The 55,456-nt window shown below is 66.5% G+C and carries 53 protein-coding genes (1 of these 53 cut by a window edge); 31 read left to right on the plus strand and 22 right to left on the minus strand.

Annotated elements, in window-relative coordinates; translation table 11 throughout:
• Positions 1-680: 680 nt before the first annotated feature.
• Positions 681-1,778: a tyrosine-type recombinase/integrase gene (locus tag DA1_RS07630; protein WP_034392496.1), complete on the minus strand. Its 1,098-nt coding sequence runs from the start codon at positions 1,776-1,778 to the stop codon at positions 681-683.
• A 204-nt stretch (positions 1,779-1,982) separates the two neighbouring features.
• Positions 1,983-3,224: an MFS transporter gene (locus DA1_RS07635; RefSeq protein WP_034398400.1), complete on the minus strand. Its 1,242-nt coding sequence runs from the start codon at positions 3,222-3,224 to the stop codon at positions 1,983-1,985.
• 723 nt (positions 3,225-3,947) lie between these two features.
• On the opposite strand from DA1_RS07635, the gene cysC reads away from it, so the two are divergent.
• The 4 genes from cysC to DA1_RS29510 all read left to right on the plus strand — a co-directional run bounded on the left by cysC (position 3,948) and on the right by DA1_RS29510 (position 6,842).
• A complete protein-coding gene (gene cysC, locus DA1_RS07640; protein WP_034392494.1) occupies positions 3,948-4,634 on the plus strand; it encodes an adenylyl-sulfate kinase in 687 nt (228 codons plus the stop codon).
• Complete coding sequence (locus DA1_RS07645; RefSeq protein WP_034392492.1) at positions 4,631-5,266, plus strand: aspartyl/asparaginyl beta-hydroxylase domain-containing protein; 636 nt, start codon at positions 4,631-4,633, stop codon at positions 5,264-5,266. Before cysC ends, DA1_RS07645 begins: the two co-directional genes overlap by 4 nt.
• A complete protein-coding gene (locus DA1_RS07650) occupies positions 5,259-6,419 on the plus strand; it encodes a hypothetical protein (RefSeq protein ID WP_034392490.1) in 1,161 nt (386 codons plus the stop codon). The genes DA1_RS07645 and DA1_RS07650 overlap by 8 nt, the downstream gene beginning before the upstream one ends.
• A gap of 78 nt (positions 6,420-6,497) precedes the next feature.
• Positions 6,498-6,842, plus strand: a complete 345-nt coding sequence (locus tag DA1_RS29510; protein ID WP_081232003.1) for a hypothetical protein — start codon at positions 6,498-6,500, stop codon at positions 6,840-6,842.
• 45 nt (positions 6,843-6,887) lie between these two features.
• Here DA1_RS29510 and DA1_RS07655 read toward each other — a convergent pair whose 3' ends face one another.
• A complete protein-coding gene (locus DA1_RS07655) occupies positions 6,888-7,457 on the minus strand; it encodes a helix-turn-helix domain-containing protein (protein WP_026062195.1) in 570 nt (189 codons plus the stop codon).
• A 14-nt stretch (positions 7,458-7,471) separates the two neighbouring features.
• Here DA1_RS07655 and DA1_RS07660 point away from each other — a divergent pair, with 14 nt between their 5' ends.
• Complete coding sequence (locus DA1_RS07660; protein WP_013802833.1) at positions 7,472-8,374, plus strand: DMT family transporter; 903 nt, start codon at positions 7,472-7,474, stop codon at positions 8,372-8,374.
• A 655-nt stretch (positions 8,375-9,029) separates the two neighbouring features.
• On the opposite strand, the gene DA1_RS31245 is transcribed toward DA1_RS07660, so the two are convergent.
• Positions 9,030-9,422 (minus strand): hypothetical protein, encoded by a 393-nt coding sequence (locus tag DA1_RS31245; RefSeq protein WP_230590763.1) that lies wholly within the window; start codon positions 9,420-9,422, stop codon positions 9,030-9,032.
• Here DA1_RS31245 and DA1_RS07665 point away from each other — a divergent pair.
• From DA1_RS07665 to DA1_RS07710, 10 genes are all read left to right on the plus strand, one after another.
• Positions 9,414-10,808, plus strand: a complete 1,395-nt coding sequence (locus DA1_RS07665) for a hypothetical protein (protein ID WP_230590762.1) — start codon at positions 9,414-9,416, stop codon at positions 10,806-10,808. The genes DA1_RS31245 and DA1_RS07665 overlap by 9 nt on opposite strands.
• A 182-nt stretch (positions 10,809-10,990) precedes the next feature.
• Positions 10,991-11,722 carry a type 1 glutamine amidotransferase gene (locus DA1_RS07670; protein WP_034392485.1) on the plus strand — a complete coding sequence of 244 codons (732 nt, stop codon included), beginning with the start codon at positions 10,991-10,993 and terminating at the stop codon, positions 11,720-11,722.
• Positions 11,723-11,832: 110 nt separating this feature from the next.
• Entirely contained in the window at positions 11,833-12,642 is an 810-nt protein-coding gene (locus DA1_RS07675) for a DeoR family transcriptional regulator (RefSeq protein WP_034392482.1), read from the plus strand.
• A gap of 34 nt (positions 12,643-12,676) precedes the next feature.
• Positions 12,677-13,603, plus strand: coding sequence for a substrate-binding domain-containing protein (locus DA1_RS07680; protein ID WP_034392479.1), 927 nt, complete (start codon positions 12,677-12,679; stop codon positions 13,601-13,603).
• 20 nt (positions 13,604-13,623) lie between these two features.
• Complete coding sequence (locus DA1_RS07685; protein ID WP_034392476.1) at positions 13,624-15,180, plus strand: sugar ABC transporter ATP-binding protein; 1,557 nt, start codon at positions 13,624-13,626, stop codon at positions 15,178-15,180.
• Positions 15,177-16,223: an ABC transporter permease gene (locus DA1_RS07690; RefSeq protein WP_034392473.1), complete on the plus strand. Its 1,047-nt coding sequence runs from the start codon at positions 15,177-15,179 to the stop codon at positions 16,221-16,223. The genes DA1_RS07685 and DA1_RS07690 overlap by 4 nt, the downstream gene beginning before the upstream one ends.
• Before the next feature lie 60 nt (positions 16,224-16,283).
• Positions 16,284-17,252 carry a tagatose kinase gene (locus DA1_RS07695; RefSeq protein ID WP_034392469.1) on the plus strand — a complete coding sequence of 323 codons (969 nt, stop codon included), beginning with the start codon at positions 16,284-16,286 and terminating at the stop codon, positions 17,250-17,252.
• A gap of 4 nt (positions 17,253-17,256) precedes the next feature.
• Positions 17,257-18,618 carry a D-tagatose-bisphosphate aldolase, class II, non-catalytic subunit gene (locus DA1_RS07700; RefSeq protein ID WP_051940646.1) on the plus strand — a complete coding sequence of 454 codons (1,362 nt, stop codon included), beginning with the start codon at positions 17,257-17,259 and terminating at the stop codon, positions 18,616-18,618.
• 96 nt (positions 18,619-18,714) lie between these two features.
• Entirely contained in the window at positions 18,715-18,945 is a 231-nt protein-coding gene (locus DA1_RS07705; protein ID WP_013802842.1) for a ribbon-helix-helix domain-containing protein, read from the plus strand.
• Positions 18,946-18,954: 9 nt separating this feature from the next.
• Positions 18,955-19,359 (plus strand): type II toxin-antitoxin system VapC family toxin, encoded by a 405-nt coding sequence (locus DA1_RS07710; RefSeq protein ID WP_013802843.1) that lies wholly within the window; start codon positions 18,955-18,957, stop codon positions 19,357-19,359.
• 18 nt (positions 19,360-19,377) lie between these two features.
• Here DA1_RS07710 and DA1_RS07715 read toward each other — a convergent pair whose 3' ends face one another.
• Positions 19,378-20,295, minus strand: coding sequence for a LysR family transcriptional regulator (locus DA1_RS07715; RefSeq protein ID WP_034392466.1), 918 nt, complete (start codon positions 20,293-20,295; stop codon positions 19,378-19,380).
• 118 nt (positions 20,296-20,413) lie between these two features.
• Between DA1_RS07715 and DA1_RS07720 the strand changes: the two genes are divergently transcribed.
• Positions 20,414-21,457: a bile acid:sodium symporter family protein gene (locus tag DA1_RS07720; protein ID WP_034392464.1), complete on the plus strand. Its 1,044-nt coding sequence runs from the start codon at positions 20,414-20,416 to the stop codon at positions 21,455-21,457.
• A gap of 59 nt (positions 21,458-21,516) precedes the next feature.
• On the opposite strand, the gene DA1_RS07725 is transcribed toward DA1_RS07720, so the two are convergent.
• The 5 genes from DA1_RS07725 to DA1_RS07745 all read right to left on the minus strand — a co-directional run bounded on the left by DA1_RS07725 (position 21,517) and on the right by DA1_RS07745 (position 25,744).
• A complete protein-coding gene (locus tag DA1_RS07725) occupies positions 21,517-22,617 on the minus strand; it encodes a DUF6817 domain-containing protein (RefSeq protein ID WP_034392462.1) in 1,101 nt (366 codons plus the stop codon).
• Positions 22,614-23,144, minus strand: coding sequence for a cupin domain-containing protein (locus DA1_RS07730; RefSeq protein WP_034392460.1), 531 nt, complete (start codon positions 23,142-23,144; stop codon positions 22,614-22,616). Before DA1_RS07730 ends, DA1_RS07725 begins: the two co-directional genes overlap by 4 nt.
• A 4-nt stretch (positions 23,145-23,148) precedes the next feature.
• Positions 23,149-23,958, minus strand: coding sequence for a MetQ/NlpA family ABC transporter substrate-binding protein (locus DA1_RS07735; protein WP_012205012.1), 810 nt, complete (start codon positions 23,956-23,958; stop codon positions 23,149-23,151).
• A gap of 70 nt (positions 23,959-24,028) precedes the next feature.
• Positions 24,029-24,694 carry a methionine ABC transporter permease gene (locus tag DA1_RS07740; RefSeq protein WP_012205011.1) on the minus strand — a complete coding sequence of 222 codons (666 nt, stop codon included), beginning with the start codon at positions 24,692-24,694 and terminating at the stop codon, positions 24,029-24,031.
• A 3-nt stretch (positions 24,695-24,697) separates the two neighbouring features.
• Positions 24,698-25,744, minus strand: a complete 1,047-nt coding sequence (locus DA1_RS07745) for a methionine ABC transporter ATP-binding protein (RefSeq protein WP_012205010.1) — start codon at positions 25,742-25,744, stop codon at positions 24,698-24,700.
• Between the two features lie 433 nt (positions 25,745-26,177).
• Here DA1_RS07745 and DA1_RS07750 point away from each other — a divergent pair, with 433 nt between their 5' ends.
• The 6 genes from DA1_RS07750 to DA1_RS07775 all read left to right on the plus strand — a co-directional run bounded on the left by DA1_RS07750 (position 26,178) and on the right by DA1_RS07775 (position 34,786).
• Positions 26,178-29,099: a xanthine dehydrogenase family protein molybdopterin-binding subunit gene (locus DA1_RS07750; RefSeq protein WP_034392458.1), complete on the plus strand. Its 2,922-nt coding sequence runs from the start codon at positions 26,178-26,180 to the stop codon at positions 29,097-29,099.
• Positions 29,096-29,683 (plus strand): (2Fe-2S)-binding protein, encoded by a 588-nt coding sequence (locus DA1_RS07755; protein ID WP_034392455.1) that lies wholly within the window; start codon positions 29,096-29,098, stop codon positions 29,681-29,683. Before DA1_RS07750 ends, DA1_RS07755 begins: the two co-directional genes overlap by 4 nt.
• Positions 29,684-29,688: 5 nt before the next feature.
• Positions 29,689-31,146, plus strand: a complete 1,458-nt coding sequence (locus tag DA1_RS07760; RefSeq protein ID WP_034398396.1) for a c-type cytochrome — start codon at positions 29,689-29,691, stop codon at positions 31,144-31,146.
• Between the two features lie 221 nt (positions 31,147-31,367).
• Positions 31,368-32,273, plus strand: coding sequence for an SDR family oxidoreductase (locus DA1_RS07765; RefSeq protein WP_034392452.1), 906 nt, complete (start codon positions 31,368-31,370; stop codon positions 32,271-32,273).
• A complete protein-coding gene (locus DA1_RS07770; RefSeq protein WP_034392449.1) occupies positions 32,270-33,775 on the plus strand; it encodes an acyl-CoA synthetase in 1,506 nt (501 codons plus the stop codon). The genes DA1_RS07765 and DA1_RS07770 overlap by 4 nt, the downstream gene beginning before the upstream one ends.
• A 33-nt stretch (positions 33,776-33,808) precedes the next feature.
• Positions 33,809-34,786: a Bug family tripartite tricarboxylate transporter substrate binding protein gene (locus tag DA1_RS07775; protein ID WP_012205004.1), complete on the plus strand. Its 978-nt coding sequence runs from the start codon at positions 33,809-33,811 to the stop codon at positions 34,784-34,786.
• 20 nt (positions 34,787-34,806) lie between these two features.
• Here DA1_RS07775 and DA1_RS07780 read toward each other — a convergent pair whose 3' ends face one another.
• The 3 genes from DA1_RS07780 to DA1_RS07790 all read right to left on the minus strand — a co-directional run bounded on the left by DA1_RS07780 (position 34,807) and on the right by DA1_RS07790 (position 37,891).
• The gene (locus tag DA1_RS07780) at positions 34,807-35,721 is read right to left on the minus strand and encodes a LysR family transcriptional regulator (RefSeq protein WP_034392446.1); all 915 of its coding nucleotides are present in this window, start codon (positions 35,719-35,721) and stop codon (positions 34,807-34,809) included.
• 150 nt (positions 35,722-35,871) lie between these two features.
• On the minus strand, positions 35,872-36,876 hold the full coding sequence (locus DA1_RS07785) for a tripartite tricarboxylate transporter substrate binding protein BugE (protein WP_013802855.1): 1,005 nt from the start codon (positions 36,874-36,876) through the stop codon (positions 35,872-35,874).
• 46 nt (positions 36,877-36,922) lie between these two features.
• The gene (locus DA1_RS07790; RefSeq protein ID WP_034392443.1) at positions 36,923-37,891 is read right to left on the minus strand and encodes an alpha/beta hydrolase; all 969 of its coding nucleotides are present in this window, start codon (positions 37,889-37,891) and stop codon (positions 36,923-36,925) included.
• A 132-nt stretch (positions 37,892-38,023) separates the two neighbouring features.
• Here DA1_RS07790 and DA1_RS07795 point away from each other — a divergent pair, with 132 nt between their 5' ends.
• The gene (locus DA1_RS07795; protein WP_034392439.1) at positions 38,024-38,959 is read left to right on the plus strand and encodes a LysR family transcriptional regulator; all 936 of its coding nucleotides are present in this window, start codon (positions 38,024-38,026) and stop codon (positions 38,957-38,959) included.
• A gap of 450 nt (positions 38,960-39,409) precedes the next feature.
• A complete protein-coding gene (locus DA1_RS07800) occupies positions 39,410-39,856 on the plus strand; it encodes a hypothetical protein (protein ID WP_080736842.1) in 447 nt (148 codons plus the stop codon).
• 80 nt (positions 39,857-39,936) lie between these two features.
• Here the strand turns inward: DA1_RS07800 and DA1_RS29515 are convergent, their stop codons facing one another.
• A complete protein-coding gene (locus DA1_RS29515) occupies positions 39,937-40,413 on the minus strand; it encodes a hypothetical protein (protein ID WP_080736841.1) in 477 nt (158 codons plus the stop codon).
• 748 nt (positions 40,414-41,161) lie between these two features.
• Between DA1_RS29515 and DA1_RS07805 the strand changes: the two genes are divergently transcribed.
• The 4 genes from DA1_RS07805 (at position 41,162) to DA1_RS07820 (ending at position 43,482) form a co-directional block, all read left to right on the plus strand.
• Positions 41,162-41,509: a hypothetical protein gene (locus tag DA1_RS07805; protein WP_230590761.1), complete on the plus strand. Its 348-nt coding sequence runs from the start codon at positions 41,162-41,164 to the stop codon at positions 41,507-41,509.
• A gap of 137 nt (positions 41,510-41,646) precedes the next feature.
• The gene (locus DA1_RS30280) at positions 41,647-42,228 is read left to right on the plus strand and encodes a hypothetical protein (protein ID WP_155294211.1); all 582 of its coding nucleotides are present in this window, start codon (positions 41,647-41,649) and stop codon (positions 42,226-42,228) included.
• A gap of 130 nt (positions 42,229-42,358) precedes the next feature.
• Positions 42,359-42,739 carry a hypothetical protein gene (locus tag DA1_RS07815; protein WP_155294210.1) on the plus strand — a complete coding sequence of 127 codons (381 nt, stop codon included), beginning with the start codon at positions 42,359-42,361 and terminating at the stop codon, positions 42,737-42,739.
• Between the two features lie 371 nt (positions 42,740-43,110).
• Positions 43,111-43,482, plus strand: coding sequence for a hypothetical protein (locus tag DA1_RS07820; protein WP_034392430.1), 372 nt, complete (start codon positions 43,111-43,113; stop codon positions 43,480-43,482).
• Between the two features lie 46 nt (positions 43,483-43,528).
• On the opposite strand, the gene DA1_RS07825 is transcribed toward DA1_RS07820, so the two are convergent.
• From DA1_RS07825 to fepB, 3 genes are read right to left on the minus strand one after another with little or no spacing between them, the layout of a single operon-like run.
• A complete protein-coding gene (locus DA1_RS07825) occupies positions 43,529-44,569 on the minus strand; it encodes a FecCD family ABC transporter permease (protein WP_034392427.1) in 1,041 nt (346 codons plus the stop codon).
• Positions 44,566-45,627 (minus strand): FecCD family ABC transporter permease, encoded by a 1,062-nt coding sequence (locus tag DA1_RS07830; protein WP_017403985.1) that lies wholly within the window; start codon positions 45,625-45,627, stop codon positions 44,566-44,568. The genes DA1_RS07825 and DA1_RS07830 overlap by 4 nt, the downstream gene beginning before the upstream one ends.
• A 3-nt stretch (positions 45,628-45,630) precedes the next feature.
• A complete protein-coding gene (gene fepB, locus DA1_RS07835) occupies positions 45,631-46,641 on the minus strand; it encodes a Fe2+-enterobactin ABC transporter substrate-binding protein (protein ID WP_034392424.1) in 1,011 nt (336 codons plus the stop codon).
• Between the two features lie 119 nt (positions 46,642-46,760).
• Here fepB and DA1_RS07840 point away from each other — a divergent pair, with 119 nt between their 5' ends.
• Positions 46,761-47,576: an ABC transporter ATP-binding protein gene (locus DA1_RS07840; RefSeq protein WP_034392420.1), complete on the plus strand. Its 816-nt coding sequence runs from the start codon at positions 46,761-46,763 to the stop codon at positions 47,574-47,576.
• A gap of 30 nt (positions 47,577-47,606) precedes the next feature.
• Here the strand turns inward: DA1_RS07840 and DA1_RS07845 are convergent, their stop codons facing one another.
• Positions 47,607-48,398 (minus strand): IclR family transcriptional regulator, encoded by a 792-nt coding sequence (locus DA1_RS07845; RefSeq protein ID WP_155294209.1) that lies wholly within the window; start codon positions 48,396-48,398, stop codon positions 47,607-47,609.
• A 358-nt stretch (positions 48,399-48,756) separates the two neighbouring features.
• On the opposite strand from DA1_RS07845, the gene DA1_RS07850 reads away from it, so the two are divergent.
• On the plus strand, positions 48,757-50,706 hold the full coding sequence (locus tag DA1_RS07850; RefSeq protein ID WP_230590759.1) for a TonB-dependent receptor: 1,950 nt from the start codon (positions 48,757-48,759) through the stop codon (positions 50,704-50,706).
• A 19-nt stretch (positions 50,707-50,725) separates the two neighbouring features.
• Entirely contained in the window at positions 50,726-52,036 is a 1,311-nt protein-coding gene (locus DA1_RS07855; protein ID WP_034392414.1) for an NtaA/DmoA family FMN-dependent monooxygenase, read from the plus strand.
• 27 nt (positions 52,037-52,063) lie between these two features.
• Here the strand turns inward: DA1_RS07855 and DA1_RS07860 are convergent, their stop codons facing one another.
• The 4 genes from DA1_RS07860 to DA1_RS07875 form a co-directional block, all read right to left on the minus strand.
• A complete protein-coding gene (locus DA1_RS07860; protein WP_012204984.1) occupies positions 52,064-52,759 on the minus strand; it encodes a response regulator in 696 nt (231 codons plus the stop codon).
• Positions 52,756-54,399 (minus strand): ATP-binding protein, encoded by a 1,644-nt coding sequence (locus DA1_RS07865; protein WP_034392411.1) that lies wholly within the window; start codon positions 54,397-54,399, stop codon positions 52,756-52,758. The genes DA1_RS07860 and DA1_RS07865 overlap by 4 nt, the downstream gene beginning before the upstream one ends.
• 12 nt (positions 54,400-54,411) lie before the next feature.
• Complete coding sequence (locus tag DA1_RS07870; RefSeq protein WP_034392408.1) at positions 54,412-55,335, minus strand: dioxygenase family protein; 924 nt, start codon at positions 55,333-55,335, stop codon at positions 54,412-54,414.
• A gap of 82 nt (positions 55,336-55,417) precedes the next feature.
• A protein-coding gene (locus DA1_RS07875) for a hypothetical protein (RefSeq protein WP_013802880.1) crosses the window boundary here: on the minus strand, positions 55,418-55,456 show its 3' end. The gene runs 261 nt beyond the window's last position; the window shows 39 of its 300 coding nt (coding positions 262-300); its start codon lies off the right edge, out of view; the stop codon is at positions 55,418-55,420.

Consider the following 55,456-nt stretch of genomic DNA (forward strand, 5'->3'; position numbering starts at 1 on the left):
AAAGGCCACGAACTATCCACACCTCCGAGTCGTGGCCAACAAGTCTGGAGAACAGCGCTGGTGGGCGCGCGGGCATTGCGGCAGTCATAAAAAACCCTATCGACCGTCACCAATCGCTACTTACAGGGGTTCGAGGAACGCGGAGGTAGCGCGCGCCCGAAGCGAACAAGGGACAACGCGAATGGCGTGCGGTCAATGCACCTTACGTCATACCCATGCGCCTTGTATGTGCGGAAGGAGACCGAATGAAATCAAGGCTACTCCTCACCAATCGAGGCCGAACAGGCCCGCTTGGCAACAGCACGCAAGGCGCTGCGCAGGTTCGGCAGATGCGCAAAGACCAAGCCTGCAGGCCTACCGAAAAACAGCAGGAGGACGCCCAGCATGACTAGTTGGGTCTCCCTTGAAAGGGCTTCGGATCTCACGGGGCTGCCCGTGAGCCACTTCCATAAGCGCGCAGAAGCCTCCGGCTCCTACGTGAACTGGCCAACATCATCAAACAAGGAACAAGGAAAACGACATGACGCCAACTGAAGCCATGGAGGCCAAGATCGAGGTGCTGACCTATGCTGTTCAGTCCCTATGCTTGCAGCTCGGTGGCCGGCTCACGCGCCAGCAATTTGCTGAGCGTATGGGCGTCCACAGAAACACGCTCAGCAACATGCTTGCAAGGGATCGGTCTATGCCCAGGCCTGGGAAGGATGGGAAGTGGCTGCTCTCAGAGGTGATGGATTGGGAGATCCGGCGCCGGCGCCAGGGGTAGGCGCGTCCAGCCTGTCCGCGATCTGCTCTGCAGTCGGGTTGTAGTAGGTCATGGCCCGCTTCGGGTCAGACCACCCAAACATTTTGCAGAGGTCGAGCAGGTGGAGCTTCTGGGCAATGCGTGTCGCCGCGGTATGCCGCGAATCGTGAAAGGTGAAACCAGACAGCCCGGCGCGCTCTCGGCACCGACGAAAGATCACATCCAATGTCCCCTCACCGATGCCGAAGACGAACTCGCTGTCGTAGCCGCGCATGCTCTCGATGTTCCGGCCGGCAGACTTGCTCAGAGGAACGATGCGGCCCTGGCCCGTCTTGGTCTTTCCTTGGCGCAAGATGCAGTGCGATGTCCTTACGTCTTCCCAGCGGAGGTTTGCAATCTCGCCTGCACGCATCCCAGTGAGCAACGCATGGATGAAGCAACGGGCAACTACATGCTTTTTCTGGGTCAATGGCCCACCAGACGACCAGCCCATGGCGCGCAGCATGCATCTCACCTCGAAGTCGGATATGACGCGCTCGCGGTTCATAGGAGCGCTTGGCCGCTTCACGTCCGCCATCGGGTTACGCTCGATCCAGTGCCACTCTCGGCGCGCCTCTTCCAAGATGGAGCTCAACAGGCCCATCTCGCGGATCACCGTTCCGTCTTTGACAGCCTTCCTGCGCTCGTTCTTCCAGCCGATCAAGTCTTGCTCATCAAGCTCAGACATCGGCCGGTCACCTGGCCACTTCGGGTGCTTCATGAATGCCTCGATTCGAAGCAGCTCCCATCTCCAGCCGCGCTTCAATGGGGAGACTTCCTCCTTGTACCGCAGCACCGCGTCATTGAGGGTCTTGGTCTCTCCCAGCAGCCGCGCCCCTGCCTTCCCCCCAGCTGCTGCAGCAAGCAACTCAACGCGACGATGCGCCGCCCACTCGTTGCACTCCCGTGCGGTGGGGAACGTTGCGGCATCCCTCACCCCCTTCACGTTGATCTGTATTCGGTAGGTGCCGGAGGCAGTTTTCTTGGGCTTCGCCATGGGGGAAAAGTGGGGGAAATTGGGGGCAAACGTTGTGCAAACATGTATTTCCGCTGCACATGCCGCTTTTTGGAACGATCATAACTTGTTGATTTGTATGACTTTGTGCAACGTGCGCACATACCAACACAGCTATTCGGTTCCTTTCTCCGGCACCAAACAAGAAGCCCCAGATTCGCAAGAGTCTGGGGCTTTTTCGTTGGGTCATGCTTGTGGCTTCGCGCCTGCTGCGCGCGCCGCCATCCGCACCGCGAGGGCCGACAGTACGGCGCTACCGCCCGCCAGCAGGATGGACGATGTGTAGCTGCCCGACAGATCGAACAGCAGCCCCGCCAGACTGCCCCCTGCCACGGCAGCAATACCGACCGACACGTAGAGCGCACCCAGAATGGCGCCCAGGCTCCGCGTGCCAAACCAGGTGGCAGCCACGGCCGGATACAGCGCGATGCAGCCGCCATTGACCGCACCGAATGCCAACGCGAATCCCGCCAGGGCCGTGAAGCCATGCGCCATGGACCACAGCCCGCACAGCAGGGCCAGACTCGCGGTCAGCACCATCAGAAAGCGCAGCGGTCCCATCCTGTCGCCCAGCCGCCCCAGCACCAGACGCCCGAGCACATTGCCGACGCCGATCAGCCCGATCAGCAGATTGGCCTGCGCGGCAGGCAGCCCCTGCTGACGTGCCAGCGGATTGATGTGGATCAGCGCCAGGAACAGGCCGATGGAGCCGAAGAAGATGGCGGCGAAATACCACCAAAAGCGCGCCTGCCGGGCCACTTGCCCCAGGCCTACACCCACCACGCCCTGGCAGGTCTGCCCAGCAGCCTTGGCGCCGCCGGGTTGGATGCCATCGGGATGCAGGCCCAGCTCCTCGGGCCTGCTGCGCAGGGCGGCTGCGGCAGTCAGGCCGGCCAGTGCGATGGCTGCGGCATAGACCTGCATGGTCAGTTGCCAGGACAGATGCTCCATGAGTGCGCCGGCCACCACGGGCCCGAGCAGGGTTCCAAGTCCGGTGCCGGCAAGCGCGATACCCGAAGCCGAACTGCGCCGCAGCACGAACCAGCGCTGAATGGTGGAGACAGCAGGCACGTAGACCAGACCAACTCCCAGCCCGACCAGCGCACAGAAGGCCCCCAGGAAAGCCGCCAGCGATGATGTCAGCAGGCTGCTGGCCACAAAGCCCAGCGACAGCAACACAATGCCGGCCGAGGTGACAGTGCGCACCGAGCTCCTGTCGCTCCAGGCGCCCGAGAACACGCCGACGGCGTAGTAGATCAGTGCCGTCAATGAAAAGATGGAAGCCGTGGAGAAGCTGCTGGCGCCGAACTGTGCCTGGATGCTGGCAAAAAACGCCCCGAACGAATAGGCGGCACCAAAAATCAGCGCCAGCAGCACATGGACAGCGCCCACGATGTACCAACCCCGGAACAGCCTGCCTCGGTCCATATGCATCTCCTTGATAGGGCTGACTGTAGTTGTCTATACATGCTCAGACATTAAGTATCAACCCGGAGATCAGAGGCAAGCGAGATCACCGGCAATTGCCCGTCAGAGGTCAGGCAAGCTCAACGAGCCGCCTAACCACCAACGGCCGATCGGTGCTTCGCCTGGAGGCGGCGCCTTCCCTCTGCGCCGGAACCGCGCAGCCTCTCACTTTCAAATTCAGCCCCGAGCAGCCCCCCCTTCCCCTCCTTCAGGCATGCGGGACAGCGCCGGGCGCCGGACATCTGGAATCTGCAGTCAGTACCTGGTTTCAGCAATATGTCGCGCATATGCATTGAACAGGTTTTCCAACCATTCGCATCAGACGCATATTTTTCTGTCTTATATTCTTGATTCGCACAATGCTATTGATAACAAGAAATCAATCAATCACCAAAAACCAACAGCAGCATGTTCAATCGACATAATCAACGACTATTGCAAATGAATTATCAAGAATCATGAAAAATATAAGCATTTACTGATGATCACCAAAAACACATCTCTTGTCCGTCTTCCTCCTCTGAAGAAGAAAATAAATGACCAATGAAAGCACTTGAATCCGGTCACACAACGAAAAACCGCCTCAGCAATTTCTTCTTGAAAACTTCTTACAATCCATCGATATTCCCGCCTACCTGATGCGCTCAGCATCCACTCCAGGCCTTTCCTTCCCGTATTGAATCCATGCTGTTTTCCGGCCAGAATCCGCCGCCCGACATACATGACCAACTGTCTTCCGTTTCAAGGCAAGACCGGGAGATACTCCATGGTCATAAAGCGGTTGCGATATGGTTGACCGGACTTTCGGGGTCCGGCAAATCGACCATCGCCAATGCGCTGCAGGCGCATCTGCACGCGGCCGGCCGGCGTACCTATGTGCTGGACGGAGACAACATCCGCAGCCGGCTGAACCGCGATCTGGGCTTTTCCGAAGAAGACCGGGCGGAGAACATACGCAGGGTCTCGGAGGTCGCCCGGCTTTTCGTGGATGCGGGCACGATCGTGATCGCGGCCTTCATTTCCCCTTTCCGTAGCGAGCGCGACACTGCCAGGGCCTTGTTCGACAAGGGTGACTTCCTGGAGGTGTTCGTGGATGTTCCCCTGTCCGTTGCCGAGCGGCGGGACCCCAAGGGCCTGTACAGAAAAGCGCGCCGCGGCGAACTGCGTCAGTTCACCGGAATCGACTCGCCCTATGAACCCCCTGTGGCAGCGGAGCTGACCCTGCGCACGGACCAGCTCAGCGTGGCCGCATGTGTTTCGCGCCTGCAGGCGTTGCTGCTGCACGGGCAGCCGACTGCGCCGGGCACGCCCATCCAGGGCATGGCGCCGCTGATGACCTGCCCCCTGCCACTGGCCAAGGCGCTGCAATGAATGCCAGGCCCGCCCTGCCCTGCGCGCATGAAGACGCCTGTGCCGGCACGCCCCTGTTTGCGCGGCTTGATGCCAGGGTTGCGCTGCAGGCGCTGCGCGAGGAGGTGGATGCGCTGCTGTCCTCGCCATGGTGCGACCACGTGAACCACGGCGGCTACGAAGGCGTATGGCGTGTGATGCCGCTGCGCTGCCAGCGCCAGCATGTGGCGGCCCACCCCATTCTCCAAAGCTTCTCCATCGAGGAACCCGAGGAGGATTGGGAGGACCTGCCCCTGCTGCAGCACTGCCCCGCCATACGCCAGGTGCTGGAGCAACTGCAGTGCCCGCTGCGCTCTGTGCGCCTGATGCAGCTGAAGGCCGGCTCATCCATCAAGCCGCATCGCGACCGTGGGCTGGGCCTGGCGCATGGCCAGGCCCGGCTGCATGTACCCGTGCACACACATCCCGATGTGCAGTTCATCGTGGAAGGCCGCACGATCCCCATGGCCGCAGGGGAGCTCTGGTATTTCAATGCCGATGCCACGCATGAAGTGGTGAACCGGGGCACCCGGGACCGCACCCACCTGGTCATCGACTGCCTTGCCAACGCCTGGCTGGCAGACAGCATCGGCAAGGGACACGCCCATGCATGAGCTGCAGGCGGCCTTTGCCGAACTGATCGCAAGCCCCCGGCAGCACACCCTGTTCCAGCAGGCCAGGAGCATGGAGTCGCTACTGGTGCAGCTGCGCCTGCTGTGGTGTCTTCCCGCCTGGAACGATGGTCGCCTCATGCAGGCGCTGCAGCAGTTGAACCAGGCGGCTGCCGTGCCAACTGCCGCACTGCTGGCCGGTGGCTGGCTGCCACACAGGTATGAGGCACGCACGCGCAGCATCCTTTGGTGCCTGCCGGACGGCCCTGCCACCGAGCCGTTTCATGACGAGTACATCAGCCGCTGCCTGCAGCGCAGGCTGCTGAACCAGTTCATCCGGCCGCGCACGCCGCTGGCCGGCCTGTGCGCGGAATCCCTTCCCAGGCCCGGGGGCCATCCGCCTGCCGGCTTCATCTTCCACCTCTCGCGCTGCGGCTCCACCCTGGTCTCGGGCTGCCTTTCCGAACTGGACGGCACGCTGGTCCTGTCGGAGCCACCTGTATTCACCGAGCTGCTGCTGGACAGCTCACTGGACCGGGCGCAAAAGCGCGATGGCATTGCCGGCCTGGTGTCGGCCATCACCGTGGCCGTGCCGGGGCGCCGTAACCTGGTGGTCAAGTGGAATGCCTGGGACATTTTCCAGTGGGAGCTGCTGCACGATCTCTACCCCGAGGTGCCCAGCCTGATGCTGGTCCGCGATCCTGTGGAGATCCTGGCCTCACACCACAAACAGGCCGGCCGGCACATGTCGGGCGACCCGTCGCTGGCTGGCGCTGGTCCGGTTTTCTGTTCCGGCAGTGGCAGCCAGCCCGTTGTCTCCATGCTCGACCACCGCGTGCGCGTGCTGCAGGCAATGATGGAGCGGATGCGGGATCTGCACGAAAGCCAGGGCGTTCCTGTGCTGCACTACCGCCAGCTGGATGCCGAAGCCATGGAGCATATAGCCCGGCGCTTCGACCTGCACGCAGGCGAGGCAGCGCGCCAGCGCATCGCCGCACGCCTTCGCCAGCATGCCAAGGCGCTGGACCAGCGCTTCGAGCCTGACGGGCGGGACAAGGCGGCCGTCTTTGGCGAAAGCGAACGCCAGGACATCGAAGCGCGCCTGGGCCCGCTGCACGCACAGCTGCTGCGGCGCGCACAACCCGTGAACGAATAGGCCGCGCCAAAGATCAGCGCCAGCAGCACATGGACAGCGCCCACGGTGTACCAGCCCCGGAAAAGTCTGTCTCGCCTCATGTACACCTCCTCGGTGTGCTCACCCGCCCGCCCTGTGCCCCACATTTGGCAGCGCGTGGCTTTCTGGAGCTTCATTGCAATCTTGGCGTGCGCCACAGGCACCATTTCCGTGGCACATCCGGCTGCCACGGCACTCACCGTCACTGCATTGGTCAGTTGCGGAGCATGGTCGAAAAACCGCGAGAAAAACAGACTGCAGGCGCTTGCCGCTGCCCACAACGGCGAGTCGATCTGCGGCTTTGCCCGTTCCTTTGATTTGCGCAGCACAGATCCTTTGGTAGTCCGCGCTGTGTATGCACAGCTTCAGTCTGAAGCGGCACCGCAGGCCACCGCATTTCATTGACGACAGTGCCTTGCTCAGAGCACGGCACAGACCGCTGCAACGCCCTCAGGAAATCACATTCCGGATGAACCGCGTCACGCCTTCGTGCAGGTTCACATAGGCGTAGTCCTGGGCGCTGCCGTAGATGGCGTAGTCGCCGGCCTCGATGGTCATGGGACCCTCGCTCAGGTCCACCAGCAGGCGGCCTTCGACCACGACGATCATCTCGTGCCAGCCTTCCGGGTCAGGTTCGGCCTGGTAGCGTTCGCCGGGCCCAAGGGACCAGGACCACAGCTGAGCCTCGCGCGTGGCGGGCACGCTGCCCAGCAGCATGGCCTGGCTTTCGGGCCGGGTGCCGCGCCAGGCCATGGCGTCCATGCGCAGGCGCTGCGCGGCCGGGTCGCTGACGATTTCTATGAAGCTGGCGCCCAGCGCGTCGGCCAGCCGATCCAGGCTGGACAGGCTGATGTTGGTGTCGCCGCCTTCCAGCTGCACGACCATGCGCCGGCTCAGGCCTGCGGCCTCGGCCAGGGCCGCCTGGCTCAGTCCTGCACGCTGGCGAAGGCGGCGCAGGTTTTCGCTGACGAAAGCCAGGACATCGGAGCGCTCGCCAGCGCTGTGCAATATATTTCTCATATGATCTGCGCAATATGTTGCACACGTCATCTTCTCACAGTTCGCGCACGCCGCTGCTCAGCCGGCAGGAGCTGGCCTTGATCGCCGTCACCATGGTCTGGGGCGGCACCTTTCTCGTGGTCCACCTGGCAATGCAGCACAGCGGGCCGCTGTTCTTTGTGGGCCTGCGCTTTGTCACGGCGGGTTTGATCGGGCTGCTGGTGTTTCGCAAGGCCATGGCCGGGCTCACGCGCACCGAGCTGGTGGCAGGCATCGCCATCGGCGCCAGCATCTTCCTGGGCTATGGTCTGCAGACCTTCGGGCTGCAGACCATCAGCAGCAGCAAGTCGGCGTTTCTGACGGCGTTGTATGTGCCGCTGGTGCCTCTTGTGCAATGGCTGGTGATGGGCAAGCCGCCGCGACTGATGAGCTGGATAGGCATTGGCCTGGCCTTCACGGGCCTGATGCTGGTGGCGGGACCGGAGTCCGGCGGCATGGAGTTGAACGTGGGCGAGATGGCAACCATGCTGAGCACGCTGGCCATTGCGGCCGAGGTGCTGCTGATCGGGCATTTCGCGGGCAAGGTCGATGCGCGGCGCGTGACCACGGTGCAGTTGCTGGCGGCCGGCGTCATGGCGCTGCTGGCCATGCCGGTGGCGGGCGAATCCGTGCCCGACTTCTCATGGGTCTGGCTGTCCGCCGCGGTGGCCATGGCCTGCGCCAGCATCCTGATCCAGCTGACCATGAACTGGGCCCAGAAGTCCCTGTCGCCCACGCGTGCGACCGTGATCTATGCCAGCGAGCCGGTCTGGGCCGGCATCGTGGGACGCATGGCCGGCGACCGGCTGCCGGGGCTGGCAATTCTGGGGGCCGCGCTGATCGTGGGCGGGGTGCTGGTCAGCGAGCTGCGCCTGGGCAGGCAAACACCCAAGCCGTAACGCGCCCCGGATGCGGCCCCCTGCGTGCTGGGCCGCACCTGTCCAACCCTGCGGCAAGGCCACAGGCGAATTGCTGCGCAGGACCAATAGCGGGGGCATGCCAGGCGCCTTGAAAGCCCGGCCAGGACACTTCTCAGAAGCTCTTGAAAAACGGTATTTTCATAATCAATCAGAAACATCCGAGATCAAATAAGCTATTCCTAGGATAAATCTCATTTCCTCAATAATCCTAGGACGACTCTGAAAATCCGATTTTCATCAAAAAGATCATTACAAAACGCAATCAACCCTTTAGATTCCGCTTTTGAAAACAGGCAAGCCATTCATCGGCTTGATGGTCATTCAATTCAGGAACTCATGAAAGGGCGATGGCATGCAAAAGCGTGGCGCGGGAAATCGACGGAAATTGGCCGGCTTTACGGCGGCAATGGCAGTCAGCTGCACAATCGTTTTGGGGACGGGTGGCACCGCATGGGCCGCCTCGGCAGGGCAAGGTCGCGGCTATGCGCTGGAAGTGAAGGCCGGCGTTTCATTGGTAGGCATCGGGCTGGATATCCCGCTGGTAGATACCGGACTGCAAAGTGCGCCGCCGGCGTTCAATGTCTCCGGGAAAATGCTTGCTGCAGACATCGGGGGCGCCACCGACAGCTTGATTTCATTGAAGGCGGGTGTGCTCTCGGCAAGCACCGGGAGCTCGCTGGCGCAAAACCGCGTCGAAACAACCGCAGGCATCAGTGACATCAACCTGTCCATCGCTAGCGTCGTGGCCATCAAGGCTGATGTGCTGCAGTCCCAAGTGCAGGCAACCTGCGTCAATGGCGCCGTCCAGCCCACCGGGGCCGCGACCATCGAGAACCTGAGCATCTCCGTGCTCGGTATCCCTGTCCCAATTCCACTGAATCCATCCCCCAATACCGGACTGAATACCGGAATCCTGGAAATCGTTTTCAATGAGCAAACTCCCGTGGATGGGGGAATGGAAGTCAATGCCCTGCGCATTGGCGCGAAAATACCCACCCTCGCCGACGTCAACCTCGTCTTGGGCCATTCGCAAGCCTCGCTTGCCGACTGCACCGCAGCGCAAGGGGATACCACGCCACCTGCGGTAGACATCACCACGTCCCCGGTGATCAATGCAGACAACCAGGAGGCCTACATCGTCGCAGGCAGTTGCACCGCGGGCGATGGCAATGTGAAGGTGACCATCGGCACGGCCCCGAAGTTCGTGACCATGACGACGGCCTGCAATGCAGCCGGAGCCTGGACGGCACCCGCTGCCAATGTGGCCAGCCTGCCCCTGGGTCCGGTGGACATCACGGCCACCCAGACCGATGCGGCCGGCAACACCGGCACGCGAAGTGTCATCACCACCAAGACCACGGCCGCAGCCACGGACACGACGGCACCCGTGGTCGCGGTGGACAACGCAGCCGCGATAAATGCCGGCAATGAGCACAGCTACACCGTCTCGGGCACCTGCACGGCCGGCGATGGCGATGTCAGGGTGCGCATCGGCACGGCGCCCAACTCCGTGGAAGCCATCGCAGCGTGCGGCAGCAACAGCCAATGGACCACTGCCGCCACCGACCTGGGCGGGCTGCCTGCGGGCACGGTGCCCATCCAGGCCAGCCAGACCGATGCGGCGGGCAATACAGGGACCGCCAATGTCTCCGTCACCAAGGCAGACACCACGCCGCCTGTGGTCACAGTGGGCACCGCGCCCCAGATCAATGCCGGCAACCAGGGCGCCTACATCCTCTCTGGCACCTGCACAGTCGGCGCAGGCAGCGTTACGGTGACCATAGGCACGGCGCCCAACGCGGTGGTGGCCACTGCGCCCTGCGACAGCAATGGCCATTGGACCACCCCCGCCACCGATGTGAGCGCACTGCCTGCGGGTACGGTGGACATCCACGTGGCTCAGACCAATGCCGCCGGCAATTCGGGCACGGCCGATGCCACGGTCACCAAGGTCGATACCACGCCGCCCACCACGCCCTCGGTCACAGTGGTGAATCCTCCCCCGATAGACGCGGGCAACCAGGGCGGCTACATCCTCTCTGGCACCTGCACGGCCGGCGGTGGCAGCGTGACGGTGACCATCGGCACGGCACCCAAGGCCGTGGTGGTGACCGTGCCCTGCGATGGCAATGGCCACTGGACCACTCCTGCCATAGACGTGAGCGGCCTGCCCAAGGGATCGGTGACCATCACGGTCACCCAGACCCAGGCGACGGGCGATGTCGACTCAAGCACTGCGACCACCACCAAGACCACGCCTGGCGCGGGCGATGCCCCAGGCAGCGACTCCGTCGCAGCCATCCCCGTGGGCGGGGCCTGGGCATCCCTGCTCCTGCTGGGCGCGGCGGCGCTGGGACTGCGCCGCCGTGGCAGGCAGCCGGGCCCGCAGCGCTCCGGGCGGCACCACGATTGACGGAGTTGCCACCATAAAAGGCGCCACGGCCGTGGCGCCTTTTTGCGTTGGGCCTGCGCAAGGCATGGGGCGCCTTGATGCGGCCTTGATGGCGTTGTGCGCAAACACAATCCGCCCTTGAGGCAGCCGTCCCTAGAGTCAAGGCCTCACAACAAATGGCTTCCCGATGAAGCCGCGCCGCCATGAGACCTGTCGCCATCCTCCAGCACGAATCCGCCCAGGGCCCCGGCGTTCTGCGTGAACACCTGGAGCAACAGTGCATTCCCTACCGACTGTTGCAGCCTGCCCTCGATGGCACAGCCCCTGTGCACGCCGCCGACTACAGCGGCATCGTGGTGCTGGGCAGCAACCACAGCGTGAACGAGGGCCTGCCGTGGATGGAGGATGAACAGGCCCTGCTGACCGATGCGCTGCGCAGCGACATCCCCGTGCTCGGCCACTGCTTTGGCGCACAGATGCTGGCGCGCGCCATGGGCGCCAGGGTCTGGCGCAACCCCTGCCCCAACATTGGCTGGAGCCGCATCTGGGTGACGGCCGCCGCCCAGCAGGTCATGGACCTGCCGCGCGAGGCGACGATCTTCCATTGGCACTACGACACCTTCGAGATCCCGCGCGGGGCCGTGCGCACCATGTACGGCAGCCACTGCCTGAACAAGGGCTTTCGCCACGGCCGGCACTGGGCCTTCCAGGGCCACATGGAAGTGACCGCCGCCAGCGTGGCTGCCTGGTGCACCGAAGGCCATGACGAGCTGCTGCGCGCACGCGGCCCCGCGGCGCAGACCGAGAGCGAGATCCTGCGCCACCTGGACCTGCGCATTCCCGTGTTGAACGCCCTGGCCCACCGGACCTACCGGGCCTGGACGGCACAGTTGCAGCGGCCGGTGGTCGTGAACCTGGGCGTGGCCAGCCGATAGCCCTCCCCGAAGCGGACGCCCCGGTGAATACCCGGGGAGCGCTTGACGTGGCGTTTGCACGCAGGGAAACTTTCGATACGAAATAAAAAACTTTCTAATCGAAAGAATCCATGCAGGAACAAGGCAACAGTTCACTCAAGCGCAGGCTGCAGATCGTGGAGCTGGCGCGCAAGACCGACGAGGTGCGGGTCGAAGCGCTGAGCGTGCTCTTCGGCGTCTCCACCGTCACCATCCGCAACGACCTGCACTACCTGGAACAGCAGGGCTATGTGGTGCGCGCCTTCGGCAAGGCGCGCTACAACCCGGCCCTGCTCAAGACGGCCGCAGAGATACCTGGCGCCCCTGCCGCCGCGCAAGGCCCGGCGCAGGCCCAGGTGGCCCAGGGCGCGCTGGGCTGGATCGAGGACGACGCCTCGGTCTTCCTGGGCAGCGGCCGCATCACCCACCGCGTGCTGCCACTGCTGGCCAGCCGCCAGGGCATTGCGCTGACGCTGCACGACCTGGCCATGGTGGCGACGGCGCGGCAGTTTCTCGATTGCGCCATCCACGTCACGGGCGGCGCGCTGGCCGGCGACGAGCCCGGCCTCATCGGCCCCGGGGCAGAAGCGGGTCTGCGGGCCCGGCCGCTGGACATCTGCCTGTTCGAGATCTGCGGCATCGACGACCGCAACCGCCTGCTGTGCCGCGACCCGGGCGCGGCTCGCCTGTATTCGGCAGCCGTGGAGCACAGCACCAAGGCCGTGGCGCTGGCCCTGGACCTGGACAGCACCACGAGCGGGCATCCGGTCTGCGACATCGCCCAGATCGACGGCCTGTGCGCCCACCAGGACATGGAGCCGGGCGCCTTCGATCTGCTGGCGCACCACCGGCTGCAGGCCACCCGCAAGGCCGAGGGCCGCATCGAATTCGCCAGAACCTGAGCTTTTCCACAACGACAGAGGGAGGGAGACAGCCATGGACCGCAACACGTTTCTCCGGCGCCTGCTGGCCGGCGCATTCACATTCGGCCTGCCGGCCAGCCCGGCGCTTGCACAGCCGGGCCCCGGCCCCAGCCCTGCCCGCACCATCGGCGTGTCCCTGCTCACGCAGCAGCACCCGTTCTACCTGGAGCTGGCCCAGGCCATGCAGCAGGAAGCCGCGCGGCAGGGGCTGAAGCTGGACCTGAGCATTGCCAACCAGGACCTGGGCAAGCAGATCTCCGATGTGGAGGACTTCGTCAGCAAGAAGGTCGATGCCATCATCCTGTCTCCCGTCGATTCCCGGGGCGTGAAGGCCGCCGTGCTCAAGGCTGCCGCCGCCCGCATTCCCGTGATCACCGTGGACATTGCGGCCAGCGGGGTCGAGGTCGCATCGCACGTGGCCACCGACAACCGCGCCGGCGGCGTGCTGGCCGGCCAGCTCATGGGCCGCGCCACGGGCGGCAAGGGCCAGATCGGCGTGCTGCACTACCCGTCCATACAGTCCGTGGTCGATCGCGTGGAGGGTTTCAAGGCCGCCATTGCCACCTTCCCCGGCATGAAGATCGTCTCGGTACAACCCGGCATCACACGCGCCGAGGCCCTGTCCGCTTCGCAGAACATGCTGCAGGCCCACCCCGATCTCGCGGGCATCTTCGGGTTTGGCGACGACGCGGCCCTGGCTGCACTGGCCAGCGTCAAGGGCGCAAGAAAGCTGGAGCAGGTCAAGATCGTCGGCTTTGACGGCATGGCCGAGGCGCGCGCGGCCGTGGACCGGGAGCCGGCCTTCGTGGGCGTGATCCGCCAGTACCCCGACCAGTTGGGACTGCAAGCCGTGGCCATTGCCGCGCAGCTGCTGCAGGGCAAACCGGTGGAAAAATTCCACCCCGTGCTGCCCGGCGTGTACACGGCTGCCGCCAGGTAAATGGACCTGCGGAGCCCGCCATGCCAGGCCCCACTGCACACAGCCACCCAGGCCGTGCCATGCTCGACGCCGTTGCGCAGCCCCCCATGCTCGAGGCCCGGTCGCTGGCCAAATCCTTCGGCGCCGTGCAGGCGCTCAAAAGCGTTTCCTTCCGCCTGCGCGCAGGCACGGTGCACACGCTGCTGGGCGAGAACGGGGCCGGCAAATCCACCCTGCTCAAGATCCTGGCGGGCGTGCACCAGCCCGATGGCGGCCAGCTGCTGATCGAGGGTGCCAGCACCGAGCTGGCCAGCCCCACCGATGCGCAGCGCCACGGCATCGCCATCGTTCACCAGGAGCTGAGCCTGGCGCCCAACCTCAGCGTGGCGGACAACCTGTTTGCCGCGCGGCTCCCGCAGCGGGCCGGCTGCGTGGACCGCCGCGCACTGCGCCGCGACGCCGCCGCGCTGCTGGCCCGCCTGGGCATGGACCTGGACCCCAACGCGCAGGTGGCCGAACTGTCGCTGGCCCAGCGCCAGCTGGTGGAGATCGCCAAGGCGCTGTGCCAGCCCTCGCGCATCGTCATCATGGATGAGCCCACCTCCTCGCTCAGCGACAGCGAGGCGCAGATTCTCTTCACCCTCATCGCCCGCCTCAAGGCCGAGGGGCGCGCCATCATCTACGTCTCGCACCGCATGGACGAGATCATGCGCATCTCCGACGAGATCACCGTCATGCGCGATGGCAGCTCCATCTGCACCCTGGCGCGGGACGAGACCGACATCGGGGCGCTGATCGCGCTCATGGTGGGGCGCCAGATGCAGGACATCTATCCGCCGCGCAGCCCCACCCCTGACCGCAGCACGCGCGCCCTGCTCCAGGTGCGCGGCCTGGGCCTGGCCGGGCGCTTCGAAGGCATTGACTTCGAGGTCCATGCGGGCGAGATCGTGGGCTTCTTCGGGCTGGTGGGCTCGGGCCGGTCCGATGTCATGGATGCGCTGTTCGGCATGCACCGCTGCACGGGCAGCATCCTCATGCACGGCCGGCCGCTGCGCCTGCGCTCGCCGGCCGACGCCATTGGCCAGGGCATGGCCTTCGTGACCGAGAACCGCAAGGAGCAAGGCCTGGTGCTGGACCAGTCCGTGCAGCACAACATCTGCATGGTGCAGGTGCACAGCGGGCGCGGCGGCGCACTGCTCACCGACGAGGCGGCCGAGCAATCGCTGGCCCGCGCCTGCGTGCAGCGGCTGAAGATACGCGTTGCCGGCCTGTACCAGCCCGTGCGCCAGTTGTCGGGCGGGAATCAGCAAAAGATCGTGTTCGCCAAATGGCTGGCCATGCGCCCCCGGCTGCTGGTGCTGGACGAGCCCACGCGCGGCATCGACGTGGGCGCGAAGTTCGAGATCTATGCCCTGATCCGCGAGCTGGCAGCGGCCGGCACGGCCGTCATCCTGGTGTCGTCGGAGCTGCCCGAGGCACTGGCCCTGAGCGACCGGCTGCTGGTCATGCGCAACAAGCGCCTCGTCCAGAGCCTGGACACCCTCCATCTGCGCCAGGAGACCGTGATGGCGCACGCCACCGGAGCAGGACTGCCATGACCCCTTCCGAACTGAGCATCACAGCGTCTGGCTCCTCCAATGCCTCCGACGCCTCCGACGCTGCCGAAAACATCCCGGGCAGCCAGGAAACATGGCGAGACGGCTTGCGAGGTGGCTGGCGATCGCTGCGGCGCCACGCCGGCACCCTCATGGGCCTTGCCGCCCTGGTGCTGCTGTTCTCCCTGCTGTCGCCGGCCTTTCTGACGGGCGGCAACCTGCGCAACGTGCTGCTGCAGGTGTCCATCATCGCCATCGTGGCCTTCGGCATGACCTATGTACTGCTCCTGGGCGAGATCGACCTCTCTGTGGGATCGGTGGTCGCCCTGGCCGGCAGCGTGGCCGGCCTGATGCTGGGCCAGGGTCTGGCGCCCGCCCTGGTGCTGCCCGCCGTGCTGTTGTGCGGCCTGGTGCTGGGCGCACTCAACGGCTCGCTGTCGGCGCTGCTGCATCTGCCGTCCTTCATCGTGACGGTGGCGACCATGGGCATCTTCCGGGGGCTGGCCTATATCGTCTCAGGCGGCATGCCGGCGCCGGTGGACAACGAGGCTTTTCTGTGGATCGGCAACGGCGAATGGCTGGGCATGCCCGTGCCCATCTGGATCCTGGCCGCGCTGCTGGCTGCCAACCACTTCGTGCTGGCCCGTACCGTCTTTGGCCGCAAAACCTATCTGGCAGGCGGCAATGCCGAGGCGGCCACCTATGCGGGCATACGGGTGGGGCGCCTCAAGATCGCCATCTTCATGCTGTCGGGGCTGATGGCGGCCGTGGGCGGCCTGCTGCTCACCTCCCGCCTGTACTCGGCCCAGCCCAACGCGGCCATGGGCTGGGAGCTGGACGCCATTGCCGCCGCCGTGCTGGGCGGCACGCGCCTGGCCGGAGGCCACGGCAGCGTTGCGGGCACCTTGATAGGGGCGCTGATGATCGGCGTCATCAACAACGGCATGAACCTGATGAGCGTGCCCTACTTCTATCAGCTCATCGTCAAGGGCAGCGTGATTCTGGTGGCTGTGTGCATCGATGTGCACAGCAGGCGCAGGCGCTGACGCATGGGCCGGCGGCGCAGCGAACGGCGCACGGGGTTTGATTCCAAAGGGAGGGAGAGCATGCAATCCATCATGACCATGGGCGAGATCCTCGTCGAAATCATGGCCGAGCGAAAAGGCCAGAGCTTTCGCGCGCCGGGGCCGCTGGCCGGGCCCTATGCCAGCGGGGCGCCCGCCATCTTCATCGACCAGGTGGCCCGGCTGGGGCATCCGGCCGCCATCATCGGCTGCGTGGGCGATGATGATTTTGGCTGGCTCAACATCGACCGCCTGCGCCGCGACGGCGTGGACACCAGCGCCATCGCCGTATGCAAGGGCGCCGTCACGGGCAGCGCCTTCGTCACCTACCGCGACAGCGGCGAGCGCGACTTCATCTTCAACATCACCAACAGCGCCTCGGCACAGCTGCAGCCCGAGCAGGTCAACCAGGCCGTGCTCAAGGACTGCGCGCACTTCCATGTCATGGGCTCGTCGCTGTTCTCGTTTCGCATCATCGATGCCATGAAGAAGGCCATCGAAATCGTCAAGGCCCAGGGCGGCACCGTGTCCTTCGACCCGAACGTGCGCAAGGAGATGCTGCGCATTCCCGAAATGCGCGAAGCCCTGGCCTACATCCTGGAGTTCACCGACATCTTCCTGCCCAGCGGCCACGAGGTCACCCAGCTGGCCCGCTCGGCCGACGAGGCCGGCGCCATCGCCGAAATCTTCGCGCGCGGCGTGCGCGAAATCGTGGTCAAGCGCGGCGCCGACGGCTGCAGCTACTTCAGTGCCGACGAGCGCATCGACCTCGACGCCCTTGCCGTGGACATGGCCGACCCCACGGGCGCGGGCGACTGCTTTGGCGCCACCTTCATCGCCTGCCGGCGCATGGGCAAGACCGCGCTGCAATCGCTGCGCTACGCCAATGCGGCCGGCGCGCTGGCCGTCGCCAGCAAGGGGCCGATGGAGGGCACATCCGGCTTTGCGGGGCTCGACGCGCTGCTGGCACAACAGCCGCAGCACCTGCGGCATGCGGTGATGGAGGGCTGAAACCATGCCCACCCACCTCACCCACCTCACCCACCCCACCCATCTCACCCACTTCACCCGCCTGGCGCAGTCACGCTCCAGGCAAACGCCAGCAGCCGCAGGCGATGCGCGCGCAACAGGCAGCGCACTCGGCATCTACTCCATCTGCTCGGCCCATCCCCTGGTCATCGAGGCCGCCATGCACCAGGCGCTGGACGACGGCACGCCGCTGCTGGTGGAAGCCACCGCCAATCAGGTCAACCAGTTCGGCGGCTACACCGGCATGCAGCCCGCCGACTTCCGCCGCTTCGTGCTGGCCATCGCCCACCGCGTCGGCCTGCCGCTGGAGCGCGTGCTGCTGGGCGGCGACCACCTGGGCCCCACGGCGTGGACGCATCTGCCTGCCGCCGAGGCCATGGAACTGGCGCAGGACCTGGTACACGCCTATGCGGCGGCCGGCTTCGTGAAGCTGCATCTGGACGCCAGCATGGCCTGCGCAGACGACCCCCAGGCGCTGGACGACGAAACCGTGGCCCGCCGCGCTGCCCTGCTCTGCCAGGCGGCCGAGCGCGGCAGCACCTGCCCGGCGCCCGGCCCCGTCTACGTGATCGGCACCGAAGTGCCCGTGCCCGGCGGCGCCGCGCATGCGCTGGAGCATGTGCAAGTCACTGCCCGCGCCGACGCCCAGCGCACGCTGCAGGTGCACCGTGAAGTCTTCGCGCAACAGGGGCTGGACCCAGTCTGGCCGCGCATCATTGCCATGGTGGTCCAGCCCGGCGTGGAGTTCGATCACACGCGCGTGGTGGACTACGCGCCCGGCGAAGCGGCCGACCTCAAACAGTTGCTGCGCCAGCACCCGCAACTGGTCTTCGAGGCCCACTCCACCGACTACCAGCGGCCCGAAGCCCTGCGCCAGCTGGTGCAGGACGGCTTTGCCATCCTCAAGGTCGGCCCCGGCGCCACCTTTGCGCTGCGCGAGGTGCTGTTCGCGCTGGCCGCCATCGAAGAGCAGCTCATCGACGCGCACCAGCGCTCCCACCTGCCCGCCGTGCTGGAGTCCGCCATGCTGGGCCGCCCCGCCAACTGGGAGCGCTACTACCGCGGCGAGCAGCCCGATCCCGGCGCCCAAAGGCTGCTGCGCATCTACAGCTACAGCGACCGCATCCGCTACTACTGGGCCGACCCCACGGTGAACGCCGCCGTGGCGCGGCTGCTGGACAACCTGTCCACCTGCACCCTGCCCGAGAACATGCTCAGCCAGTTCCTCCCAGCCCAATACCAGGCCGTGCGCGCCGGGCGGCTTGCGCCCTCGCCCCACGCGCTGGTGCTGGACCGCGTGCGCGAGGCAATCAGGCCGTATGCGGCGGCTTGTGGGGGTGTTGTGTGATGCGCCAGCCTCGTAGGGGAACTGGGTCTTGAACTGGGCAATTATGTTTGCACATATACTTTTTGAACCCGTTCCCCCGCTCAAGGAGTAGCTGCCATGTCGCAAATCACACTCTATTTGGACGACACCACCCAAGCTCTGGTGGAAGAGGCGGCCAGAGCCAATGGCATGTCCAAGAGCCGCTGGGTCGCCGAGATCATTCGCAAGTACGCAGCGCATGAATGGCCTCAGGATTGCATTGAGCTGGCAGGTCGCTTCGCCGATTTCCCTCTTGCGAACGAACATAACGCTCCAGTTGCCGCCGATGTGCCTCGAGTCGGCTATTGACATGCGGCCATGCTGATCCTCGACAGCAACACCATCAGCTATTACTTTCGCGGAGACCCGCAGGTAGTGCCTCGCCTGCAGGCTTTGCGCCCCACCGACATCGGCGTACCGGCCATCGTGGAGTACGAGCTGCGTTATGGACTGCAACGCTTGCCGCCAGCCGCCTCCGCGCCTCGTCTTGAGGCATTGGTGCAACTCCTGCGCCCCATGCAGTTGCTGGCATTCGACAGCGAATGCGCGACTCATGCCGCCCGCATACGCGCAGCGCTGGAGGCCAAGGGCACGCCGATAGGACCGCATGACACCTTGATCGCAGCAACTGCATTGCGCCATCAGGCAGCGCTGGTCACCCGCAATATCCGGGAGTTTTCTCGTGTGCCCGACTTGCAGTGCCTGAACTGGCACATGGATTGATCCTCGCCCACCACAGCCTCACAGCTGCCCCGCCTCCCCCCTGATCAAATCCCACACGCTTTGCGCCACCGGCGACAGTTCACGCTGGCGGCGGCGCACCAGCATGATGTCGCGCTGCACGCGCGGCAGCAGGGGGCGGCTGGCAAGGGCGTCGGGGATGGTGGCGCCACTCGCGGGAGTTCGCCATTCCTGCGGCACGGCCAGTTCCGGCACCACGCTCAGGCCGAGGCCCGCCTGGAGCATGCAGAAGATGGTGGTGGTGTGGCCGACTTCCTGGACCACGGCGGCCTCGGCGTCGTGGGCCTGCAGCGCGGCGTCGATCAGGCGGCGGCTGCCCGAGGCGTGGTCCAGCAGTACCAGCGGCTGGCCGGCCAGGTCGCTCCAGGCCACCTGACGCTTGCGGGCCAGCCGGTGCGTGGCCGGGCAGACCAGGCAAAAGGGCTCGCTGAGTATGGTTTCGCAGTACAGGTCATCGCGGCCTTGCGGGTCGATGACCACGCCGAAGTCCACCTCGCCGCTGCGCACGCTTTGCAGCACGTCGCTCTGGATGCGGTCCAGCAGCAGCAGCTCGATGCCCGGCGCCTGCTCGCGGCAGCGCGCAATGCAGCGCGGCATCAGGTGGGCCGACAGCGTGGGGCTGCTGGCCACGCGTACCTTGCCCAGGCGCTGGGTGGCCAGGCCGCTGACTTCGAGCAGGCATTCATCCAGCGCGTCCAGCACGCGCGTGGCATGGCCCTGCAGCAGGCGGCCGGCGTCGGTCAGTTCCACCTCGCGCGTGGTGCGGTGCAAAAGCTGCACGCCCAGGGCCTGTTCCAGCTCGGTGACGTTGCGGCTGACGGCGGGCTGGGTGAGCGCCATCAGCTCGCCGGCGCGGCTGAAGTTGCGGCTTTCTGCCACGGCCAGGAAGGCGCGCAGCTGGCGCAGGCTGATATTCATACGGAAAAATTATAAAACCATCAGATAAATCCATTTCTCTTTTCAATGGCCGTGGCGTCCAATCGGGGCCTTGCAGCCTGGCTGCACGAACCGATAGTTAGTTGGAGAGAGTTTTCCCATGGCACGCCCCCGCTTCGCCCCTGACAATTTCACGCTGATGCTGCTGTCCACCGTGGCACTGGCCAGCTTCCTGCCCGCCTCGGGCACCGTCTCGCAATGGCTGGAGGTGGCGACCACGCTCATGGTCAGCCTGCTGTTCTTCCTGCACGGCGCCAAGCTCTCGCGCGAGGCCATCTTTGCCGGCATAGGCCACTGGCGCCTGCACCTGACCATCTTTGCCGCCACCTTCGTGCTTTTCCCCCTGCTGGGCTGGGCGCTGCGCCCCGTGCTGGAGCCCCTGGTCACGCCCGAGATGTACATGGGCGTGCTCTTTCTGTGCACGCTGCCGGCCACGGTGCAGTCGGCCATTGCCTTCACGGCCATGGCGCGCGGCAACATGCCCGCTGCCGTGTGCAGCGCATCGGCCTCCACGCTGATGGGCATCGTGATCACGCCCATCCTGGTCAGCATGCTGCTGCACAAGAGCGCCGAAGGGGGCGACGCGCTGCAGGCCATCGGCAAGATCGCGCTGCAGCTGCTGCTGCCCTTTGTGCTGGGCCATCTGCTGCGGCCCGTGATCGGCGGCTTCATCTCGCGCCATGCCAAGCGCGTGAAGTTCGTGGACCAGGGCTCCATCCTGCTGGTGGTGTACACGGCCTTCAGCGCCGCCGTCATCAGCGGCCTGTGGCAGCAGACGCCCCTGCCTGCGCTGCTGGGCCTGCTGCTGCTGTCGTCCATCCTGCTGGCCCTGGTGCTGGTCATCACGTCGTGGACGGCGCGCCGCCTGGGCTTTTCCAAGGAGGACGAGATCACCCTGGTGTTCTGCGGCTCCAAGAAGAGCCTGGTCAGCGGCGTGCCCATGGCCAAGGTGCTGTTCGAGTCCAGTGCCGTGGGCGCCATCGTGCTGCCGCTGATGGTCTTCCACCAGCTGCAGCTCATGGTCTGCGCCGTGCTGGCCCAGCGCTATGCACGCCGGCCCATGCATCCCGAGGCGATCGAGGATGGCGCCGTGCCCGCCAGCGCTGCGCCGGCCGCCAAGGCCGAAACGGCGCCAGCCAAATAAGGCGCGGGCGCGCTCCCATCACAAAAAAGCCTGGCTCTCGCGCCAGGCTTTTTTGCATCTCAGCCCTTCAGGGCCAGGTTGTTGAGCTTGTCCAGGCGCTCGGGCCAGCTTCCCTGCTGCGCCGACTGCAGCAGGATGCGCGTCCAGGCTATCCAGGCGTCCCACTGCACGCGCTTGTCCCAGGCGTTGCCCCAGCCGCTGAAGCACTGCAGCGCGCTGGTGGCTGCGCGCGCGGCGTCGTCGGCGCGGGCGGCAGACAGGTAGAGCTGGGCCAGCACCATCTGCGGCTCGCCCACCCAGGGGTTCAGGCGTACGGCGCTTTCCAGCACGGCCGTGGCGGCGTCCAGGTCCACCAGCGGCTGGTCCAGCTGGATCACCGACCAGTACAGCGACACGGCAGCGGCCTCGTCGCCGGGCGACAGCTGCCGGCTGCAATGGTCGAACACCGGCGGCAGCGGCAGTTGGGCGCGCAGCGCCGGGTGCTGCAGCGCACGGCCCAGGTCGCTGATCTGGCTGAGCATGCGGCTGGCCGGCCGCATGGGGCCGGGCCACAGCGAGGCTGCCCAGTGCACGCCCTGCTGCCGCTGGTTCTGCACCTGCGGAAACTGCGAGTAGATGTCTTCCTGCCAGCTGAACCACTGCTCCATGGCATCGGCCATGCTCACGATGGTGAAGGCCGCCACTTCATAGGCGCTCAGGCGCTGGCTGCGGCCGGCGGATTCCAGCGCCATGGAGCCGTCTTCGGCCAGGTCGCCGGCCAGGATCTTCTGCATGAACTGCGTGCGGCTCATGGTGCAAAACAGGTAGACCAGGTGCTCGGCGCCCTCGCCCACCAGTTCGCGCAGGCGGCCGCGCTCGCTGCCCGCGTCGAACTTGACCAAGTCCACGAAGGCGTTGCCGTAGACGCTGTGCAGCAGGCCCAGCAGGCGCACGTCGCGCGGCTGGCGCCACAGCGCCAGCGAACGCGCCACGCCCGCCAGGTGGTGGCGGAAGGTGCCGGCCTTGTGCCAGTCCTGGCCAACGCCGCGCGCCAGCACCACGGGCAGCACGGGGGCGAGGTCGGCATCCCTGCGCAGCCATTCCTCGTCGAGCAGGTCCTGGGCGCGCGTGAACAGCGCCTCGTCAAGTGTCTGGAACAGTGTCGGGACAGGCAGGCTCATGCAGGCACCTCCATGGCAGCGGCGGGCCGCTGGGTATATTGCGCCACCCAGCCCGCCGTATCGGCGAACAGGCGCAGCGCCTTGATGCGCCGCGTGGCGGTCAGCGTGAAGCGGTGCTCCACGCCGGCCGGTATGCGCAGGTAGTCGCCGGGCTGCACGCGCAGCACGCGCTCTTGGCCGTGGGCATCGAAGAAGCCGAACAGGCCTTCGCCTTCGAGGATGTAGCGCACCTCGTCATCGGCATGGGTGTGGGGCTTGTCGAAGCGCTCCAGCGCCTCGTCCAGGCCCGGGGTGCCCGGGTGCAGCACGACCAGGTCCATGCTGTGGTAGCCATGGGCCACGCATTCGTCGACCACCAGCATGCCCACGGCCTGGACCACGGTGGCCTTGCCGCCGTCGTCCAGCTGGGCCTGCGCCAGCAGCGCGGCCAGGCCGGGCTCGGGCGCCAGCGGGCGGCGCTGCCATTGCACGCCGATGGCGGCCACGAAGTCCGCGTCGGAAACCCGGTGGGATGCGAGGGCGCCCATGCTCTTACCAGGCCGCCGTGTAGGCGCCCTTGAACTGCGTGTCGATGAACTGGCGCACCTCGGGCGACTGGTAGGCCTTGACGAAGGCCTGCAGGCCCGCGTCCTTTTCATGGCCGGCGCGCGTGGCGATCAGCACGGTGACATAGGGCGTGTCCGTGGCTTCCAGCGCCAGCGAATCCTTTTGCGGCGACAGGCCTGCGGCCACGGCGTAGCTGCTGTTGACGGCGGCAGCGTCCAGGTCGTCCAGCGAGCGCGCCAGCTGGGCGGCCTCCAGCTCCACGAAGCGCAGCTTCTTCGGATTGGCCGTGATGTCCAGCACCGAGGCGCGGGCGCCCGCGCCGGTCTTCAGTTCGATCAGCTTCTGCGCGGCCAGCACCATCAGTGCGCGCGAGCCATTGGTGGGGTCGTTGGGGATGCCCACGCGCGCACCGCTCTTGAGGTCGGCCAGGCTTTTGATCTTCTTGGAGTACACGCCCATCTGCTGGTTGACCGCACGGGCCACGGGCACGAGCTTGTAGCCGCGGTCCTTGTTCTGGGCGTCCATGAAGGGCTGGTGCTGGTAGATGTTGGCATCCAGCTCACCCTGCGACAGCGCCGCATTGGGCTGGATGAAGTCGCCGAACTCGACCAGCTTCACCTTGAGGCCGTTCTTCTCGGCCACTTTCCTGGCCACCTCGGCGATCTGGGCATGCGGGCCCGAGGTCACGCCGATGGTGACCGAGCCGTCGGCCGCATGGGCCGGCAGCGCGGCCATTCCCGCCAGCGGCAGGACGGCAGCCAGGGCCAGCGATTGAAGCAATGCGCGCTTTTTCATGGAATCCCTCTTTCAGACAATCTCGCGGCAGCTTGCCGCCCCGGCCGCGCCGGCCGCCGGGGTGTGTGGATCAGCGGTGGCTGAGCCTGCGCACCGCCCAATCGCCCAGGCTCTGGATGGCCTGCACGAAGAAGATCAGGATGATGACCACGGCCAGCATCACGTCGGGCAAAAAGCGCTGGTAGCCGTAGCGGATGCCCAGGTCACCCAGGCCGCCGCCGCCAATGGCGCCGGCCATGGCCGAGTAGCCGGTCAGGCTCACGAAGCTGATGGTCAGGCCTGCCACGATGCCGGGCAGCGCCTCGGGCAGCAGGATCTTCCAGACGATCTGGCCCGTGGTGGCGCCCATGGACTGGGCCGCTTCCACCAGGCCGTTGTCCACTTCGCGCAGCGCGGTCTCCACCAGGCGCGCCACGAAAGGGGCTGCCGCAATGGTCAGCGGCACCACGGCCGCCCAGGTGCCGATGGACGAGCCCGTGATCAGACGCGTCAGCGGGATGATGGCCACCAGCAGGATGATGAAGGGGGTGGAGCGCAGCGCATTGACGATCCAGCCCACGATCTTGTTGGCCGGGCCGTTCTGCAGCACGCCGCCGTGGTCGGTCAGGCGCAGGAACACGCCCAGGGGAATGCCGATCAGGCCACCCACCAGGCCAGAGACGCCGACCATGATGATGGTCTCCCACAGCGAGCTGACGAACAGCTCCAGCATCATTTCCGAAAAATTCTCAAACATCGCTCAATCCCTGGTGGAAACGATCTGTACCTGCACGCCGGTGGCGCGCAGATGGTCCACGGCGGCATCGATCTTTGCCGCGTCGCCGCTGGCGAAGACAGCCAGCGAGCCGAAGGTCTGCTCCTGGATCTCGTCGATCTGGCCATGCAGGATGGACAGGTCCAGCCCCAGCTCGCGGATCAGGTGCGACAGGATGGGCTGGTAGGCGCTCTCGCCCGCATACGACAGGCGCAGCAGCCGGCCTTGCTGGCCCGGCGCCAGCTGGGCGGCCAGCGCGTTCACGCGCACGGCCACCGACTCGGGCAGTTGCTGGGGCACGATCTCGTCGATCAGGCTGCGCGTGATGGCCTGCTGCGGGCGCGTGAACACGTCGATCACGGGGCCCAGCTCGGCAATCTCGCCGCCGTCGATCACGGCCACGCGGTCGGCGATCTGCTTGATCACCTGCATCTGGTGCGTGATCAGCACCACGGTCAGGCCCAGCTCCCGGTTGACCTTGCGCAGCAGGTCCAGGATGGAGCGCGTGGTCTCGGGGTCCAGGGCCGATGTGGCTTCGTCCGACAGCAGCACCTTGGGGTGGCTGGCCAGCGCGCGCGCAATGCCCACGCGCTGCTTTTGCCCGCCCGAGATCTGCGCCGGATAGCGGTCGCGCAGCGCGCTCAGGCCCACCAGGTCCAGCAGCGGGTCCACGCGCTTCTTGATGTCGTCGGCCGACATGCCCGCCATCTCCAGCGGCAGCGCGGCGTTGTCGAACACCGTGCGCGAGGACAGCAGGTTGAAATGCTGAAACACCATGCCGATGTCGCGGCGCGCCGTGCGCAGCTCGGCATCGCTGAGCTGCATCAGGTCACGGCCGCCCACCAGCACCTGGCCGGAGGTCGGACGGTTGAGCAGGTTCAGGCAGCGCACCAGCGAGCTTTTGCCCGCGCCGCTGCGGCCGATGATGCCGAACACCTCGCCCGACTCGATCTGCAGGTTGATGCCCCGCAAGGCATGGACGGGCCCGGTGGGGCCCTTGTAGGTCAGGGAAAGATCCCGAATCTCGATCATGAAAAAACGCCGCGGCGCAGGACGGCCTGGGGACGCCGCTGCGCATTGTTGGGAAGTGGGAGCAAATATAGGTTGCGCGTATAAAAACGCAAACTATAAAAAAATAAAGTAATAAGAAGCTCCGGTTATGCCCAGGACTTCACTACTTTCTGCACAACCCTCAACTATGCCTGAATGTGGACACGCCCTTGCCCTGCCGGGCTATGCGCGGCGCCACGGAGCACTGCGGCAAGGCCCTTCTTGCGGCGGCGTCTGATTGACAGTGGGGCCGGCACGCTGCCGTCGCGGCCTGGCGGCCCTGGCCCGCTCCTGCTTTTGACGATGGCAAGCACCCGCCGCTGCCGCCGCGCTGACGCCAGAAGCAGCCTTTGCTGACAGGCCGCGCGGCATGCGCCCTCCTACAGTGGGCTCAACCCCACAGGAGAAGAGCGCCATGCGCCCAGAACAACACTCCGGCGCCGGCAGCCAGGCCGGCGCGGCTCCCTTGTCGCGGCGCGGCTTTCTGCAGGCTGCCAGCATCGCAGGCGTCAGCGTCTGGGTGGCGCCGCTGGCCAGCCAGGCCTATGCAGCCCTCTTTGAAGACCGCGTCCTGGGCAGCGTGGCCCGCGAGCCGGCCACGCAGCTGCCGCGCATGCGGCTCGATGGCCGCTCCAAGGTCATGGGCGCCAAGGTCTTCGCTCGCGACATCCGCGCCCGCGACATGCCGCACTGGCCCCAGCAGCAATCCCATGCCTTCATCGTGCGCACCACGCTGGCCGACCGGCTGTTCGACGGCATGGATCTTTCCGCACTGGACGGCGAACTGGCGCCCGACCGCGTGGTCACGGCCGAGGACCTGGCGCGCGACGGCCTGGCCTTTCCCGAGTTCTATGGCGAAGACATGCTGCTGCCACCAGGCAAGACCCCCGCCTACCTGGGCCAGGCCGTGGCCATCCTCATCTACCACGACTTCGCGCGCTTTCGCTTTGCCAAGGAAAGGCTGCAGGCCACGGCCGGCGTCATCCGCTACGGCCGCATCACGGGCGCGCTGGACCGTCCGCCCTGGGGCGTGTTCCGCTATGTGCGCCAGGGCGGCGCCACGGCCTTTGACGACGACGTGTTCTCCAGCCTGCGCGATGCCCCGCTGTTCCCCGCCGAACGCAAGCCGCTGGTCTGGCCGCAGATCTCCAAGGCCGACGCGGTCACGGCACGCGGCCTGCGCGCGGCCGAGCAAATCGCCCAGGAGCTGGCCACGCCGCCCGCCGACTGGCTGGTGCTGCAGCGCCACTACGCCACGCAATCGGTGGACACGGCCGCGCTGGAGCCCGACAACGCCAACTGCTGGTATGACGCGGCCACGCAAAGCCTGCACATGGTGCTGGCCACGCAATCGCCGCACGAAGTGGCCGAATGGGCAGCGCAGATGGTGCAGGCCAGCAGGTTCCCGCTCAAGAACCTTTTCGTGCACCCGTGCTACACGGTGGGCTACGGCTCCAAGGACCACGCGCCCATGCCCTACTACGGCCTGGTCTGCGCGCTGTATGCGGACGGCAAGCCCGTGCGCCTGGCCAATGACCGGTTCGAGCAGTTCCAGTCCTCGCTCAAGCGCCATGCCTTCGAGATCGACTACACCATGGCCATCGACAGGAAGACCGGCCTCTTCCAGAGCCTTGTGGCCAACATGACGGCCAATGGCGGCGGCCGGGCCAACTTCTCGCCCTCGGTCGCCATGGTCGGCGGCACGGCGGCGCAGTCCATCTACTACTTTCCCAAGAACGACATCACCGCCGTGGCCCTGGCCAGCCGCGCGCTGGACGCGGGCTCGGCACGCGGCTACGGCACGCTGCAGAGCATGGCGGCCACCGAAATGATGGTGGACGAAATCGCCGAACTGCTGCAGATCGACCCCATCGAGCTGCGCCTGCGCAACGTGCTGACCTCGGGCGCCAAGAACACCCAGGGCGCCATTGCCGCAGGCGCCCTGCGCGCCGACGAGGTGCTGGAGCGCGCCCGCCGCCATCCGCTGTGGACCGAGCGCGCCAAGCGCAAGACCGCCTACGAGGCCAGCCACCCGGGCCAGCGCTACGGCGTGGGCTTTGCCTGCGTGCAAAAGGACTTCGGCACGGGCGGCGAGGCGGCCTTCGCCCGCATCGAGATATCGCCCCAGGGCCGCGTGCTGCTGCACCACTCGGGCACCGAGATCGGCACGGGCATGGGCACCTCGCAGGCCCAGTTGTGCGTGCAATGGTTCGGCAAGCCCGCCGACGAGCTGCAGACCGCCTGCCTGGACTGGCCCGAGCTGCCGCTCAAGGCCGAGGGCGACAACTACACCATGCCCCAGGCCGACCAGGACCGCTTCGCCACCCGGCCGCTGTGGACGCCGGTCTACGCCTCGCCGGCCAGCGCCAGCAACTCGGCCTACTACTACAGCCACGCCACCAGCGAGACGGCGCGCGTGGTCTTCGAGCACGGCCTGTGGCCGGCCGCCGTCGCCATCTGGAGCCAGGGCACGGGCGGCGGCCAGAAGGCGCCCTACGTGGTGCGCCGCGAGGACGCGCGCTGGGTCAACGGCATGCTCACGGCCAACGGCATGCAGCCGCTGTCCCTGCAGGCCCTGGCCCAGAAGGCCCATGCCATGCAGCTGGTCACGGGCGCCGTGGGCCATACCTTCAACCGCTGGCAATGGGCCGAGGCGGACTTCGACATCCTGGGCACCAGCGCGCGCCGGCCGCTGGACGCGCTGGCCGTGCGCCTGGGCAGCGCGCCCGATGCCGGCGCCGTCACGCCGGCCCCTGAAACCACAGACACGCCGCAGGCGGCCACGCCCGTTGAGGCCTCTGTCACCGCGCGGCGCAGCGCCGCCGGCTACCGCATGATTGCGCGGCGCAACCTGTTCTATCCGCCCATGCAGCGCAACAACGCGGGCGTCACCTACTACAGCGCCAATGCGGCCCTGGTCGAGCTGGCGGTGGACACGGGCACGGGCGCGGTCGAGCTGCTGGCCCACCACTCCATCATGGAGTGCGGGCGGCCCATCGTGCCTGAGCTGGTGCACGGCCAGCTCGAAGGCGGCATCGCCATGGGCATAGGCCATGCGCTGTACGAAACCATGCCGCTGTACGAGGGCGGCCCCGGCGACGGCAACTGGAACTTCCACCGCTACCACCTGCCGCGCGGCAGCGAGGTGGCGGTCTGGAAGCAGACGGCCGAGCTGCTGGCACCTCTGTCGGACACCGATCCGCCCAAGGGCATTGCCGAGGTGGTGATGATTCCCATCGTCGCCGCCATCGTCAACGGACTGCACCACGCCATTGGCAAGCGCTTCCACGACCTGCCCGTGACCCCGCAAAAGATCAGGGAGGCACTCGCACCATGAGCCTTGTCCCGCGCCCCTTGTCGCTGACCGTCAACGGCCAGAGCGTCGGCCCCATGGACGTGCCCGAAGGCATGCCCATGATCGACTTCCTGCACGAATACCTGAACCTCACCGGCTCGCGCCTGGGCTGCGGCATTGGCGAATGCAGGGCCTGCACCATCATCGTGGACGGGCCCGAGGGCAGCCGCGAGATGCGCACCTGCATCACCGGCGCCCACTACTTCCAGGGCCGCAAGGTCCGCACCATCGAAGGCATTGCCGACCCGGCCGGCGCGGACACCGCGCCCCCGCCCTCGCCCGGCGCCTCGGGCCAGCCGCGCAAGGTCATCGCCATCAGCCCCGTGCAGCAGAAGTACCTGGAGCATTTCAGCTTCCAGTGCGGCTACTGCACGCCGGGCTTCGTCATCGCGGCCACGGTGCTGGTCGAGCGCCTGGCCAAGGCGCCCATCCGCGCGGCCGATGTGGAACAGGTCGTGGGCGAGGCGCTGCAGCCCCACCTGTGCCGCTGCACCGGATATGTGCGCTACTACGCGGCCGTGAAGGACCTGGTCCTGAACACGCCCGGGCTGACCTTGAAAGGATGAGCGCCATGTCCGCCGCCGACCACAGCGCAGCCACCCCCACCGCCGCCACCGGCACCACCGCCGCGCCACCCGCAGACTACAGCGGTGCCCGCCCCCCGCCACCGCGCAGGCCCAGGCGCCGCTGGCGCGGGCTGCTGCTCGTCCTCCTGCTGCTGGCCGTGCTGTTTGCCATTGCCGCCGTCTGGGGCAACCGGCCCCATGTGCCGCAGCGCGAGCCGCAGGCCGTGCACCGCAGCCCCCAGCAACTGGCCCAGGGCCTGTACCTGGCGCGCGCCGCCGACTGCATGGCCTGCCATGACGGGGTGGGTGGTATGGGTGGCGCCCGGGAAGGCCAGCCCTTTGCGGGCGGCAAGCCCCTGCCCACGCCCTTCGGCACCCTCTACGGCACCAACATCACCCCCGACCCCGACCACGGCATAGGCCGCTGGACGGCCGAGGAATTCCACGCCGCCGTCACGCGCGGCACGGCGCCGGGCGGGCGCCAGCTCTACCCGGCCATGCCCTATGCCTCCTACCACCTGATGAGCCGCGAAGACTCGGACCTGATCTACGGCTACCTGATGAACATCCGGCCCGTGGCCCAGCCCAACACCAAGCCCGCCCTGCCCTTCCCCTTCAACCTGCGCGTGCTCATGTTCGGCTGGAAGACGCTGTTCCTGTCCAGCGCGCCCCTGCCCGTGGGCTCGCAGGGCCAGAGCCCGGCCTGGCTGCGCGGGCAGTACCTGGGCAATGTCATGGGCCACTGCGCCGAATGCCACACGCCGCGCGGCATGTTCGGCCAGATGCAGAAAGACCGCTGGCTGCAGGGCGGCACGCTGTCGCTGTTCACGGCCCCCGGCATCACCGCCGAAGCCCTGGCCGCACGCGGCTGGACGCGCGAGGGCATGGCCCAGTTCCTGCAGACGGGCTTCTCGGCCCACGGCAGCGCCTTCGATGAAATGCACGAGGTCATCGCCAACAGCACCCGGTACCTCACGGCCGAGGACATGACGGCGCTGTCCACCTTCCTGCTGGGCGACAACCCGCCCGCGCCCCAGCCCCTGCCGGCCGCAGCGCCTCCGGATTCCGGCACCGGCAACAGCGGGAGCAACGGCGCGGGCACGCTGGACGCGGGCCGGGGCCACTACATGGCGCTGTGCGCCAGCTGCCACGGCAGCGAAGGCCTGGGCCGCAGCCTCACCATGCCCCCGCTCAAGGGCAACAGCACCGTGCGCCAGGCCGACGCCCGCAACCTGGTGCTGGCCATCCTCGTCGGCCTGCCCAAGCACCCGGCCACCCAGCAGGGCCCCACGCCCCTGCCCGGCATGCCCGGCTTCATGCAGGAACTGACCGATGGCGAAGTCGCCGCCCTGGCCAACTACACCCGCACGGCCCTGGGCGGCCAGCCTGCCGACGTGACCGCCGCCCAGGTGGCAGACCTGCGCAGCGCAGCGGGCAAGGCGGGACACAGGCCAGCGCCCTGAAACCCCGGCCTGCTCTGCAGGCCCTAGCCCGTATGCCCGCGCCTGCGTCGTGGCGGTTGCGGGGTTGCAGTCCTGCCGAAGGACAGGACTGCTTCGTCAACTGGCTGTGATCACAGCCCGAAACCCCGCCCATTGTTTCCACCACGGAACCAACCGCGTTCCACCACCCTCCTTTGCCAGCCGCCCCTGTCTCCCTAGAGTGAAAGCAAAAGGAGACAAGCATGTTCGAAGCCAATCTATTCCAGGGCCAGCGCGTCCTGATCACCGGGGGCGGCACGGGGCTGGGCCTGGCCATGGCGGCCAAGCTGGCGGAGCTGGGTGCCGAGCTGCACCTGTGCGGCCGGCGGCATTCCGTGGTGCAGCAGGCCTGCGAGATGCTGAACAACGACACGGGCGCGCAGGCCTTTGCGCATGAACTCGACATTCGCCAGCCCGAGGCCGTGCACACCGTCATCGACCGCATCTGGGCCGAACACGGCCCGCTGACGGGCCTGGTCAACAACGCGGCCGGCAACTTCGTCAGCCGCACCGAGGACCTGAGCATCAACGGCTTCCATGCCATCTCGGACATCGTCTTCCGGGGCACCTTCTACGTCACCCAGGCCGTGGGCCGCCGCTGGATCGCCGAAGGGCTGCCGGGCTCGGTGCTGTCCATCGTCGTCACCTGGGTGGATACGGGTTCGCCCTTCGTCGTGCCCTCGGCCATGTCCAAGGCCGGGCTGGACGCCATGACCAAATCGCTGGCCGTGGAATGGGGTCCCAAGCGCATACGGTTCAACGCGATTGCGCCGGGCGTGATTCCCACCCAGGGCGCCAGCCAGCGCCTGCGCCCCAGGATCGACGGCAACGAGGACTCGGCCGACCGCCGCCGCCTGGACAACCCCACGCGCCGCCTGGGCACGGGCGAGGACATCGGCAACATGGCCGCCTTCATCCTGGCCCCGGGCAACACCTGGCTCAACGGCCAGACCATCACGCTGGACGGCGGCGACGCCCTGGCCAACGGCGCCTACTTCACCGAATACCAGGCCTGGGACGATGCCGACTGGGCGCGCGCCCGGCAGATGGCCAAGGCCGCCAACCAGCCCAACGTCAACGATGGGGAGCAGGAGGCCGCGCCCACATGAGCACCGCCGCCACGCCCCATTCCACCCTGGTCTTCGAACAGCGCACGCTGACCGGTGCCGCCCAGCAGCAGCGCGGCCGCCAGCTGGCCCAGGGCCTGCGCAGCCTGGGCCTGGCCGAAGGCGACGTGCTGGCCGTCTTCCTGCGCAACGGCATCGAATACGCCGACGTGGTCCATGCCTGCCGCATTGCGGGCATCTACTACTGCCCCGTCAACTGGCATTTCACGGCCACGGAGATCGACTACATCCTGGCCGACAGCGGCGCCCGCGCCCTCATCACCAGCCAGGACCTGCTCGACGGCCTCAAGGGCGAACTCTATGCGGACCTGCCCCGGCGCGTCGCCCACGCACGCGAGCCGGAGCAGGACTACGAAACCTGGCTGGCCGCCCAGGATCCTTACGAGGGCCCGCTGGTCGCGCCGCGCGGCCACATGGCCTATACATCTGGCACCACGGGCCGCCCCAAGGGCGTGCTGCGCAAGGCGTTTCCCGTGGAAGAACTGCCCCGGCGCCTGGCCGTGAACCAGGCGCTGATCGCCACCGCCTACGGCCTGCAGCCCGGCGCGCGCACCCTGCTGACCGCGCCCATCTACCACAGCGCGCCCAGCCTGTACTTCCAGAACGCGCTCATGCTCAGCGAGCTGGTGGTGCTGGAGCCGCGCTTCGACCCCGAGCGCTTCCTGCAACTGGTGCAGGAGCACCGCATCGACACCGCCTACATGGTGCCCATCATGTACGTGCGCCTGCTCCGGCTGCCGCGCGAGGTGCGCGAGCGCTACGACATCTCCTCGCTGCGCTTCATCGCCTCCACCGGCTCGCCCTGCGCGCCCGAGGTCAAGAAGGCCATGATCGAGTGGATGGGGCCCATCATCAACGAGACCTATGCCTCCAGCGAGTCGGGCCTGGTCACCTTCATCGGCTCGGCCGATGCCCTCACCCACCCCGGCAGCGCGGGCCTGCCGCTGCAGGACGCCGAGGTCCGCATCCTCGACAGGCAGGGCCAGGCCCTGCCCACGGGCGAGGTGGGCCTGATCTACGTGCGCCAGCCCGCCTATGCCGACTTCACCTACAAGGGCAACGATGAGGCCCGCCGCAAGATGGACCAGGGCGGCCTGATCACCCTGGGCGACATGGGCTACCTGGACGAGGAAGGCTTTCTCTACGTCTGCGACCGCGACTCGGACATGGTGATCTCCGGCGGCGTGAACATCTACCCGGCCGAGATAGAGAACGAGCTGCTCAAGCACCCCGGCATAGCAGACTGCGCCGTCATCGGCGTGCCCGATGCCGAGTACGGCGAACGGCTGCTGGCCCTGGTCGAGCCCGGCCAGTCAGGCACACTGCCCGAGGCGGAACTGAAAGAATGGCTGCGCGGCCGGCTGGCGGCCTACAAGCTGCCGCGCAGCTTCGTCTTCCAGCGCCTGCCCCGCGACGACAACGGAAAGATCGCCAAAAGAAAGCTGCGCGACGCCCACTGGGGCGCGACGCAGCGCAAGATCTGAACCCGCCAACACCGAAAGAGAAGGAGACAACGCATGAACAAGGCCATCGCATTGCTGCTTGCCGCTGCGGCCACCGCAGCCGCAGCCCCCGGGTTCGCCCAGTCCGACTACCCCAGCAAGCCCATCAAGCTCATCGCCCCGTATGCACCGGGCGGCTCGGTCGATGTGCTGGCCCGCACCCTGGCCACGCACCTGTCCACGGAGCTCAAGCAGTCCGTGGTCGTGGAGAACCGGCCGGGTGCCAACACCATGATTGCCGCCTCGGCCGTGGCGCGCTCGCCGGCCGACGGCTACACCCTGCTGCTGGCCAGCAATGCCAGCATGGTCCTCAACCCCCTGCTCTACAAGAAGCTGAGCTACAACCCCGACCGGGAGCTGAAGCTCACCAACATCCTGGCCGAGGCCCCGCTGGTGCTGGTCACCAACAGCCAGACCGGCATCAAAAACGTGGCCGACCTCAAGGCCTACTCCAAGGCGCACGCGGGCAAGCTCAACTACAGCTCGGTCGGCCTGGGCAACCCGCTGCAGCTGACCACCGAGCTGATCAAGTCGCGCCTGGACGTGGCCGCCACCCACATTCCCTTCAACGGCAGCGCCCCGGCCCTCACCGCCCTCATGGCCAACGACACCCAGCTCATGGTGGACGTGGCCGGCACCTCCCTGCCCCACATCAAGGCCGGCAAGCTGGTGGCCATTGCCACCACCGGGCCGGAGCGCTCGCAGTTCCTGCCGCAGACGCCCACCATTGCCGAATCGGGCGTGCCGGGCTTCAGGGCCTCCACCTGGTTCGGCATTGCCGTGCCCGCAGGCACGCCGGCCGACGCGCGCAACACCCTGCAGGCCGCCGTCAACAAGGTCATGCTCAACCCCGAGTTCGCCAGCGCCCTGGGCAACCAGACCCTGGCCGCCAGAAAGCCCCAGACCCAGGCCCAGCTCGACGACTTCCTGGCCGCTGACGGCCAGATGTGGCGCAAGGTGATCGCGGACAACGCGATTGCGCTGGAAAACTGAAGCACTGGTGAACCGAGGCGCTAAGGCCCGGGCTCCCCGGCCTGCTCCACGAAACGCAGCAGGCTGGCCCTGAGGAACTCGGTCATCACCTTGACGGCATGCGAGGGCCGCCGGTCCTCGGCCGTGATGATGTACAGCCGGTCGCCCAGGCCGGACACCGTCCAGTCCGGGCACACGCGCTGCACCGCGCCCGATCGCAGCTCGTCCATCACCATGTAGTTGGGCAAGGTGGCCACGCCGCTTCCCCGGAGCATGGACTGCTTGAGGAAGGGGAAATGCTCGCTGGTGATGCAGGGCTCGCACTTGAGCGCAATCTCCTGCTGCCCCTTTTTCACCGAGACGGCATAGGTCTTGCCGTCGCCGGGCGGCGTCAGCAGCACGCCGTGGGGAATCTCGGCAGGGTCGTGGAACGGCCGCGCCTTGGCATAGGCGCTGCTGGCATACAGGCCAAAGCCCACCGGCCCCAGATCGCGCGCCACCAAGTGCTCCTGCACGTCGCGCGCCACGCGCACGGCCACATCCACCTGGGCGCTCATGGGATCGCTCACCCGGTTGGAGAACAGCACGCGGATGCGCACCTGCGGGTGCCGCTTCTGGAAGGCCAGCAGCATGTCGGCCAGGTACAGCTCGCCCAGGCCCGTGGGAATGCTCAGCCGCACCGAGCCCGTCACCACATGCTGCAGCGCGTCGATGGCGCCCTGCGCCGCCTCCACCTCCTGGATGATGCTGCGCCCGTGCTCGTACAGCACCTCGCCCGCCGCCGTCAGCAAAAAGCTGCGCGTCGTGCGGTGCAGCAGGGTCACGCCCAGCGCCGTCTCCAGCGCCTTGAGCTCCTTGCTCACCTTGGAGCGCGTGATGTCGCGCTTGCGCGCCGCAGCGCTGAGGCTGCGCGCGTCCACGATCTCTACGAAATTGCGGATGAGGTTGATGTCCATGGCTTGAGGCGGCAGGTCAGGCGGCCCGCCTTGTGCACGGCCGCAGGCAACGCGCCAGGACCGCCACCCCCGGACTATGGCACCGTCACGACGCCTGGCCCCGCCCCCCGTGGGCACCGGGGCACAGGGCTTTCCCCGGTGCCCGCCGCATCAGTCCAGGCTGATCTGCGACGAAGCGGCCACCTGCTTCCAGGTCGTCACATCCTTGAGGATCACCGCACCGAACTGCTCCGGCGTATTGGCCACCACCGTGCCGCCCAGCTCTGCCAGGCGCTGGCGCAGCTGCGGATCGGCCAGGGCCTGCACGCTGGCCTTGTGCAGCTTGTCGCGGATGTCCTTGGGCAGGCCCTTGGGCGCCAGCAGGCCGTTCCAGGCCTGCACGGCGTAGCCGGGCACGCCGGACTCGGCAAAGGTCGGCACATCGGGCAGCTCGCTGCTGCGCTGGGCCGTGGCCACGGCCAGCGGGCGGATCTTGCCGGACTTGATGTGCGGCAGCGAGGCCGGCAGCGGCTCCCACAGCATGGACACCTGGCCGCCGATCAGATCGGTGAAGGCCGGGCCAGCGCCACGGTAGGGCACATGCATGATCTGCACGCCCGCCTTGGCCTTGAACAGCTCCATGGCCAGATGGCCCAGCCCGCCCGCGCCCGAGGACGCATACGACAGATGGCCCGGCTGCGCCTTGGCCAGCGCGATCAGCTCCTTCAGATTGGCCGCCTTGACCGAGGGATGCACGCTGAGCACGCCCGGCACCGTGATCACCTGGGTGATGGGCGTGAAATCCTTCACCGCGTCATACGGCAGCTTGGTGTAGACGGCCGGATTCGTGCCGTGCGTGCTGGACGTGGCGCCCAGCAGCGTATAGCCGTCCGGCTTGGCATCGGCCACGAAGCGGGTGCCCAGCGAGCCACCGGCACCGGCCTTGTTCTCCACGATCACCGAGGCGCCCAGCACCTTGCCCAGTTGCTGCGCGAACAGGCGGTTCACCACATCGGCCGTGCCGCCGGGCGGAAACGGCACGATCAGGCGGATGGGCTCGGCCGTGGGCCAGCCGGCATCGGCCGCCAGGGCCGACTGCGCGGGCGCCAGGGCGCCCAGGGCCAGGGCCGCCGTGGTTGCAGACAGGCTGCGGATCATGAAATTGCGGCGTTGCATGAGATTTTTCTCCTCGTTGAAATTCTTCGGGACCAGCACTCTCCAGTCACCGGCCCAGGCGCTCCAGCCAGGCCAGCACCCGGCCCAGCACCTCGTCGCCATTGGTGTCCAGCATGCAGAAATGCGAATTGCCGGTGATGCCTGCGGCCGGCAGGTCCAGCACCTCGGCACGGCCGCCCAGGCGGCGCAGCAGCTGCCAATACACATCGGTCTGCGCGCGGTACTTCTGCCACTGCGGGCTGTGCGCGAAATGGTCGCCCCACACCGCCAGATGCGGGATGGCCGAGGCAGGCGCGAAGGCATCCGCCCCCTCCTGCCCCTGTTGCCCCTGCTGCCCTTCTTGCACCACCGGCATGCCCGTAGGCTCCACCCCCACCACGGCGCGCACCAGGTGCGGCTTTCGGACGGCCGCATGCGCGGCAAAGCCACCGCCCTGGCTGTGGCCCATCACCACGCAAGGGCCGAACTGCTCCAGCAGCGCGTCATAGGCCGCCATGGCCATGGCCTCATGCCCCAGCCAGCGCGGCACCATCTGCCGCACCAAGGCACCAAAATTCTCATGTGGAAACCGCTGGCCGACGAAGGGCTCGCCCACACCGTCGCCCGAAGGCGCGCCATGGCCTATGCGAAACAGCTGCCACGCCTCCTCGGCACTGCGAAACACGGGCGCCTCGGCATAGATCTGGGGGAACATCGCCCAGCCCGCGCGGCCGCGCTCCACGGCATCGCAGACCACCACGTCGTGGCCGGCCTCCAGCAGGCGCCACAGCCAGCCCTGGCGCCCATCGGGCGTGGACTCCCACTGCGCACCGGTCATGCCACCGCCATGCCACAGCAGCACGGGCAGAGGGCTGCGCGGACGCGCCAGCCGGTATTCCATGGCATACATCTGGCCCACGGCATAGCTGCCATTCATGTCCAGCGGCCGCTCGCCGCCATTGCGCACCACTTCCCTGTGCTGGATCGGCAGATCCCGCACCGTGCGCTGCGCACCGCCAATGAAATGGCTTTGCATCTTCCTGAGGCAAACTTCAGGCATAACAGGGCTTCTCTCGCATGCCGCCATGCTAGGCATGCCCCGCCTTGGTGCTGTGCCGATTGCGGCGGCGCTGTGCCGGATCAGCACAGCCCTGCGCCCACCCTACCCATGCACGAACTCAACCTCAAACTGCTGCAGGACCTGCAGGCCCTGGCCGACACCGGCAGCCTCTACAAGGCCGCCGAGCGCCGCCACATCACCCACCCTGCCTTTGGCCGCCGCATCCGCGCGCTGGAGGAATGGGCGGGCACGCCCCTGGTCGAGCGCGGCCACCAGTCCACCACGCTCACGGCCGCCGGCAAGACGCTGCTGGCCTCGGCCCATGAAGTGCTGGGCATCCTGGAGCAGACCCACGGCCTGCTGCAGCGCCCGCAACGCACGCGCGATGAAACCATCACCATCGCGGCCGGCCGCACGCTGTCGCACACCGTCCTGCCGGGCATCATCACCGCCCTCAACCAGGCCATGCCCCAGCTGTGCTGGAAAGTGGTCACCACCAGCCTGGACTACGGCGTGGAAATGCTGCTGCAAGGCAAGGTGGACCTGCTCATGTGCCACGCCCAGCCCGCCATCGAAGGGAGCCTGCAGGGCCACCACCTGGCCTGGCTGCCCGTGGGCCAGGACACGCTGATCCCCGTCAGCATCCCCCTGGTCCCCCAATTGCCCAAATACGCCCTGCCCGCCCACGGCGGCGGCCCGCTGGTGCCCTACCTGGACTACGCGCAAAGCATGTCCCTGGGCAAGATCCTGCGCAGCCACCTGCACGAGCTGTGCGACACCACGCGCCTGCGCACCGTCTACGAGGCCGACCTCGCCGACTCCCTGCACGCCATGGTCCACCAGGGCCTGGGCCTGGCCTGGCTGCCGCTCACCCTGGTCAAAGCCGACCTGACCGAGGGCCGCCTGGCCCGCGCGGCCGGGCCCGACAAGGACGTGCCCATCAACGTGCGGCTGTACCGCCGGCCTGCGGCCCAAAGCAAGCCGCTCACGCGCAGGGTGTGGGCGGGGTTGGAGAATCTTTATGGGAGGAGTCAGAAGTCGTGAGGCGGGCGGGCCAGTCCATGCGACTATGCTGCTGCGGCTTTGCGTTCTTGGACGCCTGCAAATTTGAGCGCCGCGCGCTCTTCTTGCCCCTGCCGGGCGGTTTCTTTTAGAGGCCGGGTCTCGGCCCTGCAGCCGACTGCCCTTTCTTGATTCGCCAAGAAAGGTCAGATCAAAGAAGGCGACCCGAATGTCCGCGACCCTCCGCTTCGCTGCGGGCAACCTGCGTCGTGGCGGTTGCGGGGTTCGCCGTGAAACTCACTTCGCGCTGCGCGCTACGTTCAGACATCACGGCGAGTCAGATGACGAAGCAAGCCTATCCTTCGGCAGGCTTGCAACCCCGCAACCGCCACGACGCAGGCGCGTGCATACGGGAGGGGGAAGAGGCAGCAGACGCAGGCAGCGGGCGCGCCCAGGACTTTCCCCTTGGCCCCGCTGCGGCCTTGAACTAGCATGGCCTGCACCGCCCCAGCCGGGGCGGATCTTCCTTGGGCATCGATGAGCTTTCCCGTTCAGATTCCGATCCGAGTCCCCTGCCCTCCGGGCGCCTGCATCTGCGAGCACGACGCCCTGCTCGCCGACTCCATGGCCGACCAGCGCATCCTGCGCCTCACCAAGGAAGAGGAAAAACGCCTGCTGCTGCGGCTCGAACAGATCACCAGCCTGCAGGACCTGCGCCATGTGGAGCAGCGCATGTATGAGCAGCTCGGCATCCGCGTGCGCATCGAGCCCGGCGCCAGCGAAGTGCGCACCGTGCGCGGCATACAGATCGAGGTCTTGCCCATGCGCGGGCTGTGCAGCAAGACACGGCAGGCAATTCCTGCGGCGATTCGGCGGGGGATGGAGAGGACGCCTGAGGTGGCGTTTGAGTTGTTGGATGAGGGGGGGTTGTTTGGGTGAGGATTGGCAACCTCGACCGACCAGGAATCACTGGGTTTCCGCGAGGCACTCAATTCCAGCTTTGCGACTGTGGCCAGGGGCTAGCTCCAGACCTCCTCTGTCAGACGCCTCAACTCATCAACCGCCGCAGAAAAAGCCGTCTTGTCAAATACTGCTCTTTTATTTCCCGCTACCCATTCAACCGAAACAACAATACCATTTCTCACATCGATAGCACGTCCGATTCTCGCCCAACTCACCGTTTCTTCATCAACCAGCTGCTCCACCACCGCAACAGTGCAATTCATATCCATATCATCTGGACATATCATGATTGGCACTATCGTCGACGAATTTTCATTTTTTGGATTCAAAAGATACCAGGCATTTTGCAAATCGCACTCATCAATAAGCCACCCTTGGGCCGGGACAAGGCCACCCACAGTATCTTCTCCAAAGACAGCCGAGCAATCTGCCTCTTTCAACCATAACTCAAGCGGCACCCCGTCAACCACCAGAACAGGATGGGGAGCCTTCGCGTAAAGCGACATGTGCATTACAGCTTCAATAACGTTCATGTGGTGTCAAGATTTCATTTTCAGTGTCCATGACGATCGATTGTCCTTACCTCGCACAGGTCCCGTCAACCTCCTTCACCCTCCGTAGGCTCACCATCCCTGTCGCGTGACCCATGCGGGAACTCCGCCCGAAGACATGCACGCCATCGCGAGGCGACCTGCCCATGCCTACTCACCGCCACCGCAAACGCTGAGGATGCATGGCAGCACGCCTGAATCAGGATGCCAGGCTCCTCATCATGCGGCACAATCAGCCGACAGCGACCCTGAAGCCAGGTTTGAATCTACTGGAAGCACCAGCCACCCGCCTCCAACATGGAATGCCCCATCTGCACAAGCACTGATTTTCATCGCCCCGCGGAGAAATCTGCAATGGAAATATGGCACTGCAAAAACTGCGGGAATGGATGTGCAGTGCATTGCAATCACATCCCCGATCTTTCGGACGTGAAAGGCCATGACCTGTTCGTTGGAACGGCATCGGTTTCCACAGGAATAACGGGCCTTAAGGCATTGATCCAGTTAAAGAAAGCTCTTTCATTTGCAGAGCATTTTGTGCCTGCCAGACTTGATGAGCAGCACCGAGCCGGGAAACTCTGTTGGGACTTAGGATACTTTCTGGATTTTGAAGTCCAACAGGCCGAAGCAGAGTGCGAACGAATCGGAATAGCTGCGTCATTCAATAGATTGGTCTAGGCGGGCTTAATGCAGATGACAACCGGCGTGCGACGACAGACAATACCAGTCCGTGGCACAAGCTCCTGAGATCAAGCACAATCAATACGGCCGCATGGAGATAACAATGGCATTCAAGATAAATGCAGATACAAGAACCACGATCGAGAAGATTCTTGGTCGATCCATCGAAGCGGAGTGCGGTGATCTGGCCAATTATGGCGAAATCGTTGACAAGGATCTGGAGAGTTTTCGGCGGCTCTGGTCCACCGGCGCAGTGATCACAGCCAACTACCTTCTATACAGGCTGGACGGACGATACGGCCTGCAAAAGGCGATGATGTATATACATCATGTGATCGGAGTTGAGGACATGACGACGGATCAATGGCTAAAGCAAATGTTGACACTTGAGCAATAAGATGTCGAGAACTGCTTTCGGCCGATCAGACGCATCTGCGAAAAATCAGTAAAAATCACGAATTAATAAAACGGCAGACATACGGTGGCTCTCATGTCCTTGGGCGCCGAACATCCACCCATGACATTCCAGAAGACATGAATATTGAGGCACTGGCAGAAATTTTCCATGATGACAGCAACGGCCTGATTACATCCATAAGTCGTTCAGAGAAAAATGAACTCTTGATTTCGATCGAATGCGATGACTGGAAAAACTCACGAATACGCAGAGAATTCACGATGGTGTGCAAGCAATGGCTGGACACCGATGTGTGCATTTGCAGTGCAAATGCAATATCCGTATACCGGGAGCACCCCTTGCTCCTGAACCGCTCCGGAAGACAAGGCAGCCTTTACTTCTCCTCGTGCCCCCAGGATCCTTACCAAATTTATGCCCATATTTGGGAAATTCTTCATCACCACTACAAAGGCTGGCTGGCAGCATCCAGAATGATGCCGGATTCACCGGCATCCTTTCATACACTGCTTACTGGAGGCTATGGCTTGCTCTTGCGCGGTCCTATCTCTGTCCTCACCAGCGTTCGAGATCGCATTGGATCCGATTTGAAAACACAACTGATCGAAACGCATATCGTCGAAACAAGCGCGGTTGTCCTGGAAATTGGAAATCACTTCGTAATATGCGAGGAAATAGAAGTGATCGATCACAATGTTTGACCACTTCATCCAGAGGATGTCCGTCGACTGAGCCGTCCGCATCCGGCTTCTGACGGCCAGATGGGGGATTCACCACGACACTGCAGTTGAAAGTACCTTATTGATGTCCTTATACATTGCCCATTTCCTCATGAAGGAGGAGAACGTTTCGCACAGCACGCAGCCACCTTACGACGTCAACCGCAGAGAGAAACGCCATTTCATCGCGTCGCATCTGTTCGCTGCCTGCGATGCCGAGGCAGCCTACGATCGCGCCATAGGCATGCTCCCCGGCTTGAGCGACGCAAATCATGATGGGCCCGGTGATCGAACGAAAGTGGAGCCTGTTGGCATCTTCGACCTTGACGAGGTATTCGTCGCTGAGGGGCAGGTCGTAACCGGATTGAGCCAGCCATACGGTATCGATGTCGGCGTCCTGTTTATCGAGGAATTACTGTGTCAGCGCACAAGAGCCAAGCAGGAGCTGACTGTCTTCGCCGGCCCTAGGGATGGCAGGGCAAAGCAGCCCTAATTCCCCAACATCCTCGTACGTTCTCCCGCACATCCTCACTCGCCTGCTCATAGCTGAGCAGCGACTGCGAACTCCATCATCCGTATCCGAGCAGAAAACCGCCGTCGGAACCTTGAGGACTTCGGCCAGCTTGCGCACGGTACAGCAGGTACGGCTTGGGCTTGCCCAACTCATAGCGATTGATCTGTGCGCTTGCGACAAGCTGGTCGCCCCCTCAGACCCACTCGACAGCCCCCCATCTTCTTGAACGCCCTGTCAATCAGCTACGCAACTCGTAGTATCTGCATCACGAAAAACCGGCAAACATCATCCCTTTCTGAAGGAGATGCAATGTCAGATGCCAATGGAATGCTTCGTGGAGAGTCGAACCCATGAAGCACATCCCCCCATCCCCTCCCCCCGAAAACACCCACGCCCAGAAGCTCGCAACAGCACTGCATGAAATGGACCGCTTTGTGCAGCAAGGCTGTGCCGAGGTTTCCGCCCTGGCCCAGCTGGCGCTGGCCTGGCTGGAGATTCCTGAGGGCCATCAGCGGCTGGACGTGGTGGCGCAGGCGCTGGTGACCATTCGCAACAGCGCGGAATCGCTGGCGGAGTTTGCGGGCAGTGAAGCCCGGGTGATGAACTGCGAGTACGAGGACCAGGCGGAGGTGCGCCGCAGCGAGGCGGCCAAGGTGGCTGCCGAAGAGGCCGGGCATGTGTACACCGTGATGGGGCCTGGGGTGGCACGCGGCGTCAGGTAGTCCCGGATGCACTGGGGCTGCGCCCCGTTGCACCCTGCATGGCCGTCTACCCCTTGCGCGTGCGAAACAGCAGCCACAGCAGATACACCCCGCCCAGCAGCCCCGTTACCAGCCCGATGGGCAGATGCAGGCGCACGGGCGCCCACTGGCTGAGCATGTCGGCCGCCAGCAGCAGAACGGCGCCCATGGCTGCCGCCGTGAACAGGGGCACGTCGGGCGACAGGCCCAGGCGCCTGGCCACCTGGGGCGCGGCCAGTGCGATGAAGGCGATGGGCCCCGCCGCTGCCGTGGCGATGGCGGTCAGGGCCACGGCAGCCATCACCATGGTGAGCCGCGTGCGCGGCACGTTGACGCCGAGCTGGGTGGCGGCATCGTCGCCCAGCTCCAGCAGGTTGATGCGGCGGGCGCACCACAGCACGACGGGCACGATGGCGATGAAGCCCAGTGCGGCGGGCACGACATGGGCCCAGGTCCGCGCGCTGAGCGAGCCGGCCAGCCAGCGCTGCGCGGCGACGGCCCGGTCCAGGTCCCCCATGACCAGCAAGATGGTGTTCAGGCCCGAGAGCGTGGCCCCCACGCCTATGCCCACCAGCACCAGCCGGTAGCCGCCGCCAGCACGCCGCCCCCCGGACAGCGCAAGCACGACCGCCGCCGTGGCCATGCCCGACAGCACGGCGGCCAGCGATGTCCACAGCGGCCCGGCGTCACCCAGCACGATGAGCGCAATCGCCCCGCTGGCCGCGCCCGTGGTGAAGCCGATCACGTCCGGCGAGCCCAGCGCGTTGCGGGAGATGGACTGGAAGATGGCACCCGCCATGCCAAGCGAAGCGCCCACGAAGATGGCCGTGAGGACACGCGGCAGCCGCACCCGCTGCACGATGCGCTCTGCTGCGGGGTTGGAGCCCGTGCCCAGCAGGCTGTCGAGCACTTCGGCGGGGCTGAGGGACAGGGTTCCCGTGCCCAGCAGCAGCACCCCCAGCACCAGGGCCAGCACGACCAGCGCCATGCCCACGGCCAGCGGCCTGGGCCGCCAGAGAAACGAACAGGCTCCCCAGCGCACAACGGATGTGTTCACGGAGGTCTTCATAGCCTGCTCAATCGGTATCTGCACGCCACCCAGACAAAGAACGGCCCGCCGATCAGGCAGGCGACGATGCCCGCAGCCACTTCGGCAGGTGCCGCGACGACGCGGCCCAGCACATCGGCACCCAGCAGCAGCACCGCCGCGTAGAGCGCGGACAGCGGCAGTATCCAGCGGTAGTCCGGCCCGCACGAGAGGCGTGCAAGATGCGGCGCCACCAGGCCGACGAAGGCGATGGGCCCCACGGCCGCCGTGGCCGCCCCGGCCAACAGCATGACCGCCAGGCAGGCCAGTTGCGCGGTGGCGCGCACATTGACGCCCAGCGCCAGGCCCACGTCATGCCCCAGCGCCATGGCGTTGAGCTGGCCGACGATGGCCCAGGCCGCCGCCAGCCCTGCCGCCACGGCAGCCGCCAGCACGGCGGCGCTGGCATAGCCGCTGCCCTCCAGGGAGCCGGCCGCCCAGTGGCGGAAGCCGTCGAAGACTTCCGGGGGCGCGTTGAGCAGGATGATGCCGGCGCTGGAGGTGAGCATGACCGACAGGCCGGCCCCGGCCAGGACCAGGCGCACCGGGTGCGCGCCCGCGCCCCGGGACTGGCCGAACGCGAAGACGGCAGCGCCCGCCAACCCCGCGCCGGCAAAGGCGCACCAGACGTACTGGAGCACGGACGTCAGGCCGAAGGCCGTCATGCCGATGAGCACGGCCAGCGCCGCGCCGGCGTTGACGCCCAGCAGGCCCGGCTCCGCCAGGGGATTGCGGGTGACGGCCTGCATGAGCGCGCCGGCCACGCCCAGCGCCATGCCGGCCAGGATGGCCACCACGGTGCGGGGCATGCGCAGCAGGCTGACGATCAGGTGCTGGTCATCACGCAGGTCCGGAGCCCGCAGCGCGCCGAGGATGTCGGCCAGCGCAATGTCGCGCGAGCCGACGGTGATGCCGAGCACGGCGATGATGGCCAGCGCCAGCAGCCCGCCTGCAAGGCCCAGCCAACGCCTGCAGTGCAGGGGAGCGCGCGGAGCACGCGAGGCAGGCCGCGCCACCGCGCCTTGGAGCCGTGCACGCATGGCTCAGCGGAAATGGCTTGCCACGGCGTCGACCATCTGCTGCCCCGAGTAGTAGTCGATGCGAAACGAGGTCGGGCCCAGCGGATAGACGCGCCGGCCGGCAACGGCGGGCAGATTGGCCAGCAGCGGATCGTCCAGGAAGGCCTGCACATCGCCCTGCGAGGCGCCGAGCAGGAAGACGGAGTCGCCGGTGATGGCGGCCGAGAGATTCTCGCGGGAGATGAATTCGAAGTCCGAGGCGCGAGTGACCTGGGCGGCCAGCGCGGGCGGCAGGCCCTCCACCTTGAAGCCCAGTGCGGCCAGCAGCCGCGCATGGGGGCTGGCGGCGCGGCCTATGGAGTAGCTGCCGGCCAGGTTGTAGGCGACGATGCTGACGGGCTGGGCCGGTGGCGTGATGGAGGCGGCGGTCTGCGCCACATGGGCATCGAAGCGGGCAATGGCTGCGGCGGCCTGCTTCGCATGGCCCGTGATGCGGCCCAGCTCGGTGGCGATGTCCTGCCAGGACTGGCTGGAGTAGTCGACCACGACCATGGGCACGCCCTGCGCCTGCAGTTCGGGGCGGTGCTGGGCCACGCTGTCGGCCCCGGTGGCGGAGGCCACCAGCAGGTCGGGGCTGGCGCCGATGGCGGCCTCGATGTCGAATTGCAGGTTGCGGTAGAGCACCTGCACGCCGCGCTTGTCGGCAACGGCGGCCCATTGCGAGAAAAAGCCCTTGTCGTCGGTCATGCGGCTGGGCGTGGTCGCGGCGGTCGCAACGACCGGCGCATCGATGGCCAGCAGGATGCCGGTCACGCTGGGCGAGGTGGAGACGATGCGCCGGGGCAGCGGTGCATGGTCTGCGTGTGCTGCAGCCGGCGTATCCGATGTATGCGACGCATGCGATGTATCCGATGTATCCGATGTATGCGGTGCGGCGCCCGCCACGGGAACGTCGGCGCGTGGAAACCATGCAAAACAGGCCAGCACGGCCAGTGCGGCGGCCGCGCCCAGGGCGGCAAGTTGGAGTCTGTTCATCTCGATCCGAAGCGACGGGGCCGGGCGCCAGGGCGGCGTCTTCAGCGTATTCCGTATTGTAGAATTCATTCCACATTGCAAACACCGAAGGATCTATCGATTGTGGGAAATGACCGGCCATGACGCAGCGCCTGAGTGCTGATGCGGTGACGCTGCGCTACGGCGAGCGCACGATTTCGCAGGGCCTGTCCCTTGCCATTCCCGATGGCTCCTTCACCGTCATCGTGGGGCCGAACGCCTGCGGCAAGTCCACCCTGCTGCGCGCGCTGTCGCGGCTGCTGGCGCCGGTGGCCGGGCAGGTCATCCTGGATGGCCGGCACATCTCGCAATTTCCCGCCAAGGAGGTGGCGCGGCGCCTGGGCCTGCTGCCGCAAAGCGCGATGGCGCCCGAGGGCATCACGGTGGCGGACCTGGTGGCGCGGGGGCGCTACCCCCATCAATCCTTCCTGAGGCAGTGGACGGACGCGGATGAGCAGGCCGTGGCCGAGGCCATGCAGGCCACCGATGTGGCAGCGCTGTCCGACCGCCTGCTGGACGAGCTGTCAGGCGGCCAGCGCCAGCGGGTGTGGATTGCGATGGTGCTGGCGCAGCAGACGCCGATCCTGCTGCTGGACGAGCCCACGACGTTCCTGGACATCGCCCACCAGATCGAGCTGATGGAGCTGCTGGCGGATCTCAACGACGCCGGCCGTACGGTGGTTGCGGTGCTGCACGACCTCAACCAGGCCTGCCGCTATGCCTCGCACCTGATCGCCATGCGCGACGGGCGCATTGCCGCGCAGGGCGCGCCCGGGGCGATCTTCACGGAGCAGTTGGTGCAGGAGGTGTTCGGCCTGCCGGCCGTGATCATTGCAGACCCCGTGTCGGGGACACCCCTGGTGGTGCCCAGGGGGCGCAGGGCCGTGAATGCCATGGAGCGTGCCGCAGGGAACTGAGGCGCCCGGGCATTTTTCCCGGCGCGGCTTTCAAGGCGAATCTGCGCTGAAGGCCCGCCCGCCCGTGGACTGGTTGATCAGGCTGGCCTCGCGGAACAGCGCGACCCGGTCTTGCGGCGACTTGAGCTGGCCCAGGTCCGAGACGGTGGTGACCGCGCAGACGATTTCATGCTGCGCATCAAACACCGGCGCCGCCTGGCCCGTGACGTTGGACAGCAGGTGGCTGGTCATCTCGGACCAGCAGCGCTCGCGCACTTCGTCAAGCACGGCCTTGGCCGGCGGCTTGCCACGGAAATAGGCGGGCTGCTGGCGCCGTGCGGCGTCGATGGTGGCCTTGGGCAGGAAGGCCTGGAACACCAGGCCGCAGGCGGTGTTGTCTATGGGCAGGATGTCGCCCAGCGCCAGCGGGTTGATCGAGAAGTAGGCGCTGCGGTACCAGCGCACCAGGGTCGGCCCGCGGTCGGTCCAGATGGCCACGCCGCCGCTGAGCGCATGGCTGTGCGTCAGCGCCTTCATGCGCTGCGCCGCAATCTCCACCGCATCCACACGCTTGAGCGCGCCAATGCCGATGCTCAGCGCCGCGCTGCCCAGGTCATACAGGCCGCTGGCCGGGTCCTGCTTGGCCAGGCCTTCCTTGACGAGGCTTTGCAGGTAGCGGTGGGCCGTGGAGCCCCCCGTTCCCGTTCGCCGGGCCACCTCGCCCAGCGCCAGCTCGCTTTCGGCATTGGCCAGGACCATGAGAAACCGGGTGGCGATGGAGACGGACTGGATGGTGCCGGAGCGCTTCTCGCCGGCTGTCGTCTGAGGTGTTGTTGTTTTCAAGGGCTGGGCTTTCTTGCCTGTACCAGGCGCATCGCAGGTGGGGGCGCAGGCGCCGCCGGTGTCGATGATACCGGCTCTGCCGAAGGCTCTGCACGGGTGCGCGCACACCATTTCGCCGCTGTTTTTTTCTTCCGCATGTGGGAATGCATTCCCTACTGTGGAATTTCAATGCATGATGGCGACCTTTGAAAAATACGAATCATTCTCATCAAAGGAAGATGCTGTGAAGCTGTGTTTCCATCGCAGGCTCCCGTCCCGGGCGGGCGCCATCGCACTCTCTACCCTGATGGCGCCGGCCGGCGCCTTTGCACAGGGCGCATCGGGTTCCGGGGGGGAATCCAACGCGCTTGAAGCGGTCGTGGTCAGCGGAGAAAAGGTCAGGCGCGAACTCAAGGACACGGCCTCCTCCGTGTCGGTCAAGGCCGGCAAGGACCTGGCCCGACAGGAATCCGGCAACGCCTCGGTCCACGAGGTGCTGCACGACGTGCCCAACGTGGTCTACACCGACACGGTGGGTGCGCCCATCATCCGCGGGCAGGACACGCAGGGGCCCAACAACGGCCAGAACGTCTTCTGGGGCGGCACGGTGCCGCGCGCCACCATCAACCTGGACGGGCACTACCTCAACTACAACGAGATGTTCTTCGGCGCGACCTCGGTCTGGGATGTGGAGAGCATCGAGGTGTTCCGCGGCCCGCAGACCACCTCGCAGGGCGCCAATGCCATTGCGGGCGCCATCGTCGTGAACACCAAGGACCCCAGCTTCAAACGCGAAGGGGCCTACCAGCTGGAGGCGGGCGACTACCACTCGCGGCGTGCGTCCATCGCCGTCTCCGGCCCCGTGGGCGAGGAGCTGGCCGCGCGGCTGGCCGTGGACTACTCGGGGCGCGATACCTTCATCGACTACACCAATCCGCAGTTCCAGCGGGGCCAGGCCGATCAGGATTTCCGCGCGCTGAACGCACGCATGAAGTTCCTGTGGCTGCCCAGCCGCATTCCGGGCCTGGAGGCCAAGTTCACCTATTCCCACAACGACAGCAACCGCCCCAGCCAGGAGGCGGCGTCCGCTCCGTTCAGCGCGCTGGAGCACTGGACGACAACCATGCCCAGCTGGAAGCAGAAGACCGACACCGGCATCCTCGACCTCAGCTACGAGCTGGGCAACGGCGTGCGGCTGGTCAACCAGTCCCAGTATTCGCGCTCGTCCGTGCAGCGCTATACCGGCATTCCCGGCGAGGGCGATGCCGATATCCGCCAGAACAATGTCTCCAATGAGTTCCGCGCCCTGGTGGGCAGCGACAAGAACCGCCTGAGCGGCTTCGGCGGCGTCTACTACGCGCGCACCGGCACGGACGAAAGCCTGCTGCTGCGCGGCCTGTCCGCCTTCGACGACACGAAGAAGAACCTGGGCGTCTTCGGCGAGCTGAACTGGCGCCTGGCCGACCGCTGGACCCTGACCAGCGGCCTGCGCTACCAACAGGACGAGGTGGTGCGCACCGGCACTTCGGTGCTGGCACCCACCGCCCTCGACTACACGAAAACCTTCTCGGCACTGCTGCCCAAGCTGTCCCTGGCCTATGCCGCCACACCGCGCTGGACCGTGGGCGCGCTGGTCAGCCGGGGCTACAACCCGGGCGGTGTGTCGCTGAACCTCACCAGCCGGCAATGGGCGTATTTCAAGAAGGAGTCGATCTGGAACTACGAGCTGTTCAGCCGCGCCAGCCTGCTCGATGACCGGCTGATGCTCAACACCAACCTGTTCTACATGGACATGCGGGATGCGCAGTACAACATCCCCGTGGTCATCTCCCCGGGCGTGGCCCAGTCCTACACCATCAACGCGGAGAAGGCCCATGCCTACGGCTTCGAGCTGGGCGCCGACTACCGCGCGCTGGACAACCTGCGGATCAAGGCCGGCGTGGGCGTGCTGCGCACCCGCATCGAGGAGATGGGCAGCAACCCCGGCTACGAGCACAACCGCTTCGCCCGCTCGCCCGGCTACAACCTGAGCCTGGGCGTGAGCTGGGACGCCAGCCCCCGGTTCAATGTCTCAGGCCAGGTGCGCCATCTGGACGGCTACTACTCCGATACCGCCAACACGCGCGCCTATGCGGTCGGCTCCAACACCATCGCCGACCTGCGCATGACCTATGCCTACAGCGCGCGCGTGCAGCTGTACGGCTATATCAAGAACGTCTTCGACAGGCGCGCACCGACGTACCTGCAGCAAAACCGCGGCATCGGCGGCATCGAGGCCAGCATGACCGCGCCGCGCATGATCGGCGTGGGCGTGCGGGGAACGTTCTGAGATAGGAATAACAGCAGACATGACAACCCGCAAACCCCTGCACATCGGCCTTTCGCTGGCCCCCACCTGGCTGAGCGGCGACGCCTGGCGGCGGCCCGGCAGCAATATCGAAGGGCTGTACTCCAGCGACTTCGCTCTGGACCTGGCCCGGCGCGCCGAGGCTGCGCACCTGGACTTCGTCTTCCGCCCGGACGTGAGCTTTCTGCCCATGGAGGCGCTGGAGACGGGCGCGGGCTTCGCCAGCCTGGACCCCACGGTGCTGATGGCCGCGCTGGCGCGCGAGACCTCGCGCATCGGCCTGGTGTCCACGGTATCGACCACGTTTTTCCCGCCCTATGCGGTGGCGCGCCAGCTGCAATCGCTGCACTGGATCAGCAACGGCCGCGCCGGGTGGAACATCGTCACGGCCCTGCAGGGCCACGAGAACTTCGGGCTGCAGGCCATGCCCGATGCCGATGAACGCTATGCGCGGGCCGCAGAATTCACCGACGTGGTGCGCCGGCTGTGGGCCAGCTTCCCCAACGAGGCCTTGAAGATCGACCGGGACAGCGGCCGCTACGCCGACGCCTCGCTGGTCCACCCCATAGACCACGAGGGACCGCACCTGAAGGTGCGCGGCCCGCTGAACCTGCCGGAGTTCGGCGGCCCGCGCATTCCTCTGGTGCAGGCGGGCGCGTCCAGCACCGGGCGCGACTTTGCCGCATCGGTGGCAGACATTGTTTTCGCCCCCACGCCGGACCTGGACGCGGCGCTGGAGCTGCGCCGGGACCTGTCTCGGCGCGCCCAGCGCCATGGCCGCCAGGCGCAGGATGTGCGCCTGCTGCCCGGCCTGAGCCTGTACCTGGCCGACACCCGCGAGCAGGCCCGGGAGATGTTCCAGCAGACGCACGGCCGGGTGGACAGGGGCCGCAAGCTGGCATCGATCAAGGCCATGGTCGGCCTGGACCTGACGGACTGGCCCGCAGACCGGCCGATCACCGCAGCCGACCTTCCGCCGCCCGTGGCAACCCCGTCCAGCCGCACGCATGCGGGCCTGCTCAGGCGCCTGATGGAGCGCGAGTCATTGCGCATCGACGAGCTGCTGCTGCGGCCGGAAATCCTCTCCGCCGCGCACTGGCAGGTGGTCGGCACGGTGGACGATGCCGTGGCGCAGATCACCGAGTGGAGCGCCGCTGGCGCCATCGACGGCTTTCTGGCCGCGCCCGGCGGCTCCGTCGAGTCCCTGCATTGCGTGCTGGAGCAGCTGGTGCCGTGCCTGGTGGAGGCCGGCCTGTTCCGCTCCCGCTACACGGGCACCACGTTCATGGAGCACCTCGACGAGTCGAGGTAGGGGCTGCGCCCTGCCCGCGCCGGGCCTTCACTGCGCCCGCGTGTCGGACCCGCCATCGGGCTCGAACGCAAAGCCCACGCCGTACACGGAGCGAATCCACTCATGGCGGTCGTCCGCCGCCTTGAGCTTTTTGCGCAGGTTCTTGATGTGGCTGTCGATGGCGCGCTCGTTCACGTCCAGCGTGTCGGCGCAGGCCAGCTCCAGCAGCTGCGCGCGGGAGTACAGGCGGCCGGGCTGGCGCATCAGGGCCTGCAGCAAGGTCAGCTCCCGCTTGGTCAGCGGCAGCACGCTGCCGTTGAGCATGGCGCGGCCCTGCTCAGGCAGCAGCGTCAGGCGTTGCTGCGCGGGGCCGGGGCCGGCACTGCGGCGCAGCACGGCCTTGACGCGGGCCACGACTTCGCGCGGGGCGAAGGGTTTGCAGATGTAGTCGTCCGCGCCCAGCTCCAGGCCCAGCAGGCGGTCCATTTCCTCGACACGCGCAGTGAGCAGGATGACGGGGCTGGCGCTGTGTGGGCGGAACTGGCGCAGGATGTCCAGGCCGTCCAGCCCCGGCAGCATGATGTCCAGCACGGTGAGGTCGGGCGGGGAGCGCAGCATGCGGTCCAGCGCCTCGCGCCCGTGGCGGATGTGCTCGACTTCGTAGCCTGCATGGCGCAGGTAGTCGATGACGATGGCGGCCATGTCGGTTTCGTCTTCGACCAGGAGGATGCGGGCAGGCTTCATGGCGCGGGATTTTCCAGCAAGGGCAGCCACAGCGTGATGCGCAGGCCGCCCAGCGGCGAGGCAGCGGCCTCGATGCTGCCGCCATGGGCCTGGACGATGGTGCGGCAGATGGCCAGTCCCAGGCCGGAGCCGCCCAGGCCATCGCCGTCGCGCACGCGGGAGGCGTCCACGCGGTAAAGGCGGTCAAACAGGCGCGGCAGGTGCTGGCTGGCCACACCGGGAGCCGTGTCGTCCCAGCACAGCTGCAGCATGCTGCGGTCCTGCATCTGGACCATTTCGGCAGACACCTGCAGCCGCCCGCCCGCAGCCGTGTAGCGCAGGCTGTTTTCCAGCAGGTTGGCAAACACCTGGTGCAGCCGGTGCGGGTCGCCCTGCACCAGCGGCGGCGGAACGCGCGCGGCCAGCTGGTCCACGGTGGAGCGGTCCAGGCCAATGCCGACCTGCTCGAAACCGGGCCGCGCGCCGTCCAGCGCCTCGCCCAGCAGGGTCAGCACATGCACGGGCACATGGCCCGAGCCGTGCAGGGCCTGCGGGTCGTCCAGGCTCACGCGCAGGTCGCTGACCAGCCGTATCAGCCGCATGATCTGCCGGTGCAGGCGCAGCGCCATGCGGTCGTCCATGGGCAGCACGCCGTCCTGCACGGCCTCGACCTCGGCGCGCATGGTGGACAGGGGCGTGCGCAGCTCATGCGCCACGTCGGCCAGCCAGCGCTGGCGCGAGGCCTCCATGGTGGCCAGTTGCACGGCCATGTCGTTGAAGGTTTCCGCAAGGCGGGCCAGCTCCGCATCGCCCTTGATGGCCACGCGCGTATCCAGCCGCCCGGCCGCAATGCCGCGCAGGCCATCGACAAAGGCGGTCAGCGGCTCCAGCCAGCGCCGCGTGAGCCAGGCCGACAGCAGCAGCGCCAGCAGCAGGCCGGCCAGCCCGGTCCAGGCCACAAAACCCATCTGCTGCGCGAGGAAGGCGCGGTCCAGGTCGCGCTGCATGCCCTGCCCGGTCTGCACGGGGGACAGCACGATCTCGCCAATGGCCTGACCATTGGCTGCGCGCAGAACGCGATGCGCCGCGCCTGGCTGCGGCGCCATGCCGGAGATGAGCTGGCCCTGGGCATCCAGCAGGCCCACGCGCGCCCACGGGCCGCCGAACGGGCGGTCTGGCGGCGGGCCTGGGCGGTCTGTACGGTCTGTACGGTCGGAGCGATCTGATCGATCTGAGCGATCGGCAGGCTCTCCGCCTTCCGGCCCAGGTGGCGGCGGAAACTCCGGGCCCGGGCCCGGACCGTGGCTTCCCTCAAAACCAGGCCTCGGCTCCGGCATGGGCATGGGCATGGGGGGCCGTGGCCCGGGCTCGCCCGCAGGAAAGCCCCGGCCCATGCCTGCGCCCGGGCGCACCATGTCGCGCCAGAAACCGGGGTTGGCGCGCGCCGCATCCCAGCCGCCGTTTTGCTCATGGTGCTGGACCAGCCGCTCGGCCAGCCCGTCCATGCCGGTCAGCTCCACCTCGGCCATGTAGGGCCCCAGGCCCCTCTGCAGCCCCAGGCGCGAGAACCCGAGAAACACCAGCAGCAGGGCCACCAGCAGCACGGCCAGGGCGAAGAAGGCCTTGTGCTGCAGCTTCAGGCGTGGGAGGCGGAGGCTCATTCAGTCCCTGCGTCAGACGGCAATGCCGATGGATATCGTGGCGGTGTGGCCATTGGTGGTGTCTCCGGTGAAGGTGGGCGTCTGCCAGGCGATCTGCTCGCTGGTGTTGTCGCCGAAGACATTGTCCGATGTCACGCTGACCCGCGACAGGTTGGAGACGCTGGCGCTGTAGCCGCTGACACCGGCATAGACGGCGCTGGCCACGTCCTTGGGCATGGCCATCTGCGAGGTCAGCAGCTTGTTGGTGTAGCTGCCGGCCGTGTTGAGGCTGCGGAACACCTCGAAGTGCATGTGCGGCCAACGCCCGTCATAGCAGCCCGGGAAGATGGTCACAAAGGTGCATTCGCCATTGCTGTCCGTCGCCTGTACACCGCGCAGGAAGTTCTGGTTGAGCAGGTCGGTGGAGTACAGCGAATACTCGCCCTCGCGGGTGCAGTGCCACAGGTAGATGGCATAGCCTTCCAGCGGGCTGCAGTTGGTGCTGACGTTGACCAGGGTGATCTTGAGCGTCAGCGGCAGGCCCGCAGCCGTGCCGCTCATGCCGCCAAAGCTGCTGCGCAGGTCGCTGCGCACCACGCCGCTTTGCGACAGCACATTGACCAGGCTGCCGCGCGAGCCGTTGGAGCCGTCGGCGGGGTAAGGGCCTTCGGTTTCCGTGGGATCGACCATGCAGGTGGTGGTCGTGGTTCCCGTATCTGTGCCCGTACCTGTGCCCGTGTCGGTGCCCGTTCCTGTCCCGGTTCCTGTGCCGGTCCCTGTCGAATCACCGGAATCACCTCCGCCACCACCGCAGGCGGACAAGAGCGCGGCAGCGCCACCGGCAGCCATCAGGCCCAACAGGCGGCGGCGCTCGGACAGGCGGCGCGCCATGACTTGCAGATCGTGCTGAAGGCCCAGGTCGTGGGCTAGATCATCGGCATCGTGAGAGTGGTTCATGGGGATGGCTTTTCATGAGGGCCTGTGCGCAGGCCCGTGGGGTTGCAGACAGCCCGGCGGCGTGGCCCGCCGGGCCACGCGATCACTGCTGCGGATGGGGCGGCGGCCCGCCTGCGCCGGG

Origin of the sequence: Delftia acidovorans NBRC 14950 (genome assembly GCF_001598795.1) — a bacterium.
Taxonomy (GTDB): Bacteria; Pseudomonadota; Gammaproteobacteria; order Burkholderiales; family Burkholderiaceae_C; genus Comamonas; species Comamonas acidovorans.

What these genes read in the sequence shown, in the direction of transcription:
- DA1_RS07650 (WP_034392490.1), top strand. Translation starts at nt 5,259, where the DNA reads ATGCATGAGCTGCAGGCGGCCTTTGCCGAACTGATCGCAAGCCCCCGG.
- DA1_RS07670 (WP_034392485.1), top strand. Translation starts at nt 10,991, where the DNA reads ATGAGACCTGTCGCCATCCTCCAGCACGAATCCGCCCAGGGCCCCGGC.
- DA1_RS07695 (WP_034392469.1), top strand. Translation starts at nt 16,284, where the DNA reads ATGCAATCCATCATGACCATGGGCGAGATCCTCGTCGAAATCATGGCC.
- DA1_RS07865 (WP_034392411.1), bottom strand. Translation starts at nt 54,399, where the DNA reads ATGAGCCTCCGCCTCCCACGCCTGAAGCTGCAGCACAAGGCCTTCTTC.
- DA1_RS29515 (WP_080736841.1), bottom strand. Translation starts at nt 40,413, where the DNA reads ATGAACGTTATTGAAGCTGTAATGCACATGTCGCTTTACGCGAAGGCT.
- DA1_RS07820 (WP_034392430.1), top strand. Translation starts at nt 43,111, where the DNA reads ATGAAGCACATCCCCCCATCCCCTCCCCCCGAAAACACCCACGCCCAG.
- DA1_RS07685 (WP_034392476.1), top strand. Translation starts at nt 13,624, where the DNA reads ATGCCAGGCCCCACTGCACACAGCCACCCAGGCCGTGCCATGCTCGAC.
- DA1_RS07795 (WP_034392439.1), top strand. Translation starts at nt 38,024, where the DNA reads ATGCACGAACTCAACCTCAAACTGCTGCAGGACCTGCAGGCCCTGGCC.
- DA1_RS07830 (WP_017403985.1), bottom strand. Translation starts at nt 45,627, where the DNA reads ATGCGTGCACGGCTCCAAGGCGCGGTGGCGCGGCCTGCCTCGCGTGCT.
- DA1_RS29510 (WP_081232003.1), top strand. Translation starts at nt 6,498, where the DNA reads ATGTACACCTCCTCGGTGTGCTCACCCGCCCGCCCTGTGCCCCACATT.
- cysC (WP_034392494.1), top strand. Translation starts at nt 3,948, where the DNA reads ATGCTGTTTTCCGGCCAGAATCCGCCGCCCGACATACATGACCAACTG.
- DA1_RS07700 (WP_051940646.1), top strand. Translation starts at nt 17,257, where the DNA reads ATGCCCACCCACCTCACCCACCTCACCCACCCCACCCATCTCACCCAC.
- DA1_RS07660 (WP_013802833.1), top strand. Translation starts at nt 7,472, where the DNA reads ATGTTGCACACGTCATCTTCTCACAGTTCGCGCACGCCGCTGCTCAGC.
- DA1_RS07740 (WP_012205011.1), bottom strand. Translation starts at nt 24,694, where the DNA reads ATGTTTGAGAATTTTTCGGAAATGATGCTGGAGCTGTTCGTCAGCTCG.
- DA1_RS07765 (WP_034392452.1), top strand. Translation starts at nt 31,368, where the DNA reads ATGTTCGAAGCCAATCTATTCCAGGGCCAGCGCGTCCTGATCACCGGG.
- DA1_RS07675 (WP_034392482.1), top strand. Translation starts at nt 11,833, where the DNA reads ATGCAGGAACAAGGCAACAGTTCACTCAAGCGCAGGCTGCAGATCGTG.
- DA1_RS07645 (WP_034392492.1), top strand. Translation starts at nt 4,631, where the DNA reads ATGAATGCCAGGCCCGCCCTGCCCTGCGCGCATGAAGACGCCTGTGCC.
- DA1_RS07790 (WP_034392443.1), bottom strand. Translation starts at nt 37,891, where the DNA reads ATGCAAAGCCATTTCATTGGCGGTGCGCAGCGCACGGTGCGGGATCTG.
- DA1_RS07825 (WP_034392427.1), bottom strand. Translation starts at nt 44,569, where the DNA reads ATGAAGACCTCCGTGAACACATCCGTTGTGCGCTGGGGAGCCTGTTCG.
- DA1_RS07815 (WP_155294210.1), top strand. Translation starts at nt 42,359, where the DNA reads ATGAAGGAGGAGAACGTTTCGCACAGCACGCAGCCACCTTACGACGTC.
- DA1_RS07855 (WP_034392414.1), top strand. Translation starts at nt 50,726, where the DNA reads ATGACAACCCGCAAACCCCTGCACATCGGCCTTTCGCTGGCCCCCACC.
- DA1_RS07720 (WP_034392464.1), top strand. Translation starts at nt 20,414, where the DNA reads ATGGCACGCCCCCGCTTCGCCCCTGACAATTTCACGCTGATGCTGCTG.
- DA1_RS07860 (WP_012204984.1), bottom strand. Translation starts at nt 52,759, where the DNA reads ATGAAGCCTGCCCGCATCCTCCTGGTCGAAGACGAAACCGACATGGCC.
- DA1_RS07725 (WP_034392462.1), bottom strand. Translation starts at nt 22,617, where the DNA reads ATGAGCCTGCCTGTCCCGACACTGTTCCAGACACTTGACGAGGCGCTG.
- DA1_RS07735 (WP_012205012.1), bottom strand. Translation starts at nt 23,958, where the DNA reads ATGAAAAAGCGCGCATTGCTTCAATCGCTGGCCCTGGCTGCCGTCCTG.
- DA1_RS07710 (WP_013802843.1), top strand. Translation starts at nt 18,955, where the DNA reads ATGCTGATCCTCGACAGCAACACCATCAGCTATTACTTTCGCGGAGAC.
- DA1_RS07680 (WP_034392479.1), top strand. Translation starts at nt 12,677, where the DNA reads ATGGACCGCAACACGTTTCTCCGGCGCCTGCTGGCCGGCGCATTCACA.
- DA1_RS07730 (WP_034392460.1), bottom strand. Translation starts at nt 23,144, where the DNA reads ATGGGCGCCCTCGCATCCCACCGGGTTTCCGACGCGGACTTCGTGGCC.
- DA1_RS07745 (WP_012205010.1), bottom strand. Translation starts at nt 25,744, where the DNA reads ATGATCGAGATTCGGGATCTTTCCCTGACCTACAAGGGCCCCACCGGG.
- DA1_RS07630 (WP_034392496.1), bottom strand. Translation starts at nt 1,778, where the DNA reads ATGGCGAAGCCCAAGAAAACTGCCTCCGGCACCTACCGAATACAGATC.
- DA1_RS07770 (WP_034392449.1), top strand. Translation starts at nt 32,270, where the DNA reads ATGAGCACCGCCGCCACGCCCCATTCCACCCTGGTCTTCGAACAGCGC.
- DA1_RS07800 (WP_080736842.1), top strand. Translation starts at nt 39,410, where the DNA reads ATGGCCTGCACCGCCCCAGCCGGGGCGGATCTTCCTTGGGCATCGATG.
- DA1_RS07775 (WP_012205004.1), top strand. Translation starts at nt 33,809, where the DNA reads ATGAACAAGGCCATCGCATTGCTGCTTGCCGCTGCGGCCACCGCAGCC.
- DA1_RS07635 (WP_034398400.1), bottom strand. Translation starts at nt 3,224, where the DNA reads ATGGACCGAGGCAGGCTGTTCCGGGGTTGGTACATCGTGGGCGCTGTC.
- DA1_RS07690 (WP_034392473.1), top strand. Translation starts at nt 15,177, where the DNA reads ATGACCCCTTCCGAACTGAGCATCACAGCGTCTGGCTCCTCCAATGCC.
- DA1_RS07760 (WP_034398396.1), top strand. Translation starts at nt 29,689, where the DNA reads ATGTCCGCCGCCGACCACAGCGCAGCCACCCCCACCGCCGCCACCGGC.
- DA1_RS31245 (WP_230590763.1), bottom strand. Translation starts at nt 9,422, where the DNA reads ATGGCCCAAGACGAGGTTGACGTCGGCGAGGGTGGGTATTTTCGCGCC.
- DA1_RS07755 (WP_034392455.1), top strand. Translation starts at nt 29,096, where the DNA reads ATGAGCCTTGTCCCGCGCCCCTTGTCGCTGACCGTCAACGGCCAGAGC.
- DA1_RS07870 (WP_034392408.1), bottom strand. Translation starts at nt 55,335, where the DNA reads ATGAACCACTCTCACGATGCCGATGATCTAGCCCACGACCTGGGCCTT.
- fepB (WP_034392424.1), bottom strand. Translation starts at nt 46,641, where the DNA reads ATGAACAGACTCCAACTTGCCGCCCTGGGCGCGGCCGCCGCACTGGCC.
- DA1_RS07840 (WP_034392420.1), top strand. Translation starts at nt 46,761, where the DNA reads ATGACGCAGCGCCTGAGTGCTGATGCGGTGACGCTGCGCTACGGCGAG.
- DA1_RS07705 (WP_013802842.1), top strand. Translation starts at nt 18,715, where the DNA reads ATGTCGCAAATCACACTCTATTTGGACGACACCACCCAAGCTCTGGTG.
- DA1_RS07715 (WP_034392466.1), bottom strand. Translation starts at nt 20,295, where the DNA reads ATGAATATCAGCCTGCGCCAGCTGCGCGCCTTCCTGGCCGTGGCAGAA.
- DA1_RS07780 (WP_034392446.1), bottom strand. Translation starts at nt 35,721, where the DNA reads ATGGACATCAACCTCATCCGCAATTTCGTAGAGATCGTGGACGCGCGC.
- DA1_RS07655 (WP_026062195.1), bottom strand. Translation starts at nt 7,457, where the DNA reads ATGAGAAATATATTGCACAGCGCTGGCGAGCGCTCCGATGTCCTGGCT.
- DA1_RS07750 (WP_034392458.1), top strand. Translation starts at nt 26,178, where the DNA reads ATGCGCCCAGAACAACACTCCGGCGCCGGCAGCCAGGCCGGCGCGGCT.
- DA1_RS30280 (WP_155294211.1), top strand. Translation starts at nt 41,647, where the DNA reads ATGAATATTGAGGCACTGGCAGAAATTTTCCATGATGACAGCAACGGC.
- DA1_RS07785 (WP_013802855.1), bottom strand. Translation starts at nt 36,876, where the DNA reads ATGCAACGCCGCAATTTCATGATCCGCAGCCTGTCTGCAACCACGGCG.